General features: G+C 72.1%; 55 protein-coding genes, 2 pseudogenes and 2 riboswitches (2 of these 59 cut by a window edge). Of the genes and pseudogenes, 19 read left to right on the plus strand and 38 right to left on the minus strand.

All coding sequences use genetic code 11. The features are described 5' to 3' along the window. Positions 1–212: the 3' end of an ATP-binding cassette domain-containing protein gene (locus AB0G79_RS01895; RefSeq protein WP_360798550.1), read on the plus strand. The gene continues 757 nt to the left of window position 1, outside the view; the window shows 212 of its 969 coding nt (coding positions 758–969); its start codon lies beyond the left edge, outside the window; its stop codon occupies positions 210–212. After that, positions 209–1,078, plus strand: a complete 870-nt coding sequence (locus AB0G79_RS01900) for an ABC transporter permease (RefSeq protein WP_360798553.1) — start codon at positions 209–211, stop codon at positions 1,076–1,078. The genes AB0G79_RS01895 and AB0G79_RS01900 overlap by 4 nt, the downstream gene beginning before the upstream one ends. 103 nt (positions 1,079–1,181) lie before the next feature. Here AB0G79_RS01900 and AB0G79_RS01905 read toward each other — a convergent pair whose 3' ends face one another. The 3 genes from AB0G79_RS01905 to AB0G79_RS01915 all read right to left on the minus strand — a co-directional run bounded on the left by AB0G79_RS01905 (position 1,182) and on the right by AB0G79_RS01915 (position 3,398). Further along, a complete protein-coding gene (locus AB0G79_RS01905; protein WP_360798556.1) occupies positions 1,182–1,619 on the minus strand; it encodes a universal stress protein in 438 nt (145 codons plus the stop codon). A gap of 66 nt (positions 1,620–1,685) precedes the next feature. Then, positions 1,686–2,309, minus strand: coding sequence for an FMN reductase (locus AB0G79_RS01910; RefSeq protein WP_360798559.1), 624 nt, complete (start codon positions 2,307–2,309; stop codon positions 1,686–1,688). A 6-nt stretch (positions 2,310–2,315) separates the two neighbouring features. Then, positions 2,316–3,398, minus strand: coding sequence for an LLM class flavin-dependent oxidoreductase (locus AB0G79_RS01915; RefSeq protein ID WP_360798562.1), 1,083 nt, complete (start codon positions 3,396–3,398; stop codon positions 2,316–2,318). A gap of 141 nt (positions 3,399–3,539) precedes the next feature. Between AB0G79_RS01915 and AB0G79_RS01920 the strand changes: the two genes are divergently transcribed. From AB0G79_RS01920 to AB0G79_RS01935, 4 genes are all read left to right on the plus strand, one after another. Then, on the plus strand, positions 3,540–3,683 hold the full coding sequence (locus AB0G79_RS01920; protein WP_360798565.1) for a DUF6126 family protein: 144 nt from the start codon (positions 3,540–3,542) through the stop codon (positions 3,681–3,683). A 33-nt stretch (positions 3,684–3,716) separates the two neighbouring features. After that, entirely contained in the window at positions 3,717–4,949 is a 1,233-nt protein-coding gene (cbiE, locus tag AB0G79_RS01925) for a precorrin-6y C5,15-methyltransferase (decarboxylating) subunit CbiE (RefSeq protein WP_360798568.1), read from the plus strand. Positions 4,950–5,001: 52 nt separating this feature from the next. Then, positions 5,002–5,751: a precorrin-4 C(11)-methyltransferase gene (cobM, locus tag AB0G79_RS01930; protein WP_360798571.1), complete on the plus strand. Its 750-nt coding sequence runs from the start codon at positions 5,002–5,004 to the stop codon at positions 5,749–5,751. 254 nt (positions 5,752–6,005) lie between these two features. Further along, positions 6,006–6,695 (plus strand): hypothetical protein, encoded by a 690-nt coding sequence (locus AB0G79_RS01935; RefSeq protein WP_360798573.1) that lies wholly within the window; start codon positions 6,006–6,008, stop codon positions 6,693–6,695. A gap of 19 nt (positions 6,696–6,714) precedes the next feature. Here AB0G79_RS01935 and AB0G79_RS01940 read toward each other — a convergent pair whose 3' ends face one another. Together AB0G79_RS01940 and AB0G79_RS01945 are read right to left on the minus strand one after the other, a co-directional pair. Next, positions 6,715–7,266: a GNAT family protein gene (locus AB0G79_RS01940; RefSeq protein ID WP_360798576.1), complete on the minus strand. Its 552-nt coding sequence runs from the start codon at positions 7,264–7,266 to the stop codon at positions 6,715–6,717. Positions 7,267–7,307: 41 nt separating this feature from the next. Beyond that, entirely contained in the window at positions 7,308–8,483 is a 1,176-nt protein-coding gene (locus tag AB0G79_RS01945) for a cobalt-precorrin-5B (C(1))-methyltransferase (RefSeq protein ID WP_360799161.1), read from the minus strand. A 15-nt stretch (positions 8,484–8,498) separates the two neighbouring features. Between AB0G79_RS01945 and AB0G79_RS01950 the strand changes: the two genes are divergently transcribed. Continuing rightward, the gene (locus tag AB0G79_RS01950) at positions 8,499–9,257 is read left to right on the plus strand and encodes a cobalt-precorrin-6A reductase (protein ID WP_360799164.1); all 759 of its coding nucleotides are present in this window, start codon (positions 8,499–8,501) and stop codon (positions 9,255–9,257) included. Here the strand turns inward: AB0G79_RS01950 and AB0G79_RS01955 are convergent. Further along, complete coding sequence (locus AB0G79_RS01955; protein ID WP_360798579.1) at positions 9,220–9,489, minus strand: hypothetical protein; 270 nt, start codon at positions 9,487–9,489, stop codon at positions 9,220–9,222. The two genes, AB0G79_RS01950 and AB0G79_RS01955, sit on opposite strands and share 38 nt — an antisense overlap. A gap of 152 nt (positions 9,490–9,641) precedes the next feature. Here AB0G79_RS01955 and AB0G79_RS01960 point away from each other — a divergent pair, with 152 nt between their 5' ends. Further along, the gene (locus AB0G79_RS01960) at positions 9,642–11,198 is read left to right on the plus strand and encodes a serine hydrolase (RefSeq protein WP_360798581.1); all 1,557 of its coding nucleotides are present in this window, start codon (positions 9,642–9,644) and stop codon (positions 11,196–11,198) included. Between the two features lie 37 nt (positions 11,199–11,235). Here the strand turns inward: AB0G79_RS01960 and cobJ are convergent, their stop codons facing one another. From cobJ to AB0G79_RS01975, 3 genes are read right to left on the minus strand one after another with little or no spacing between them, the layout of a single operon-like run. Further along, positions 11,236–12,741 carry a precorrin-3B C(17)-methyltransferase gene (gene cobJ / locus AB0G79_RS01965; RefSeq protein ID WP_360798584.1) on the minus strand — a complete coding sequence of 502 codons (1,506 nt, stop codon included), beginning with the start codon at positions 12,739–12,741 and terminating at the stop codon, positions 11,236–11,238. Further along, complete coding sequence (locus AB0G79_RS01970) at positions 12,738–13,391, minus strand: precorrin-8X methylmutase (protein ID WP_360798586.1); 654 nt, start codon at positions 13,389–13,391, stop codon at positions 12,738–12,740. The genes cobJ and AB0G79_RS01970 overlap by 4 nt, the downstream gene beginning before the upstream one ends. Before the next feature lie 4 nt (positions 13,392–13,395). Continuing rightward, on the minus strand, positions 13,396–14,661 hold the full coding sequence (locus AB0G79_RS01975) for a cobalamin biosynthesis protein CobG (RefSeq protein WP_360799166.1): 1,266 nt from the start codon (positions 14,659–14,661) through the stop codon (positions 13,396–13,398). Positions 14,662–14,740: 79 nt separating this feature from the next. Continuing rightward, positions 14,741–14,879: riboswitch (cobalamin riboswitch) on the plus strand. 39 nt (positions 14,880–14,918) lie between these two features. Here AB0G79_RS01975 and cobN point away from each other — a divergent pair. After that, positions 14,919–18,545 (plus strand): cobaltochelatase subunit CobN, encoded by a 3,627-nt coding sequence (gene cobN, locus AB0G79_RS01980; protein WP_360799169.1) that lies wholly within the window; start codon positions 14,919–14,921, stop codon positions 18,543–18,545. On the opposite strand, the gene abc-f is transcribed toward cobN, so the two are convergent. Further along, a complete protein-coding gene (gene abc-f, locus AB0G79_RS01985) occupies positions 18,542–20,158 on the minus strand; it encodes a ribosomal protection-like ABC-F family protein (protein WP_360798589.1) in 1,617 nt (538 codons plus the stop codon). The genes cobN and abc-f overlap by 4 nt on opposite strands. Positions 20,159–20,311: 153 nt before the next feature. After that, positions 20,312–20,659, minus strand: a complete 348-nt coding sequence (locus AB0G79_RS01990) for a DoxX family protein (RefSeq protein WP_360798592.1) — start codon at positions 20,657–20,659, stop codon at positions 20,312–20,314. 92 nt (positions 20,660–20,751) lie between these two features. Here AB0G79_RS01990 and AB0G79_RS01995 point away from each other — a divergent pair, with 92 nt between their 5' ends. Beyond that, positions 20,752–21,189: a MarR family transcriptional regulator gene (locus AB0G79_RS01995; protein ID WP_360798595.1), complete on the plus strand. Its 438-nt coding sequence runs from the start codon at positions 20,752–20,754 to the stop codon at positions 21,187–21,189. 35 nt (positions 21,190–21,224) lie between these two features. Then, entirely contained in the window at positions 21,225–21,998 is a 774-nt protein-coding gene (pyrF, locus tag AB0G79_RS02000; RefSeq protein WP_360798598.1) for an orotidine-5'-phosphate decarboxylase, read from the plus strand. 47 nt (positions 21,999–22,045) lie between these two features. On the opposite strand, the gene AB0G79_RS02005 is transcribed toward pyrF, so the two are convergent. Beyond that, positions 22,046–23,017, minus strand: coding sequence for a S8 family peptidase (locus AB0G79_RS02005; RefSeq protein WP_360798601.1), 972 nt, complete (start codon positions 23,015–23,017; stop codon positions 22,046–22,048). 111 nt (positions 23,018–23,128) lie between these two features. Here AB0G79_RS02005 and AB0G79_RS02010 point away from each other — a divergent pair, with 111 nt between their 5' ends. Both AB0G79_RS02010 and AB0G79_RS02015 read left to right on the plus strand, forming a co-directional pair. Beyond that, on the plus strand, positions 23,129–24,076 hold the full coding sequence (locus AB0G79_RS02010; protein WP_360798604.1) for a DUF1648 domain-containing protein: 948 nt from the start codon (positions 23,129–23,131) through the stop codon (positions 24,074–24,076). Positions 24,077–24,078: 2 nt separating this feature from the next. Beyond that, positions 24,079–24,435 (plus strand): GntR family transcriptional regulator, encoded by a 357-nt coding sequence (locus AB0G79_RS02015; RefSeq protein ID WP_360798607.1) that lies wholly within the window; start codon positions 24,079–24,081, stop codon positions 24,433–24,435. A gap of 12 nt (positions 24,436–24,447) precedes the next feature. Here the strand turns inward: AB0G79_RS02015 and AB0G79_RS02020 are convergent, their stop codons facing one another. After that, positions 24,448–24,975, minus strand: a complete 528-nt coding sequence (locus AB0G79_RS02020) for a histidine phosphatase family protein (protein WP_360799172.1) — start codon at positions 24,973–24,975, stop codon at positions 24,448–24,450. A 197-nt stretch (positions 24,976–25,172) separates the two neighbouring features. After that, a riboswitch (cobalamin riboswitch) is annotated at positions 25,173–25,247 on the plus strand. A gap of 59 nt (positions 25,248–25,306) precedes the next feature. Here AB0G79_RS02020 and AB0G79_RS02025 point away from each other — a divergent pair. Both AB0G79_RS02025 and AB0G79_RS02030 read left to right on the plus strand, forming a co-directional pair. Next, on the plus strand, positions 25,307–25,534 hold the full coding sequence (locus tag AB0G79_RS02025; protein ID WP_150268511.1) for a CbtB-domain containing protein: 228 nt from the start codon (positions 25,307–25,309) through the stop codon (positions 25,532–25,534). Between the two features lie 20 nt (positions 25,535–25,554). Continuing rightward, positions 25,555–26,370 (plus strand): CbtA family protein, encoded by an 816-nt coding sequence (locus AB0G79_RS02030; protein ID WP_360798610.1) that lies wholly within the window; start codon positions 25,555–25,557, stop codon positions 26,368–26,370. Between the two features lie 76 nt (positions 26,371–26,446). Here AB0G79_RS02030 and AB0G79_RS02035 read toward each other — a convergent pair whose 3' ends face one another. Continuing rightward, the gene (locus AB0G79_RS02035; RefSeq protein ID WP_360798613.1) at positions 26,447–27,424 is read right to left on the minus strand and encodes a D-2-hydroxyacid dehydrogenase family protein; all 978 of its coding nucleotides are present in this window, start codon (positions 27,422–27,424) and stop codon (positions 26,447–26,449) included. Between the two features lie 122 nt (positions 27,425–27,546). On the opposite strand from AB0G79_RS02035, the gene AB0G79_RS02040 reads away from it, so the two are divergent. After that, positions 27,547–28,860, plus strand: a complete 1,314-nt coding sequence (locus AB0G79_RS02040) for a hypothetical protein (RefSeq protein WP_360798616.1) — start codon at positions 27,547–27,549, stop codon at positions 28,858–28,860. Positions 28,861–28,895: 35 nt separating this feature from the next. On the opposite strand, the gene AB0G79_RS02045 is transcribed toward AB0G79_RS02040, so the two are convergent. The 3 genes and pseudogenes from AB0G79_RS02045 to AB0G79_RS02055 form a co-directional block, all read right to left on the minus strand. Continuing rightward, complete coding sequence (locus AB0G79_RS02045) at positions 28,896–29,330, minus strand: hypothetical protein (protein ID WP_360798619.1); 435 nt, start codon at positions 29,328–29,330, stop codon at positions 28,896–28,898. Then, complete coding sequence (locus AB0G79_RS02050) at positions 29,327–30,820, minus strand: APC family permease (protein ID WP_360798622.1); 1,494 nt, start codon at positions 30,818–30,820, stop codon at positions 29,327–29,329. The genes AB0G79_RS02045 and AB0G79_RS02050 overlap by 4 nt, the downstream gene beginning before the upstream one ends. A gap of 99 nt (positions 30,821–30,919) precedes the next feature. Then, positions 30,920–31,528: pseudogene (locus AB0G79_RS02055) on the minus strand (helix-turn-helix domain-containing protein); the annotation flags it as partial. Here AB0G79_RS02055 and AB0G79_RS02060 point away from each other — a divergent pair. Further along, positions 31,526–31,780, plus strand: a pseudogene (locus tag AB0G79_RS02060) (MBL fold metallo-hydrolase); the annotation flags it as partial. The pseudogenes AB0G79_RS02055 and AB0G79_RS02060 overlap by 3 nt on opposite strands. 89 nt (positions 31,781–31,869) lie before the next feature. Here the strand turns inward: AB0G79_RS02060 and AB0G79_RS02065 are convergent. The 3 genes from AB0G79_RS02065 to AB0G79_RS02075 all read right to left on the minus strand — a co-directional run bounded on the left by AB0G79_RS02065 (position 31,870) and on the right by AB0G79_RS02075 (position 33,000). Then, on the minus strand, positions 31,870–32,073 hold the full coding sequence (locus AB0G79_RS02065; RefSeq protein ID WP_360798625.1) for an antitoxin: 204 nt from the start codon (positions 32,071–32,073) through the stop codon (positions 31,870–31,872). Between the two features lie 85 nt (positions 32,074–32,158). Next, positions 32,159–32,524 carry a PRC-barrel domain-containing protein gene (locus AB0G79_RS02070; RefSeq protein ID WP_360798628.1) on the minus strand — a complete coding sequence of 122 codons (366 nt, stop codon included), beginning with the start codon at positions 32,522–32,524 and terminating at the stop codon, positions 32,159–32,161. 113 nt (positions 32,525–32,637) lie between these two features. Further along, entirely contained in the window at positions 32,638–33,000 is a 363-nt protein-coding gene (locus AB0G79_RS02075; protein WP_360798631.1) for a DUF952 domain-containing protein, read from the minus strand. A 132-nt stretch (positions 33,001–33,132) separates the two neighbouring features. On the opposite strand from AB0G79_RS02075, the gene AB0G79_RS02080 reads away from it, so the two are divergent. Further along, on the plus strand, positions 33,133–38,427 hold the full coding sequence (locus AB0G79_RS02080; RefSeq protein WP_360798633.1) for a DUF5979 domain-containing protein: 5,295 nt from the start codon (positions 33,133–33,135) through the stop codon (positions 38,425–38,427). Between the two features lie 113 nt (positions 38,428–38,540). Here the strand turns inward: AB0G79_RS02080 and AB0G79_RS02085 are convergent, their stop codons facing one another. The 3 genes from AB0G79_RS02085 to AB0G79_RS02095 form a co-directional block, all read right to left on the minus strand. Then, on the minus strand, positions 38,541–39,374 hold the full coding sequence (locus AB0G79_RS02085) for an alpha/beta hydrolase (RefSeq protein ID WP_360798636.1): 834 nt from the start codon (positions 39,372–39,374) through the stop codon (positions 38,541–38,543). Positions 39,375–39,472: 98 nt separating this feature from the next. Continuing rightward, positions 39,473–40,048: a YdeI/OmpD-associated family protein gene (locus AB0G79_RS02090; RefSeq protein WP_360798639.1), complete on the minus strand. Its 576-nt coding sequence runs from the start codon at positions 40,046–40,048 to the stop codon at positions 39,473–39,475. Positions 40,049–40,130: 82 nt separating this feature from the next. Continuing rightward, positions 40,131–41,546 carry a helix-turn-helix transcriptional regulator gene (locus AB0G79_RS02095; RefSeq protein WP_360798641.1) on the minus strand — a complete coding sequence of 472 codons (1,416 nt, stop codon included), beginning with the start codon at positions 41,544–41,546 and terminating at the stop codon, positions 40,131–40,133. Positions 41,547–41,775: 229 nt separating this feature from the next. Here AB0G79_RS02095 and AB0G79_RS02100 point away from each other — a divergent pair, with 229 nt between their 5' ends. After that, positions 41,776–42,588 (plus strand): DUF4232 domain-containing protein, encoded by an 813-nt coding sequence (locus tag AB0G79_RS02100; RefSeq protein WP_360798644.1) that lies wholly within the window; start codon positions 41,776–41,778, stop codon positions 42,586–42,588. A gap of 291 nt (positions 42,589–42,879) precedes the next feature. Here AB0G79_RS02100 and AB0G79_RS02105 read toward each other — a convergent pair whose 3' ends face one another. The 15 genes from AB0G79_RS02105 to AB0G79_RS02175 form a co-directional block, all read right to left on the minus strand. Continuing rightward, a complete protein-coding gene (locus AB0G79_RS02105; protein WP_360798646.1) occupies positions 42,880–43,536 on the minus strand; it encodes a contact-dependent growth inhibition system immunity protein in 657 nt (218 codons plus the stop codon). Between the two features lie 13 nt (positions 43,537–43,549). Beyond that, the gene (locus AB0G79_RS02110; protein WP_360798649.1) at positions 43,550–43,849 is read right to left on the minus strand and encodes an RNase A-like domain-containing protein; all 300 of its coding nucleotides are present in this window, start codon (positions 43,847–43,849) and stop codon (positions 43,550–43,552) included. A 37-nt stretch (positions 43,850–43,886) separates the two neighbouring features. Continuing rightward, the gene (locus AB0G79_RS02115) at positions 43,887–44,447 is read right to left on the minus strand and encodes a hypothetical protein (protein WP_360798652.1); all 561 of its coding nucleotides are present in this window, start codon (positions 44,445–44,447) and stop codon (positions 43,887–43,889) included. 27 nt (positions 44,448–44,474) lie between these two features. Further along, entirely contained in the window at positions 44,475–46,244 is a 1,770-nt protein-coding gene (locus tag AB0G79_RS02120) for an RNase A-like domain-containing protein (protein ID WP_360798655.1), read from the minus strand. Beyond that, positions 46,244–46,549 (minus strand): WXG100 family type VII secretion target, encoded by a 306-nt coding sequence (locus AB0G79_RS02125; protein ID WP_360798658.1) that lies wholly within the window; start codon positions 46,547–46,549, stop codon positions 46,244–46,246. Before AB0G79_RS02125 ends, AB0G79_RS02120 begins: the two co-directional genes overlap by 1 nt. Positions 46,550–46,568: 19 nt before the next feature. Next, positions 46,569–46,970, minus strand: coding sequence for a WXG100 family type VII secretion target (locus AB0G79_RS02130; protein ID WP_360798662.1), 402 nt, complete (start codon positions 46,968–46,970; stop codon positions 46,569–46,571). Positions 46,971–47,347: 377 nt separating this feature from the next. Further along, the gene (locus tag AB0G79_RS02135; protein WP_360798665.1) at positions 47,348–47,926 is read right to left on the minus strand and encodes a hypothetical protein; all 579 of its coding nucleotides are present in this window, start codon (positions 47,924–47,926) and stop codon (positions 47,348–47,350) included. A 182-nt stretch (positions 47,927–48,108) separates the two neighbouring features. Then, positions 48,109–48,687, minus strand: a complete 579-nt coding sequence (locus AB0G79_RS02140; RefSeq protein WP_360798668.1) for a hypothetical protein — start codon at positions 48,685–48,687, stop codon at positions 48,109–48,111. 210 nt (positions 48,688–48,897) lie between these two features. Then, entirely contained in the window at positions 48,898–49,602 is a 705-nt protein-coding gene (locus AB0G79_RS02145; RefSeq protein ID WP_360798671.1) for a hypothetical protein, read from the minus strand. 174 nt (positions 49,603–49,776) lie between these two features. Then, complete coding sequence (locus AB0G79_RS02150; protein WP_360798674.1) at positions 49,777–50,193, minus strand: restriction endonuclease; 417 nt, start codon at positions 50,191–50,193, stop codon at positions 49,777–49,779. Between the two features lie 198 nt (positions 50,194–50,391). After that, complete coding sequence (locus AB0G79_RS02155; RefSeq protein WP_360798677.1) at positions 50,392–51,378, minus strand: hypothetical protein; 987 nt, start codon at positions 51,376–51,378, stop codon at positions 50,392–50,394. A 604-nt stretch (positions 51,379–51,982) separates the two neighbouring features. Further along, the gene (locus AB0G79_RS02160) at positions 51,983–52,459 is read right to left on the minus strand and encodes a hypothetical protein (protein WP_360798680.1); all 477 of its coding nucleotides are present in this window, start codon (positions 52,457–52,459) and stop codon (positions 51,983–51,985) included. Positions 52,460–52,896: 437 nt separating this feature from the next. Continuing rightward, positions 52,897–53,217, minus strand: coding sequence for a hypothetical protein (locus AB0G79_RS02165; RefSeq protein ID WP_360798683.1), 321 nt, complete (start codon positions 53,215–53,217; stop codon positions 52,897–52,899). Continuing rightward, positions 53,217–54,608 carry a hypothetical protein gene (locus tag AB0G79_RS02170; RefSeq protein WP_360798686.1) on the minus strand — a complete coding sequence of 464 codons (1,392 nt, stop codon included), beginning with the start codon at positions 54,606–54,608 and terminating at the stop codon, positions 53,217–53,219. The genes AB0G79_RS02165 and AB0G79_RS02170 overlap by 1 nt, the downstream gene beginning before the upstream one ends. After that, positions 54,605–54,834 carry the 3' portion of a hypothetical protein gene (locus AB0G79_RS02175; protein WP_360798689.1) on the minus strand. 211 nt of this gene lie beyond the right edge of the window, so only the last 230 of its 441 coding nucleotides appear in the window; its start codon lies off the right edge, out of view — the gene reads right to left on this strand; the stop codon is at positions 54,605–54,607. The genes AB0G79_RS02170 and AB0G79_RS02175 overlap by 4 nt, the downstream gene beginning before the upstream one ends.

Consider the following 54,834-nt stretch of genomic DNA (forward strand, 5'->3'; position numbering starts at 1 on the left):
TGAACGCGGCCGTCCAGCTCGATCCCGACCCCGTCGCGCTCACCGCCACCGTCAACGGCCACGGGACCGAGCTCGGCGCCGCCGAGCAGGCCGCGCGGGCACTCGCGGAGCTGGCGCGGTCCGGGATCACCGTCGACGACTTCGCGCTCGGGCAGCCCAGCCTCGACGAGGTCTTCCTCGCGCTCACCGACCGGAAGGGACCGGCGGCATGACCACCGTCACCACCGGCAAGGACGGACAGGCGGCGGCCGACGCGCTCGACTTCGTCGCCCCCGACACCGACGAACTCGCCGCCCTCTTCACCGGCCGCACCCGCCCGCCCCGGCCCGGCGCGCTCTCCGCCTCGCTGACCTTCGGCTGGCGGGCGATGCTGAAGATCAAGCACGTGCCGGAGCAGCTGTTCGACGTGACGGCGTTCCCGATCATGATGGTGCTGATGTACACGTACCTCTTCGGGGGCGCGCTGGCCGGTTCGGTCGACGAGTACATCCAGTTCCTGCTGCCCGGCATCCTGGTGATGAGCGTCGTGATGATCACGATGTACACCGGCGTCTCCGTCAACACCGACATCGAGAAGGGCGTCTTCGACCGCTTCCGCACCCTGCCGATCTGGCGGCCGGCGCCGATGGTCGGCTATCTGCTGGGCGACGTCGTCCGGTACGTGATCGCCTCCGTCGTCATGCTCACGGTCGGCGTGATCATCGGTTACCGCCCGGACGGCGGGTTCGTCGGCGTCCTGCTCGGCGTCGCGCTGCTGCTGGTCTTCTCGTTCGCGTTCTCGTGGATCTGGACGATGTTCGGCCTGCTGCTGCGCAGCGAGAAGTCCGTCATGGGCGTCTCGATGATGGTGATCTTCCCGCTCACCTTCCTCTCCAACGTCTTCGTCGACCCGAGGACGATGCCCGGCTGGCTCCAGGCCTTCGTCAACAACAACCCCGTCACCCACCTGGCGACCGCCGTCCGCGAGCTCATGGCCGGCCGCTGGCCGGGCGCGGACGTCGCCTGGACGCTGGGCTGGTCGGCCCTGTTCGTCCTCGTCTTCGGCGCGGTGACGATGAGGCTGTACAACCGGAGGTAGCCGACCCGGGCGTCGTCGGCACGGAAGCGGCCGTTGGCCTTCCCCCCGGGGGGAAGGCCGAGCACCGGGGGCACAACGTGTCGTGCGTGGTGGCGGACGTTGCCTAGGAAGCGGCGCTCTCGCCGCGGACGACCACCACCGGGCACGGGGCGTGCTGGGTGACGTTGGTCGAGACCGAGCCGAGGACGGCGGCCTTGAAGCCGCTGTAGCCGCGGTCGCCGACGACGAGGAGGGTCGCGCCCTTCGCCGTGTCGACGAGGGCCTGGGCCGGGTTGCCGCCGACCACCGTGCGCCGGGCCGCGGCGGCGGTCGCCGGGTCCAGGGCCTTCTCCAGGGAGGCGTTCAGGATCTCCTTGGCGAGCTGCTCGGGGTCGAACTCCGTCGGGACACCGGGCATCATCGTCGACCACGAGGCCGGGTACTCCCAGCTGGTCACGACCTCCAGGGAGTCCCCGGTCAGGGCGGCCTGCGCGGCCGCCCACTTCAGCGCCTTGAGGGCGGGCTCCGAGCCGTCCACGCCCACCACGATCCTGCCCGACATCGGCTGTCCTTCCGTCAGAGGAAATCACCTCAACCAGAGGAAATCACCTCAACCGTACATAGCGGGTCAATCGAATCGCAGGTCGGCCAGCTGCTGCTCGAAGGGGACGACCTCGTCCTCCTCCGTGCTCCGGGCCGGGCGGGCCGCGACCGTGTCGGCCAGTTCCCGGCCGGCGCGGGTGATCCGGGCGGGCAGGCCGTCCGTGTAGTCGTCGCCGCCCGTCCCCCAGTCCTCCGAGGCCGCGTACACGGCGGTCGGGATCGTGAGGGCCCGCAGGTAGGCGAAGAGCGGGCGCAGCGCGTGGTCCAGGACCAGCGAGTGGCGGGCCGTGCCGCCCGTCGCGCCGATGAGGACCGGCGTACCGGCCAGGGCGGTCGGGTCGATCAAGTCGAAGAACGACTTGAACAGGCCGCTGTAGGAGGCGGTGAAGACGGGGGTGACGGCGATGACGCCGTCCGCGCCCGTCACCTTGTCGATCGCCTCCTGGAGCGCGTCGGACGGGAAGCCGGTGACGAAGTTCTTCGCGATGTCGACGGCGAGGTCGCGCAGTTCGACGACCTCGACGTCCACCGCGAACTCCTGCTCCGCGAGCCGGTACCGGGCCGCCTGGAGCAGGCGGTCGGCGAGCAGCCGGGTGGAGGACGGGGCGCTGAGTCCGGCGGAGACGGCGACCAGTTTCAGGGTCTGCACGGCGGCTTACGCCTCCTTCTTCGACGCGAGGACGGACGGGTGGAGCGGGGCGGTCTCCGGGACGCCGGCGGGCCGCAGGTTCGCGAACTCCTTGCGCAGCACCGGGACGACCTCCTCGCCGAGGATGTCGAGCTGCTCCAGGACCGTCTTGAGCGGCAGCCCGGCGTGGTCGACCAGGAACAGCTGGCGCTGGTAGTCGCCCACGTAGTCGCGGAAGGACAGGGTCCGCTCGATGACCTCCTGCGGCGAGCCGACGGTCAGCGGCGTCTGGCTGCTGAACTCCTCCAGGGAGGGGCCGTGGCCGTAGACCGGCGCGTTGTCGAAGTACGGGCGGAACTCCCGTACCGCGTCCTGCGAGTTCTTCCGCATGAAGACCTGGCCGCCGAGGCCCACGACGGCCTGCTCGGCGGTGCCGTGGCCGTAGTGCGCGTACCGCTGCCGGTAGAGGCGGACCATCTTCTCGGTGTGCTGCTTGGGCCAGAAGATGTGGTTCGCGAAGAACCCGTCGCCGTAGTACGCGGCCTGCTCGGCGATCTCGGGGGAGCGGATCGAGCCGTGCCAGACGAACGGCGGGACGCCGTCGAGCGGGCGCGGGGTGGCGGTGAAGCCCTGGAGGGCCGTGCGGAACTTGCCCTCCCAGTCGACCACGTCCTCCCTCCACAGCTTGTGGAGGAGCGCGTAGTTCTCGATGGCGAGCGGGATGCCCTGGCGGATGTCCTGGCCGAACCACGGGTAGACCGGGCCGGTGTTGCCGCGGCCCATCATCAGGTCCACGCGGCCGTCGGCGAGGTGCTGGAGCGTCGCGTAGTCCTCGGCGATCTTCACCGGGTCGTTGGTGGTGATGAGGGTCGTGGAGGTGGAGAGGATCAGGTTCTCCGTGCGGGCGGCGATGTGCCCGAGGAGGGTCGTGGGGGAGGAGGGGACGAACGGCGGGTTGTGGTGCTCGCCGGTCGCGAAGACGTCGAGCCCGACCTCCTCGGCCTTGAGCGCGATGGCGACGGTGTTCTTGATGCGCTCGTGCTCGGTGGGGGTGCGGCCGGTGGTGGGGTCGGTCGTCACGTCGCCGACGGTGAAGATCCCGAACTGCATCGTGCTCACCTCTCGCGGGGCCAGGGGTCTGGGTCTGGCTCGTCGTTCTCTTGGTGGTTGAATCTTAAACTGCCTCGTCCAACGGCGCGACCCCTCTCCCTATTCCGCCACCCGCGAGGCCGCCCCCTTACCCTGGACCCCATGGCCGAGGAGAAGACGTTCGACAACGAACGCTGGAAGGAGCGGGGCGTGATGCTCCGCGTCTTCGTGTACGTCTTTGCCACGCACGCCTTCGCCGGCTTCGTCTGGCTCCTCTTCTACGTCGGGCAGAACGCCCAGAAGTAGGCCGCCGGCACCCCTCACGTAGAGTTCGGCGGCGTGAACGGTCTGATATCGGTGGAACCGGTGGTGTCGGTCGTCGGAATCGGCGCGGACGGCTGGGACGGGCTCCCCGAGAAATCCCGCCGCGTCCTGCGCGCCGCCGAGGTCCTGGTCGGCGCGCCCCGCCAGCTCGACCTCCTCGCGCCGGCCGCGTGCCCCGGCGAGCGCGTCGCCTGGCCCTCGCCGCTGCGGCCCGCCGTCCCCGGACTCGTCGCCGCGCACCGGGGCCGTACGATCGCCGTCCTGGCCAGCGGGGACCCGTCCTTCTACGGGATCGCCCGCACCCTGAGGGAGGCCCTGGGCGGCGCCGGGACCCTGGACGTCCACCCGCACCCGTCCTCCGTCTCGTACGCCTGCGCCCGCCTCGGCTGGCCCCTGGAGGCCGTCGAGACGCTCTCCCTCGTCGCCCGCCCCCTCGCCGCGCTCGCCGCGGCCCTCCACCCGGGACGGCGCCTCCTCGTCCTCGGCGAGGGCCCGGCCACCCCCGCCGAGGTCGCCGCGCACCTGCGCGCCACCGGCTGGGGCGGCACCCGGATCCGGGTCCTGGAACAGCTCGGCGGCCCCGCCGAGCGGATCCTCGACGGGACCGCCGCCGACTGGCCGTACGAGCGGACCGACGCGCTCCACGTCCTCGCCCTCGATCCCGTACGCGACCCGGGCACGCTCCGGCTCGGCGCCGCGCCCGGCCTGCCCGACGAGGCGTACGAGCACGACGGCCAGCTCACCAAGCGGTACGTCCGCGCCGCCACGCTCGCCGCGCTCGCCCCCGCCCCCGGCGAACTGCTCTGGGACATCGGCGGAGGCTCCGGCTCCATCGGCGTCGAGTGGATGCGGACCCACCGCGACTGCCGCGCGATCGCCGTCGAGAAGTCGCCCGAGCGGGCCGCCCGCATCAGCCGCAACGCCGACGCCCTCGGCGTCCCCGCCCTCCGGGTCGTCACCGCGAAGGCGCCCGAGGGGCTCGACGGGCTGCCCGTCCCCGACGCCGTCTTCATCGGCGGCGGCCTCACCGTCCCCGGCCTCCTCGACGCCTGCTGGGACGCCCTCCCGGCCGGCGGCCGGCTCGTCGCCAACACCGTGACGCTCGAATCCGAGGCGCTGCTCGCCGACCGCTACCGCAGCCACGGCGGCGAGCTGGTCCGGCTGGCCGTGTCCGCCGCCGTCCCGGTCGGCGGCTTCACCGGCTGGCGGCAGGCGATGCCCGTCACCCAGTGGTCCGTAACGAAGTAACGAAGTAACGAAGCATCGAAGTATCGAAGTAACCGAAGGGTTCTCCACGACAATGACCGTCTACTTCATCGGCGCAGGCCCCGGCGCGGCCGACCTCATCACCGTGCGCGGCGCGCGGACCCTCGCGAAGTGCGGCGTCTGCCTCTACGCGGGCTCCCTCGTCCCCACCGAGCTGCTCGCCGAGTGCCCGCCGGACGCGAAGCTGATCGACACCGCCCAGCTCGACCTGGACCGGATCGTCGCCGAGATCGCCGCCGCGCACGAGGCCGGGCAGGACGTGGCCCGCCTCCACTCGGGCGACCCCTCGGTCTTCAGCGCGGTCGCCGAGCAGATGCGGCGGCTCGACGCGCTCGACATCCCGTACGAGGTCGTGCCGGGCGTTCCGGCGTTCGCCGCGGCCGCGGCGGCGCTCAAGCGGGAGCTGACCGTGCCGACGGTCGGCCAGACGGTCATCCTCACCCGGATCGCCCAGCAGGCCACCCCGATGCCCGAGGGCGAGGACCTCGCCACGCTCGGCCGCAGCGGCGCGCTGCTCGTGCTCCACCTGGGTGCCCGTTACGTCGACCGGATCGTCTCCGAGCTGGTCCCGCACTACGGCCCGGACTGCCCGGCGGCTGTCGTCGCGATGGCGAGCCGGCCGGACGAGCTGGTGCTGCGCGGCACGCTGGAGGACATCGCGGAGCAGGTGAAGACGGCCGGGATCACGAAGACGGCGGTCATCATCGTGGGCCGGACGCTCGCGGCCTCGGAGTTCCGGGACAGCCACCTGTACGACCCGGCGCGGGAGCGGCACGTCTGCTGAACCGCGCGGGGACACGACGAGGGCCGGACCCCCACACGGGTCCGGCCTTCGTCGTCACTGCCGCGGTCAGGCGTTGGGACGCTTGCCGTGGTTCGCCTTCTTCTTCTTGCGGGCCCGCTTCTTGTTGCCGCGCTTCGCCATGGGAACGCCTCCCTGTCGGTGGGGGTCGGTCGGGTCTCCTGCGCTGTCGAGCCTAGGTTCGGCGGCGGGGGCCCGCACGTCGGTGTGCCGGAGGCAGGGTCTTCAATGGACCCGTGACCGTCTACGACGTCGCCCGGGCGCTGCCGGGCATCGAGGAACTGCGCGACCACAGCCGAGGGCTCGCGATGCTGGAAGCCGTGCTCTGCCCGGAGTGGGAGAGCCGGTACTACTCCTTCGACGCGAGCTGGTCGGAGTACGAGCAGCTGGCGTCCATGAAGGACGGCCAGGGCGACGAGTACACGATCGTGCTGTCGCCGGCGGGCGCGTTCGTCCGCGTCTTCGCCCACGAGTCGCCGCTGAGCCCGTTCGGCGAGCTCGCGGACGGGCAGACGTGGCCGGGGGTGCTCGACGGGGTGCCGGAGGCGTTCGCCGAGTACCTGACGGAGCCCGCGTTCACGGACGAGGACGGCGTGCACGTGACCACGGCCTGCCTGTGGCGCGAGCCGGCGGACACGGAGTGGCGGACCGGCACGGTCGCCTTCCCGGACGCGGGCGACGACGCCGCGGCGGAGGACCCGGACGGCTCCGGGCGCCTCCTCCACCTCCTCGTGGACCGCTCGGCGGAGGCGTACGCGGAGTGGGCCTCGGAGTACTACGACACCGAGGTCGACGTGGAAGCCGTACGGAAGGTCCTGGCGCTCACCCCGCTGACGGAGGAGCTCGTCGCGGCCCTCAACCCCGGGGTGAAGCTCGCGGACCTGGCGGAGGACATCGCGGAGATCGGCTACCCGGTCGGCCCGTGACCGGTCGGCCCGTGACCGGTCAGCCCCTGACCGGCCACTCCGGCGCGAGCACCGACATCACCGTCGCGTCGACCCGCTCGCCCTCCCACAGGAGCGCCCCGCGCAGGACGCCCTCCGTCGTGAAGCCGGCCTTCTCGTAGGCGCGGCGGGCGCGCGGGTTGAAGGCGTAGACCTCCAGGGAGATCCGGTGGAGGCCGAGCGCCTCGAAGCCGTACCCGACGACCAGCCGGGTCGCCTCCGTGCCGAGGCCCCGGCCCGTCACCTCCGGCACGAGCATGATCCGGAACGAGCAGCTCTCGTTGTCGGCGTCCCACTCGTTGAGGACCGCCTCCCCGACGACCCGGCCCGTCGCGCGCTCGACGACGGCGAGGTCGAGCCGGTCCGCCCGGTCGTTCCGGGAGCCGTACCACTTCCGGAGCGCGGGCTCGTCGAAGGTGGCGTGCGAGCCGGTCAGCCGCCGCACCTCGGCGTCCTCGAAGAGGGGGAGGAGCGCGGGGACGTCGGCCTCGGTGAGGGGCCGGAGGACGACGAGGCCGCCGGTGAGGGTGGGCTTGTGGAGGAAGTCGGGCATCCCCGGATCCTCCCCCGCCCCCGTGCGCCCTGTCGCCCGGATTACGCCCGGGCCGCCGGCCCCTCCACGGACGGCCCCTCCACGGACGACCGCCCGACGACCGCTCCGGCCCGGTCGATGCAGACCACGTCCACCGCCACCGGCGCGCCCCGGAGCACGGCGAGGGCCTCGTCGCGGGCGCGGGCGGCGACCAGGTCGCCGAGCGGGACCCCGGCGGCCTCGCAGAGCCGGAGGGCGGCGAGACCCGTGTTCGCGGCGGCGATCTCGGCCGCCAGGGCCTCGGACGCGCCGCCCGTACGGGCCAGGTCGGCGAGGAAGCCCTTGTCGACCTGCGAACGGGCCGAGTGGAGGTCGAGGTGGCCCGCGGCCAGCTTGGACAGCTTGGCGAAGCCGCCGCAGACCGTGAGCCGGCCGACCGGGTGGCGGCGGATGTACTTGAGGACGGCTCCCGCGAAGTCGCCCATGTCGAGGAGGGCGATCTCCGGCAGGTCGTACAGCTCGCGGACCGTCCGCTCGGACGTGGAGCCCGTACACCCGGCGACGTGCGTGAGACCGCCCGCGCGGGCCACGTCGACGCCCCGGCGGATCGAGTCGATCCACGCCGAGCAGGAGTACGGGACGACGACGCCGGTCGTGCCCAGGATGGACAGGCCGCCGAGGATGCCGATGCGCGGGTTCCACGTGGAACGGGCGATCTCTGCGCCGTTGTCGACGGAGACGGTGATCTCGACGTCGCCGGGGGCGCCGTGCGCGGCGGCGACGCGGGCCACGTGCTCGCGCATGAGCTGCCGGGGGACGGGGTTGATGGCCGGCTCGCCCACGTCCAGGGGGAGGCCGGGGAGGGTGACCGTGCCGACGCCCTCGCCCGCGCGGAAGACGACACCGGAACCGGGCGGCAGGAGCCGTACGGTCGAGCGGATGACGGCGCCGTGCGTGACGTCCGGATCGTCGCCGGCGTCCTTCACGACGGCGGCCATGGCGGACCGGCCCGACAGCTCCTCGGCGGTGAGCGCGAAGGCGGGCGTCTGCCCCTTCGGGAGGGTGATCGTCACCGGGTCGGGGAAGTCGCCGGTGAGGAGCGCGGTGTACGCGGCGGTGGTCGCCGCCGTCGCACAGGCACCGGTCGTCCAGCCGGGGCGCAGACCGGTGTGCTTGAGTTGGGCCTCGCGCCCGCCGCCCGACTGCTGGTCGCCCGACTGCTGGTCGCCCGACTTCATGAAGAGGCTCCTGTGCTGCACGTACTCATTCTCGGCGGGACCGCGGAGGCCCGCGCGCTCGCCGGACTGCTCCACGGGACGCCCGGAATCCGGGTGACGAGCTCCCTCGCGGGACGGGTGGCGAGCCCCCGGCTGCCGGCCGGGGAGGTCCGGATCGGCGGCTTCGGCGGGGCGGAGGGCCTCGCGGAGTGGCTGCGGGAGCACGCGGTGGACGCGGTCATCGACGCGACCCATCCTTTCGCCGAGCGGATCAGCTTCAACGCGGCCGGGGCGGCCGCCACCGCCCATGTTCCCCTGCTGGCCCTGCGCCGCCCCGGCTGGGTCCCGGTCGAGGGGGACGACTGGCGTGACGTGGCGTCCCTGGAGGAGGCGGCGCGGGCGCTCGACGGCCTCGGCGACCGCGTCTTCCTGACGACGGGCCGCCTCGGCCTCGCGACCTTCGCGGACTGCCCGCAGTGGTTCCTGGTCCGCTCGGTCGACGCCCCGGACACCCCGATGCCGGCCCGCACGGAACTCCTCCTGGCCCGCGGCCCGTTCGACCTGCCGGCCGAACGCGACCTGATCGCCCGTCACCGGATCGACGTCCTGGTGACGAAGGACAGCGGCGGCGCCGCGACCTCCCCCAAGCTGACCGCGGCCCGCGAAGCCGGCATCCCGGTCGTCGTCGTCCGCCGCCCCCCGGTCCCGGAGGGCGTCCCCGTGGCGACGACCCCGGAGGGGGCCGCCGCCTGGGCGGCTACGGCCGCTCGACCGGGGGCGTCCCGAGTTCGGTGACCTCGACCCAGTTCACGGCCGGATCCGTGACGTCGAGCGCGTTGCGCCAGTCGTCGATGGCGACGACGCCGTAGAGCACGTGCTCGCCGTCCGCCTCGCTCTCGTAGTAGTCCGCCCGCCACAAGGGGGAGTTGCAGGTGACGGCGGCGCCGGCCGGGGTGGCGGCGAGCAGCGCGCCGGAGGCGGCGAGGGCGGCGGTCGTGGCCACCGCGCTCAGCCGGGTACGAGTCATCACAGGGAGAGGGCCCTTTCCGGACCTACGGGGGGAAGCAGACATGCAGGGGGAAGGACGGTGCGGGTGGGGCCGGTGTTCCGCCGGACGCGCACTCTACCTGCGGGTTCCCTCCGCGCGACAGGGAGTTCCGGTCGGCGTTCAATGGAGGGGTGGGTACCGTCCGGTGGCTGGCATCGGCGGGGCTCGTGGCGGCGCTCCTGGGCGCCGGGCCGAGTCCCTCGCCCTCCCCTGAACCACCTCCTCCGCAACCGTCTCCCGTCCTCGACCAGGCCGATGTCGACCGGGCCGTCGGGCGGCTCGACGGGACCGTCGCCGAGCTGATGCGGCGCACGGGCGTCCCCGGGGTCTCCGTCGCCGTCGTGTACGAGGACAAGGTCGTCCACCTCAAGGGGTACGGGGTGCGCGAGGTCGGGAAGGACGCGCGGATCGACGCCGACACCGTGTTCCAGCTCGCTTCCGTGTCCAAGCCGATCGCCTCGACCGTCGTCTCCGGCGCGGTGGGTGTGGAGGGGTGGCAGAAGCCGGTCGGGCCGCTGCTTCCGGAGTTCCGGCTGAAGGATCCCTGGGTGAGCGCGCACGTCACCGCCGCCGATCTCTTCTCGCACCGGAGCGGACTGCCGGACCACGCCGGGGACCTGCTGGAGGACCTGGGGTACGACCAGGACTACATCCTGTCCCACCTGCGGTACGAGCCCCTGACGCCGTTCCGGGCCAGTTACGCCTACACCAACTTCGGGCTCACCGCCGCCGCCGAGGCCGTCGCCGCCGAGAAGGGCGTCCCCTGGGAGAAGCTCGCCGAGGACACCCTGTACCGGCCCGCGGGGATGGACGACACCAGTTCCCGCTTCCAGGACTTCGCCGACAACCCCGACCGCGCCCTCGGGCACGTGAAGGAGCCCGACGGGACCTGGAAGGCCCGGTACGTGCGGGACCCTGACGCGCAGTCGCCCGCCGGGGGCGTGAGCTCCTCCGCGCGCGACATGGCGGTCTGGCTCCGCCTCCAGCTCGGCAACGGCGAGCTCGACGGGCGTCGGATCGTCGACGAGGACGCGCTGACCCTCACCCACCACCCCGAGGCCGTCGCCTCCCCGCCGCACGCCCCCGCCGGGCGCACCGGCTTCTACGGCCTCGGCTGGAACGTCTCGTACGACGACGCGGGCCGGCTCCGCCTCTCGCACACCGGCGCCTTCGCGCTCGGCGCGCACACCAACGTGACGATGCTGCCCGGCGAGGAGCTCGGGATCGTCGTCCTCACCAACGGCGCCCCCGCCGGTCTCGCCGACACCGTCGCCCTCGACTTCTTCGACGTCGCCGAGAAGGGCGCGCCCAGCCGGGACTGGCTGCCGCTCGTCGACGGGCTCTACCAGGCGCAGGCCGACGCCGACCGGTCCGAGACCGACTACGCGAAGCCGCCGGCCGACCCGGCGCCCGCGAAGGAGGCCGGTGCCTACGTGGGGACGTACCGCAGCGACTACTACGGGGCGGCCGTCGTCGCCGAGGGGTCGGACGGCGGGCTCGTGCTGCGGCTCGGACCCGAGCCGCAGACCTACCGCCTGTCCCACTACGACGGGAACACCTTCTCCTTCCCGACCCGCGGGGAGAACGCCGTCGGGCTGACCGGCGTCACGTTCTCGCCCGACGGGAAGACGGTCGAGGTCGAGTACCTCGACCGGGAGGGGCTCGGCACCTTCACCCGTACCGGCTAGCTCATCCCTACCGGCTAGCTCATCCCTACCGGCTGAGTCACCCGTACCGGCGAGGCGTCCAGGCGATCGTGCGGCCGTCGCCGCGCTCGACCGCCCGCGTCTGCGAGGAGCCGACGAGGAGCAGCGTCCGCATGTCGACCTCGGACGGCTCCAGGGACTTGAGGGTGACGACGCGCACCGACTGCTCGGGGCCGCCGACGTCGCGGGCGACGACCACCGGGGTCTCCGGGTCGCGGAGTTCGAGCAGGAGGTCGCGGGCGGCGGCCACCTGGTGCGTACGGGACTTGGAGCCCGGGTTGTACAGGGCGATGACGAGGTCGGCGCCGGCCGCCGCGCGCAGCCGGGCCTCGATGACGTCCCAGGGCTTGAGGCGGTCCGAGAGGGAGATCGTGGCGTAGTCGTGGCCGAGCGGGGCGCCGGCCGCCGCCGCGGCCGCGTTCGCCGCGGTCACGCCGGGGAGGACCCGTACGGGCACGTCGGCGTACTCGGGCTCGCAGGCGACCTCCAGGACGGCCGTCGCCATGGCGAAGACGCCCGGGTCGCCGCCGGAGACGACCGCGACCTTCTTCCCGCGCCGGGCGAGGTCGAGCGCGAACTCGGCCCGTTCCGACTCGACCTTGTTGTCGGAGCCGTGCCGGACCTGGCCGGGGCGCAGGACCGGGACGCGGTCGAGGTAGGTGGTGTAGCCGACGAGGACGTCGGCGTTGACGAGCGCGCCGCGCGACTCGGGGGTCAGCCAGGGCGCGCCGGCGGGGCCGGTGCCGACGACGGTGACCTCGCCCCGCTCGCGTACGGGCGCCTCCTGGTCGATGCGGGAGGGCAGCACGGCGACGGAGAAGTACGGGACCGACTCGGGGGCGATCTCGGCAAGGACGCCGGTGCGCTCGCCGGCCATGAACGCCCGCTCCACGTACCGCGCGTCGTCGAGGCGGCCCGCGCGTTCCAGGGCGCGCCGGACCGTGGGGAAGGTGCGGCCGAGCTTCATCACGACCGCCGAGTCGGTGCCCGCGAGACGGGCCGTCAGCTCGTCCTCCGGCAGGGTGCCGGGGATGATCGTGAGGACCTCCTCCGCCTCGCACAGCGGCTCGCCGAGCCGGGCGGCGGCGGCGCTCACCGAGGTCACGCCGGGGATGACGGTCGTGTCGTAGCGGTCCGCGAGCCGCTTGTGCATGTGCTGGTACGAGCCGTAGAACAGCGGGTCGCCCTCGGCGAGCACGGCGACGGTGCGGCCCGCGTCGAGGTGGGCGGCGAGCCGGGCCGCGGCCTCCTCGTAGAAGTCGTCGAGGGCGCCCCGGTAGCCGCCGGGGTGGTCCGTGGTCTCGACGGTGAGCGGGTACACGAGCCGCTCCTCGACGTGGTCCTCGCGGAGGTGCTCGGCCGCGATGGAGCGGGCGATCGAGCGGCCGTGGCGGGCCGAGTGGTAGGCGACGACGTCGGCCTCGGCGATGGCCTTCACGGCCGCCACCGTCATGAGGTTCGGGTCGCCGGGGCCGAGCCCGACCCCGTACAGCTTGCCCTGAGGGGTGCCCTTCGGGGTGCTCATGCCTGTATCTCCGCTTCGTGCGCGAGCGCGTTGAGGGCGGCGGCCGTCATGGCGCTGCCGCCGCGCCGGCCCCGTACGACGAGGTATTCGAGGCCGAGGCCGTTCTCGGCGAGGGCGTCCTTCGACTCGGCGGCGCCGATGAAGCCGACCGGGATGCCGAGGACGGCGGCGGGCCTGCCCGCGCCCTTCGCGACCATCTCCAGGAGGTGGAAGAGCGCGGTGGGCGCGTTGCCGATGGCGACGACGGAGCCTTCGAGGCGGTCGCGCCAGAGTTCGAGCGCGGCGGCCGAGCGGGTGGTGCCGAGCTCGGCGGCGAGGCCGGGGACGGCCGGGTCGGAGAGCGCGCAGAGCACCTCGTTGTCGGCGGGCAGCCGTTTGCGGGTGACGCCGCTGGCCACCATCTGGGCGTCGCAGAGGATCGGCGCGCCGGCCTGGAGGGCGGCGCGGGCGTCCGCGACGACCCGCGACGAGTAGGCGATATCGCTGACGAGGTCGGTCATGCCGCAGGCGTGGATCATCCGGACCGCCACCTGGGCGACGTCGGCGGGCAGGCCGTCGAGGTCCGCCTCGGCGCGGATCGTGGCAAAGGACCGGCGGTAGATCTCCGTCCCGTCCTTCTCGTAGTCGAACATCCTGGTGCTCTCGCTCATCTCGTCATCGGGTGGTGGCCGTGGTGGTCGTGCGGGCCGTGGTGACGGCTTCGTGCAGGGCGGTACGGGGGGTGGGGGCGCCGTTCACCAGGTACGCGCCGTCGGCGGTGGCGACGACGTCGACCCAGGTGCCGTGCGGGTGGCCGCAGCGGCGCTCGCAGCCGGAGTAGTGGACGGGCGTGCCCGCTCCGGGCAGGCCGCGCGCCGGGGCCGGGACGGCGTCGGCGCGGACGTCCGCGAGGGACTTGGCGCAGCCGGGGCGGCCGGTGCAGGCGGTCACGTTCACCCAGGGGGAGCCGGGGTCGGTGATCAGGCCGTGGGCGGCGAGCCGGTCGGTGCCGGCCGTGGTGCCCACGACCACCGCGCCGCGCCACGGCGTCAGCCGTACCTCTTCGGCGGGCAGCAGCGCCCGCAGCTGCGCGGCGGTGAGGCGGCCGAGGGGCGCGAGGACGTACAGGGCGCGGGCGCCGAGCGGCCCGGGCGCGGGCGGTCCTCCGTAGAGCAGGAGCGAGGCGGCAGGGGTGACGGGCTCCGCCGCGATCCCGGCCCGCGCGAGGGCGCCGGCCAGGTCGGGGGCGTGGCCGTCGGGGAGTTCCCCGACCCGCCAGGCGCCGGTTCCGGCCGCGCGGGCCGCGTCGAGGAAGGCCCCGGCGGCGGTGAGCGCGGCGCGGGCGGCGTCGGTCCCGGCGACGTGGTACGCCTGCCCGCCGACGTACAGCCGTGCGCGGCCCGCCTCCACTGCGACCAAGGTCACATCGCCGCCGAGCCCCGCCACGTCCCCGCGGCCGTCGTCGAGGACGAAGAGGAAACGGCCGGAAAGCGCCGCCGCCCAGGGGGCGGCGCAGAGGAGGGCGTCGAGTTCGCGGGCCCACAACTGGACCTCGGGGCCGCCGAGTCCGTCGAGTCCCGCGGCGGGGGAGACGACGATGTTGCGGACGCGTTCGTGCGTGGCGGAGGGCAGCAGGCCCGCGTCCGCGAGGAGCGCGGCGAGCTCCGTCCCGCAGCCGTCCGCCAGGCCGCGGAGCTCGGCGTTGCCCCGGGAGGTGACGCTCACCGAGCCGTCGCCCAGGGTCTCCGCCGCGTGCGCGAGGACCTCCACCTGACGTGCCGTCAAACGCCCTGCGGGAAGCCGGAGTCGAGCCAGGCCGCCGTCGTCGGCGGCGTGCAGGCGCAGCGCGCCGGGGCAGGCATCGCCACGGTCCCGGGCGGACGGTTCGTTCCGCTGGGGCTTCGGGGACGGGGGCGGGGTGGGCGGCATGGCGGCGAGCATACCCACGGGACAGGAGGCCCTCACCGGGTGTGATCCGGCCGACTCCCCGTCTCCCTTCGGCCCGTCCCCGGCACGATCTAGGATGCGGGAAGGCATGGGGTCCCAGGGCCCCGGGGAGGAAGCCCGGTGAGAATCCGGCGCGGTCCCGCCACTGTGAGCCCGTACCGGCCTGGCCGGTACGGGTGAGTCAGGAACTCCCCGCCGACACCACGACCACCCGGGGCGCGGACAACCCCGAGGAAGGGCCTGCGCCTGCCATGCTCCTGCTGCTGTCGCACTCCGACACCGACCTGCTCAGCGCCCGCGCGGCCGACGCCGCGGCGGACGGGGACGGTCCCGCGTACCGCTTCGCCAACCCCTCCCGGCTTCCCCTCGCCGACCTGCCCGGCCTCCTCGACGGCGTCGAGCTCGTCGTCGTCCGCCTCCTCGGCGGCCTGCGCTCCTGGCAGGAGGGGCTCGACGCGATCCACGCCGCCGGAAAGCCGGTCGTCGTGCTCAGCGGCGAACAGGCCCCCGACGCGCAGCTGATGGAGGCCTCGACGGTCCCCGTCGGCGTCGCGACCGAGGCGCACGCCTACCTCGCGCACGGCGGCCCCGCGAACCTGACGCAGCTGGCCCGCTTCCTCTCCGACACCGTGCTCCTCACCGGTCACGGCTTCGAGGCCCCGGCCGCCGCCCCCACCTGGGGTCCCCTGGAGCGCACCCCCCGCCGCACCGACGGCCCGACGGTCGCCGTGCTCTACTACCGCGCCCACCACATGAGCGGGAACACCGCCTTCGTCGACGCCCTCTGCGACGCCGTCGAGGACGCCGGGGCCCAGGCGCTGCCGCTGTACGTGGCCTCGCTGCGCGCCCCCGAGGAGGAGCTCGTCGAGACGCTCCGCGGCGCCGACGCGATCGTCACGACCGTCCTCGCCGCCGGCGGTACGAAGCCCGCCGAGGCGCAGGCCGGCGGCGACGAGGAGGCCTGGGACGCGGGGGCGCTCGCCGCGCTCGACGTGCCGATCCTCCAGGCGCTCTGCCTGACCGGTTCGCGGTCCGCCTGGGAGGAGAACGACGAGGGCCTCTCGCCGCTCGACGCCGCCAGCCAGGTGGCCGTGCCCGAGTTCGACGGCCGCCTCATCACCGTCCCGTTCTCCTTCAAGGAGATCGACGCCGACGGCCTGCCCGCGTACGTCGCCGACGCCGAGCGCGCGGCCCGCGTCGCCGGGATCGCCGTCCGGCACGCCCGGCTCCGCCACATCCCGAACGCCGAGAAGAAGCTCGCGCTCGTCCTCTCCGCGTACCCCACCAAGCACTCCCGCATCGGCAACGCCGTCGGTCTCGACACCCCCGCCTCCGCCGTCGCCCTGCTGCGCCGACTGATCGCCGAGGGGTACGACTTCGGGCCCGAGGCCGACCTGCCCGGCCTGGTCTCCGGCGACGGCGACGAGCTGATCTACGCCCTCATCGAGGCCGGCGGCCATGACCAGGACTGGCTGACCGAGGAGCAGCTCGCGAGGAACCCGGTCCGCATCCCGGCCGCCGACTACAAGCGCTGGTACGCGACGCTCCCGGCCGAGCTGCGCGAGCAGGTCGAGGAGCACTGGGGCCCGGCGCCGGGCGAGATGTTCCTCGACCGGTCCCGCAATCCGGAGGGCGACATCGTCCTCGCGGCGCTGCGGCGCGGGAACCTGCTGATCCTCATCCAGCCGCCGCGCGGCTTCGGCGAGAACCCGATCGCGATCTACCACGACCCCGATCTGCCGCCGTCCCACCACTACCTGGCCGCCTACCGGTGGATCGCCGCCCGCGAGGACGACGGCGGCTTCGGCGCCGACGCGATGGTCCACCTCGGCAAGCACGGCAACCTGGAGTGGCTGCCGGGCAAGAACGCCGGCCTGTCCGCCGCCTGCGGCCCGGACGCGGCGCTCGGCGACATCCCGCTGATCTACCCGTTCCTCGTCAACGACCCGGGCGAGGGCACCCAGGCCAAGCGGCGCGTGCACGCGACCCTCGTCGACCACCTGGTGCCGCCGATGGCCCGCGCCGACTCGTACGGCGACATCGCGCGCCTGGAGCAGCTGCTCGACGAGTACGCGCAGATCTCCTCCATGGACCCGTCGAAGCTGCCCGCGATCCGCGCGCAGATCTGGACGCTGATCCAGGCGGCGAAGCTCGACCACGACCTCGGCATGGAGGACCGCCCGGAGGACGACGGCTTCGACGACTTCCTCCTGCACGTCGACGGCTGGCTGTGCGAGGTCAAGGACGCGCAGATCCGCGACGGCCTGCACGTCCTCGGCGGGGCGCCGGCGGGCGAGGCCCGGGTCAACCTGGTCCTGTCGATCCTGCGCGCCCGTCAGATCTGGGGCGGCACCCAGGCGCTGCCGGGCCTGCGCGAGGCGCTCGGCCTCGACGAGTCCGCGCCGACGCGCACGGACGCGGACGCCGTGGAGGCGGAGGCCCGCGCCCTCGTCGAGGCGATGGAGGCGGCGGACTGGGCGCCGGAGGCCGTCGGGACGGTCGCCGCGGCGTACGGCTCCGAGGTCCGCGACGTCCTGGACTTCGCGGTCCGCCAGGTCGTCCCGCGCCTCGCCGCGACCACCGACGAGCTGACGCACGCGGTGCACGCCCTCAACGGCGGCTTCGTCCCGGCGGGCCCGTCGGGCTCCCCGCTCCGCGGGCTGGTCAACGTCCTGCCGACCGGCCGGAACTTCTACTCGGTCGACCCGAAGGCCGTCCCGTCCCGCCTCGCGTGGGAGACGGGCCAGGCGCTCGCCGACTCGCTCCTCACCCGCTACCGCGACGACAACGGCTCGTGGCCGACCTCCGTCGGCCTCTCCCTGTGGGGGACGAGCGCGATGCGCACGGCGGGCGACGACGTCGCCGAGGCGCTCGCGCTGCTCGGCGTCCGCCCGCTGTGGGACGACGCCTCGCGCCGCGTGAACGGCCTGGAGCCGATCCCGCTCGCCGAGCTCGGCCGCCCGCGCATCGACGTCACGCTCCGCATCTCGGGCTTCTTCCGCGACGCGTTCCCGCACGTCATCGGCCTCCTCGACGACGCCGTCCGGCTGGTCGCCGGGCTCGCGGACGAGTCCGCCGAGGACAACTACGTCCGGGCGCACGCGCAGGCCGACCTCGCGGAGCACGGCGACGAGCGCCGCGCCACGACCCGCATCTTCGGCTCGCGGCCCGGCACGTACGGCGCTGGCATCCTCCAGCTCATCGACTCCCGCGACTGGCGCACGGACGCGGACCTGGCCGAGGTGTACACGGTCTGGGGCGGGTACGCGTACGGCCGGGGTCTCGAAGGCCGCCCCGCGCGCGCCGAGATGGAGACCGCGTACAAGCGGATCGCGGTGGCCGCGAAGAACACGGACACCCGCGAGCACGACATCGCGGACTCGGACGACTACTTCCAGTACCACGGCGGCATGGTCGCGACCGTCCGCGCGCTGAAGGGCACGGCCCCCGAGGCGTACATCGGCGACTCGACCCGTCCCGAGACCGTCCGCACCCGCACCCTCGTCGAGGAGACCTCCCGGGTCTTCCGCGCCCGCGTGGTCAACCCGCGCTGGATCGAGGCGATGCGCCGCCACGGCTACAAGGGCGCGTTCGAGCTGGCGGCGACCGTCGACTACCTCTTCGGGTACGACGCCACGACGGGCGTCGTCGCCGACTGGATGTACGACAAGCTCACCCAGGAGTACGTCCTCGACGCCGAGAACCAGGCCTTCCTGAAGGAGGCCAACCCCTGGGCCCTGCACGGCATCGCGGAGCGCCTCCTCGAAGCCGAGTCCCGCGGCATGTGGGAGAAGCCGGACCCGGAGACCCTGGCCGCCCTGCGCCAGGTGTTCCTGGAGACGGAGGGCGACCTGGAGGGCCCGGAGGACGAGGACTAACTCCTCACGGGGGTCGTCGCCGGGGCCAGTTCCAGGCGCCGGCCCCGGAAACCCTCCCTCAGCCGTCGGTCGTGGCTGACCACGACCAGCGTGCCCCGGTACTCCGCGAGCGCCGCCTCGATCTCCTCCACCAGAGCCGGTGCGAGGTGGTTGGTCGGCTCGTCGAGGAGGAGCAGGTCGGCGGGTGAGGTCACGAGCAGGGCCAGTTCCAGCTTCCGGCGCTGGCCCGTGGAGAGGAGACGGACCGGAGTCGCGAGATCCCGGGCGGCGAAGAGTCCGAGGGCGAGCAGCTCGTCCTCCCGGCCTTCACCGAAAGCCTCGCTCACCGTACGGGGGTCGGTGGGCGGGGCCGTCTCCTGCCGGAGCGTCCCGACGCGGGCGGTCGCCGATCGTGTCACGGTCCGCACCGCGCCCGCGTCCGGCGCGAGCTCTCCGGCGAGCACCTTCAGGAGCGTCGTCTTCCCGGCGCCGTTCGGTCCGGTGACGAGCAGCCTTTCGCCCGGCTCCAGGTGGAGGGCGTCGAGCCGCAGCCGGCCGTCCACCCGTACGCCCGTGAGGTCGACGGCCGCGCCCTCGCCCGCGAGCTCCGCGCGGAACCGCAGCGGGTCCGGCGGGGCGGGCACGGGCCGTGCGGACAGCCGGGCGAGCTTCTCGCGGGCGGCCCTGATCCTGCTCATGGCCCCGTGCGCCCGGGACCGGGCCCGGAAGGCGCCCGCGCCGCTGAACGCGGCGGGTGCCTTGCGCGGGATCGCCGAGAACCGGTCGATGTGCGTGTCCGCGAGCGCCCGGTACCGGGCGGTCTCCTCCTTCCACTCCTCGTGCTCCCGCTGCCTGCGGGCCCGTTCGGCGGCGCGTCCGGCGAGGTAGCCGCCGTACCCGTCGCCGTACCGGCGGACGGTGTGGCGGTCCTCGTCGACCTCCAGGACGGCGGTGGTGACCCGGTCGAGGAAGACCCGGTCGTGGGAGACGGCGACGACCGTTCCCCGGTGGGCCCGGAGCCGTTCCTCCAGCCATGCCACGGCCTCGTCGTCGAGGTCGTTCGTCGGCTCGTCGAGCAGCAGCAGCTCGGGTTCGGCGGCGAGGACGGCGGCGAGCGCGAGCCGGGACCGCTGCCCGCCGGAGAGCGTTCCGAGGGGGCGGGCGCGGTCGAGCGGTCCGGGCTCCCCGAGCCGCCGGAGCGTGGCCTCGACGCGCCGGTCGGCCCCGGCGCCGCCGCGCGCCTCGTAGCGGGCGAGCAGCGCCGCGTACCCGTCGAGGTCGCCGCTGGTGGCGAGTGCCGCCTCGGCCGCCCCGATGGCCCGCTCCAGGGCCCGCACGTCGGCGAGGGCCTCGTCGACGGCGTCCCCGACGGTGGCGGTCCCGGGCAGGTCCAGGGTCTGGGCGAGGTGTCCGACGCCGCCGGGGGACTCGACGGTCACGGTGCCGTTGTCGGCGGTCTCCGCCCCGGCGAGCAGCCGCAGCAGGGTCGACTTGCCCGAGCCGTTGTCCCCGACGATCCCGAGCCGCTCGCCGGGGCGGACGGAGAAGGAGACGCGGTCGAGCACGGTGCGCGGCTCAGGGGTGAGCGGCTGGTCGAAGCGCTTGGTGACGTCGGTGAGATGGGCACGGAACAAGGGCGGTCTCCTGACCTGGGCGACAAGGGCGGCGCAGCCCGTAGGCTGCACGAGACGTCTCGTCTCGTTTCCTCGAAGGTACGCCAGATCGCGCCCGTCCGCAAGACGTTCCGTCTCGTGAGTTCGGGTGGCCCGTCGGGCCGGGGTGATCCGTCAGGCCGAGGCGACCCGCAGGGCCAGGGCGGCCACGGGGAGCAGGGTGAGGACCACGACCGGCGCCAGGTCCTTGTCCTTGGCTCTCAGGTGGGTGATCACGGCCCCGAGGAAGTAGAGCGCGACGCCCGCCGCCGCCGCGACGCCGACGAGGGGGAGCGCGAGCCCCGCGAGCAGGCCGACGGCGCCGGCGACCTTCGTCGCCGCGAGCCGGGGCAGCCACGACTCGGGCACCCCCAGCTTCGTCATGGTGGCCATGATCTGCGGATTCCGCGTGGCGGTCAGGAAGGCGGAGGCGAAGAGCGCGAGCGCCAGGAGGGCGGCCAGGACCGCGTAGCCGATGAACATGAAGGTACTCCAATGATCCGTTGCCAGGAATCGTTGAAGGGTATCAATGATTTACCGGACTCCACAATGGGGTCGCTGTTACGGTGGGTGGTATGGCAGCTCTCCCGACCGACCGCCTCGGCTTCCTCCTCTCCTTCCGTGGAGAGCTCACCGGCGCCCGCATCCGCGCCGCCCTGGGCGTCGCCGGGCTGCACCCCCGGAGCGCGATGACCCTGATGCGACTCGCCCCCGGCGCCATGAGTCAGCGCGAGCTCGCCGCCGCGATGGAGGTCGACCCGAGCCAACTGGTCGGGATCCTCAACGACTTGGAGTCGGCGGGGCTCGCGGAGCGGCGCCGTGACCCGGCCGACCGCCGGCGTCACATCGTCGAGATCACGGAGACGGGGTCCCGGACGCTCCAGCGCATCGACGAGGCCGTGAGCACGGCCGAGCGCGAACTCTTCGGCGACCTCACCGAAGCCGAACAGGTCCTGCTGCGCGGCCTGTTGGACCGCGTGGTCGTCGACCCCGCCGCCCACGAGTGCGAATGACCGCAGGTCAACCGCCCCGGGCGACAATGCCGTCCATGAACACCGCATCCCCCCACGGGGTCGTCGTCGCCCTCGACTTCGACAACCGCCGCGAGGCCGAGGAGCTCGTCGACCGCCTCGGCGACGACTGCCGCTTCTACAAGATCGGCATCGAGCTGCTCACGGCGGCCGGACCCGACCTGGTCCGGAGCCTCGTGGACCGGGGCAAGGAGGTCTTCCTCGACCTCAAGCTCTTCGAGATACCGCACTCCGTCGCCGGAGCGGTCCGCGCCGCCGGCGCCCTCGGCGTCTCCCTCGTGACGGTCCACGCCATGGGCGGCACCGGCATCCTGTCCGCCGCCGTCGAGGCGGCCCGCGACTTCCCGCGCCTGCGCGTCCTCGCGCTCACCGTCGTCACGAGCATGACGAGCTCCGACCTCGCCGACATCGGCGTGGCTCCCTCGGTCTCCACCGACGAGCAGGTCCTGCGCCTGGCCCGGCTGGCGGAGGCCGCCGGCTGCCACGGCGTGATCGCCTCGCCCCGGGAGGCCGGCCCCCTGCGGGACGCCCTGGGACCCGACGCGCTGATCGTCACCCCGGGCGTCGCCCTCCCCGGAGGCCCTGGCGAGGGCGCCGACGGACAGCCGGCCGGCGGGCACGCCAGGACCGGTACCCCCCGCGCCGCCGTCGCCGCGGGCGCGTCGCACGTCGTCGTCGGCAGGGCGGTCACCCGCGCCGCCGACCCGGCCGCCGCCCTCCGCCTGGTCCGCGACGACCTGACGGGGCAGCTCCGGCGGCGACCTGACGGGGTGGCTCCCGCGGCGACCTGACGGGGTGGCTCCTGCGGCGACCTGACGGGGTGGCTCCTGCGCGGGGCCTACTCGCCCTTCGCGGCCTTCACCGCCGCCGCCGCGTCCACGTTCCCCAGGCCCAGCTTCGGGATCTGCTGGGGGTTCTTCGCCGAGCCCTGGATCGTCTTCATGATCTCCGCCGGGTTCTGGCCCTGGTGGTGCAGGAGGGCCGCCACGGCGGAGACGTACGGCGTCGCCATCGACGTGCCGGAGAGCCTGCCGTACCCCGTCAGGTTCTTCAACGTCTCCTTCGTCGTGTACGTCGGGAGCGTGGAGAGGATGTCCACGCCCGGCGCCGCCACGGCGTTCTGCGCGCCGAAGTTGGTGAAGGAGGCCGGGAGTCCGCTCTGGTCGGCCGCGTTGACGACGAGCACCGGGGTGTCGATCTTGTACGGCTGGAGGGCCGTCGAGTCGTTGCCCGCCGCGGCCACGACCACCGCGCCCTTGCTGTTGGCGTGCGTGATCGCCTGGTTGAGGATGCCGCCCTTGAGCAGACGGGCCATCAGGCCGGACTCGCCGAGGGAGAGGTTGATGACGTCGGCGCCGTTGTCGGCCGCCCAGACGATGCCCTTGGTGATGTTCGCGTCGGTGCCGCTGCCGTCGGCGCCGAGCACGCGCACCGGCATGATCTTCGCGCCGGGGGCGCCGCCCGAGATGCCGACGCCGTTCTCCGTGTGCGCGGCGGCGATGCCGGAGACGTGGGTGCCGTGGCCGTTCATGTCCTTGGGCTTGTCGTCGTTGTCGACGAAGTCGTAGCCGTCGACGAGCCGGCCCTTGAGGTCCGGGTGGTCGGGGTCGACGCCCGTGTCGACGACGGCGATGACCGTGTCCTCCCCCTTCGACGTCGACCACGCGTCCGGCAGCTTCAGCGCGTCGATGCCCCACTGCTGCGCGCGCAGCGGGTCGGGCTCGCTGTCGTCCCCGCAGCCGGTGACCAGTCCGGCGGTGAGGGCGGCGAAGGCGGTGAAGGCGGCAAGTGTGGCGGGCCGGCGGCGCATGAAGATCTCCCCATTCGTCTGCGTTCATCCCTTTGATACCGCCGGTGATGGCGGCCCGCATCTCGGTAATAAAGCGAGTTGTTCTAGTAGAGTGCGAACAAGGAGGTCATCATGAACCGTGCCACCCCTCTTCTGCGCGCCCTCGCCGTGCTCCCCTTCGTCCTCGCCCTCGCCGCCCACCTGATCCTGTTCGCCGTCTGGCGCGACGAGCTCCCCGCCCGCCTCGCCACCCACTTCACCCTCGCCGACGGCGGCCGGCCCGACGGCTGGACGAGCCCCACCGCGTACGTCCTCATCAGTACGGCCCTGCTCCTCGCCCTCGGCGCCGGCTGGGCCGCAGCCGTCCGCCGCCCCTCCCTCTGGGGCGCCTGGGCCACCGCCGGCTTCATGGGCGGACTGTTCGTCCAGCTCCTCCGCACCAACCGCACGAGCCCGACGGCCTCCGAGCCCCTCGTCGACCTCGCCGTCGCCGCGACGGCCGCGGCCGCCGCCGGGTTCGCGGGCTGGGCGCTCACCTCCCTCGTACCGCGGGAGGAGGAGCCCGCGCACGCGCCCGGCGCGGAGGGCGAGCTCCGCCTCCCGCTCGCCGACGGTGAGGTCGCCGGCTGGTCCCGCGACGTCGCCTCCCGGACCCTGACGACCCTCTCGGTCGTCTTCCTGGCCGCGACCCCGGTCGTCCTCCTCGTCCTGCCCTGGCCCGCCGCCCTGTTCGGCCTCCTCGGCCTCCTCGTCGGAGTCCCGGGGCTCGCCCTCGCCCGCGTCCGCGTCACCGTCGACCGGCACGGCCTCACCGTCCGCTCGGCCCTCTTCCCCCGTCCACGCGCGCGCGTGGCGCTCGACGACGTCGCCTCCGCGAGCGTCCGCGACGTCGACCCCCTCGGCGAACTCGGCGGCTGGGGCTACCGCGTCCGGGCCCACAGGACGGGCGTGGTCGTGCGCTCCGGCGAAGCCCTCGTCGTACGCCGTTCGGGTGGCCGGGAGTTCCTCGTCACCGTCTCCGACGCCCGCACGGCGGCGGCCCTCCTGAACACCCTCGCCGCGCGGGACGGGAAGATCTGACCGTGCTCTTCCGTGTCGACCCGGCCTCCTCCGTCCCCCTCGGCGACCAGATCGCCGCCTGCGTGCGCGGCGCGCTCGCCGACGGCTCCGCCGAACCCGGCGAACGCCTCCCCGCCGCCCGCGAACTCGCCGACTCCCTCGGCGTCAACGTCCACACCGTCCTCCGCGGCTACCAGCGCCTGCGCGAGGAGGGCCTCATCGAACTCCGCAGGGGCCGCGGCGCCGTCATCGTCCCCGGCGCCACCGCCCCCGACCGCGCCCGCCTCGTCGCCCGCCTCCGCGAGGCAGCGGCGGACGCCCGCGAACTGGGCCTCACCGAAGCGGAGTTCGTGGAACTGGCCCGTACGAGCATGACGTAGGGCTTCCGGACGCTACGAGCCCGGCAGCCTCGAACCCATCCCCACGTTCCACCGCCCCGCCCGCCCCGTCAGCTCCACCGACGTCAACGGCCGTACGTTCACCCGCCAGAACACCGCCTCCGGTACGCCGAAGGCGTGGGCGACGGCCGCCCGGACGACCTCGGGCTCGGCGAAGGCCCACACCGTCCCGGGCGCGAGGCCCTCCATCCAGCCCCCTACCCGCCCCCAGAAGTCGCGCAGCGACTCCCCACCGTGCGGGACCGCGTCCGGGTCGCCGAGCCAGGCGGCCACCGACTCCGGTTCCTCCCCGGCGAGTTCGTCGAGCCGTCGCCCCCGCCACCGCCCCATCGCGCACCCGGCGAGCGCCGGCTCGTCGACCGCGCCCCCCTGGCCGAGTGCCTCCGCCGTCCCGCGACATCGGGCGGACGGCGAGGTCAGGACCCGTACGGACCTGCCGAGACACAGCGGGTCGGCGGTGCGTACGGGCTCCACCGGCGACGACCCGTCGTCGAACCGCGCCTCCCGCAGCGCCGCGTTCATCGCGGGCGCCACGAGAATCAGCCGAACCGTCCCCGTCCCCGCCGTGCCCGTCCCCGCCGTCCCGTCCGGCGCCGTGCCCGACTCCGCCACAGGTGATCCATCCCTCACTGCTCGACCGGACGCCCAGGCGCCCTTGGCGCCGCACGGCGTACGCGGTACGGTCACGGCGACAATTCCACAACCGACGACGGCGAGACGGAAGTCCGGTGCAATTCCGGCACGGTCGCGCCACTGTGAGCCGCCCCGGCACCCCCGGACGCGGTGAGTCAGACCCGACGACCGTCGTCGCGCACCACCGTACTGGGACGCGAGTTCCCGAGGAGGTACCGCCATGGCCGAGGCCGTCGCCCCGTCCGTCACCCCCACCACCCCCGTAGCGCTGCCGGTTTCCCTGCCGGTCCGCACCGTGCTGCCCTGGGCCCTGTTCGCCGGGCTCCTGGCGCTGGTGGCGCTCTACTTCGTCGGCGCCGAGCAGGGCGCCCTCTCCGTCTTCGCCGGCAGCGACGTGCACGAGTGGGTGCACGACGGCCGTCACCTGCTCGGCTTCCCCTGCCACTGACCACGGGGGAATCCAGCACCATGCGTCACGACGCCACGAACTCCTCCACCGTGAGGGGTCTCCTGGTCCGCGGCATGCTCGCGGGCCTGATCGCCGGACTGTTCGCCTTCGCCGTCGCGTACGTCGTCGGCGAACCGTCCGTCAACGCCTCGATCGCCGTCGAGGAGGCGGCGGCCCCGGCGGAACACGCCGGCCATCACGCGGGCGAGGAGGCCCACGCGGACGAGCACGAGGAGGAACTCGTCAGCAGGGGACTCCAGTCCACCGCGGGCCTCGCCACCGGCGTCCTCGTCTACGGGGTCGCGCTCGGCGGCATCGCCTCCCTCGCGTTCGCCTTCGTCCTGGGGCGCGTGGGCCGCTTCACGCCGAGGGCGACGGCCGCGCTCGTCTCGGCAGCCGCCTTCACCACCGTCTACCTGGTGCCGTTCCTGAAGTACCCGGCGACCCCGCCGGCCGTCGGCAACCCGGACACCATCGGGAAGCGCACCACGCTCTTCTTCCTGATGATCCTGCTGAGCGTGCTGCTCGGCGTCGCCGCCGTCATCGCGGGCCGCCGCCTCGCCCCGCGCCTCGGCAACGGGAACGCGACCGTCGTCGCGGGCGCGGGCTTCGTCGCCGCGGTCGCGGTCGCGTGCGCGTTCCTGCCGGGCAACGAGGACGCGGTGGCGGCCGGCTTCCCGGCCGCCGTCCTCTGGGAGTTCCGCCTCGCCACCCTCGGGATCCAGGCGGTCCTGTGGGCGGTCTTCGCCCTCGCCTTCGGGTACGCGGCCGAGCGCCTGCTCGCCCCGCGGCCGGCGGAGCCCGCCACCGGAGCGAAGCCGGTCGCGGCGGCCTGACGCCGGAGACGGTCCCGCGGGTGCTCTCGTAGAGCCCGACGAGCGCCCTACGAGAGCACCCGCACCGGAGGGCGCCCTACGAGAGCACCCGCACCGGCGCCCCCGCCAGGAACGCCTCGATGTCCTCCACCGCCTCCCCGAAGTACCGCCCGTAGTTCCCCTCCGTGACGTATCCGAGGTGGGGGAGGGCGAGCACGTTCGGCAGGCTCCGCAGCGGGTCGTCCGCCAGCAGCGGCTCCGTCGCGAAGACGTCGAGCCCGGCCCCCGCGATCCACCCCTCCCGGAGCGCCGTGAGCAGCGCGTCCCCGTCGACGAGCCCGGCCCGCGAGGTGTTCACGAGGTACGCGGACGGGCGCATCGCGCGCAGCTCCTCCGCCCCGATCAGGCCCCGCGAGCGCTCCGACAGCACCATGTGCAGCGAGACGAAGTCGCTCTCCGCGAGCAGCTCCCGCTTGCCCTTCGCGAGCCGTACGCCGTGCTCGGCGGCCCGCTCCTCCGTGAGGTTCGGGCTCCAGGCGACCACGTCCATGCCGAAGGCGAGCCCGACCTTGGCCACCCGGCCGCCGATTTTGCCGAGGCCGACGAGCCCGAGGGTCCGGCCGCCCAGGTCGGCGCCGACCGTCGACTGCCACGGGCCGCCCTCGCGCAGCGCCCGCGCCTCGGTCGTGACGTGCCGGGCGAGGCCGAGCAGCAGGGCCCAGGTGAGTTCGGTGGGCGGCTGCGGGCTGCTCGCCGTGCCGCAGACGACGATCCCGCGCGCGTGGGCGGCGGCGACGTCGACGGAGGCGTTGCGCATGCCGGAGGTGACGACCAGGCGGAGGCGGGGGAGCCGGTCGAGGAGGGCCGCGTCCACGGGGGTCCGTTCCCGCATGACGACGAGGATCTCGCAGTCCTCGACGGCGGCCACGAGCGCGTCCCCGCTGCCTCCCGCGGCCCGGTCGTCGAGGTGCTCGCGCAGGACGCGCACGTCCACGCGGTCGGCGAGCGGGCCCCAGTCGGCGGAGGAGAGGGCGACGCCCTGGTAGTCGTCGAGTACGGCGCAGTGCAGCTTCATGCCCGCATGATCACCCGGAAGGGTGCCGGAATCTCTTCCTCCGCGCGACAAAGTGGGCCACCCCTCGGAGAATTGCCCTGATTTGTCTCATCTCGTCAGGACTAGCGAAGGAGTGGGTGCCGATGGACGCCAAGGACGTGAGTCCCGGCGGCGACGACGAACTGACCGTTCTACGGGCCCGGGTCGCGGCCCTCGAAGCGAGTGCCGCCACCGCCGGGCCGCCCCGCCACCGCGTTCGTTCCTTCTTCGCCGCCCTGCTCATCGTCGTCGGCTGCGTCCTGACCCCGCTCGGCATCGTCGCCGCCTGGTCGTCGGACATCGTCGGCGACACGGACCGGTACGTGCAGACGGTCACCCCGCTGGCCTCCGACCCCGACATCCAGGCGGCCGTCGCGACCCGCGTGACCAACGCGGTCATGGAGCACATCGACCTGAACTCCCTCCTGGAGGGCGTCGCCCCCGACCAGCGGCCCCTGGCGAGCAAGGCCCTCGGCAAGCTCGGGGACTCGCTGGAGAGCGCGGTCGGCAGCTTCGTCCACGAGCGGGCGCAGGACGTCGTCGCCTCCCCGGCCTTCGAGACCATCTGGGCCGACGCCAACCGGGCGATCCACACCTCCCTCGACCGCGCCCTGACCGGCAGCGACGACGGAGCCGTACAGATCAACCAGGACACCGTCACCATCGACCTCGCCCCGGTCGTCGACCGCGTGAAGGAGCGGCTCGTCGACTCCGGCCTGAGCGTCGCCGGGAAGATCCCCGAGATCCACACCGACTTCACCGTCGTGCAGTCCGAGGACATCGGCAAGGTCAAGACCGGCTTCGCGCTGCTCCAGGGCCTCGGCACCTGGCTGCCGGTGATCTCGGTGCTCCTCGTGGCCGGCGGCGTCCTGCTCGCCGCGCACCGGCGCCGCAGCCTCATCGCCGGCACCCTCGGCATCGCCGTCGCCGCGCTCGTCCTCGGCGTGGCGCTCACCGTCTTCCGCACGGTCTACCTCAACGCCCTCCCGACCGGCGTCTCCCCGGCCGCCGCGGGGGCCGTCTACGACACCCTGATCCGCTACCTCCGCACCTCGGTCCGGGTCTTCGTGACGCTCGGCGTCCTCATCGCCCTCGCCGCCTGGCTCTCCGGCCCGAGCCGACCGGCGACCCTCGTCCGCGGCCTCTGGGACGCGGGCATCACCGCGACCCGCGGCGCCGCCGACCACGCGGGCCTGCGCACCGGCCCGGTGGGCCCCTTCGTCCGCCGCTACCGCACCTGGATCACCTGGATCCTCGTCGCGGGCGCCGCGGCGGCCGTCGTCTTCTGGCCGCACCCGACCGGCTGGGTCGTGTTCGGGATCGCGCTCCTCCTGCTCTTCCTGCTCGCGGTGACCGCGTTCCTCGCGGAGGAGACGAAAACGAAGCAGGGGCCTCCGGCGGAGACCCCTGCTCTGTAGCGACGGAAGACCGGTCCGACACCGTACGGCGGGCGTCACCGCCGTACGGTGTCGTCCGTCTTCAGCTCGTTCAGCGCCTCGTCGAACTCCTCCAGCTCGTCCGGGCAGTAGACCTGGAGGACGATCCGCTCGGCCTCGACGGCCTTCTCGTCGGAGATCACGGGCCGCTGGCCGGGGCCGGTGGCGCCGTTGGACTGCTGGATCTTCCAGAGCGCCGTCTTGAGCGCGTTGCCGGGCTCCTCGCAGACCTGGCCGCCGTCCGTGCCGAGCAGCCGCTCGATCGTGTCGGTGTCCGGGGACGGGTAGCCGGCCTTCACCAGCTCCTCCTGGAGCTCGTTGGCCTTCGCCTGCGTCTTGCTGGTCTCCCGGTAGCTGGAGTACCGGATGAGACCGGTGACGACGAGGCCGAGGAGGAGCACGATCGCGCCCCAGTAGATCCATCTGTGCTGCATCGCGAAACGGGTGCTCATCGCTGCTCTCCTTCGCTCTGCGCGGCCTCGCCGGCGTCACCGGCCGTGCCGTCACCGGCCGCCGCCGTGGTCCAGCCGGGCTTGCGGAACTTCAGGAAGGCCCACGGGATGAGCAGGCCGAGGATCGCCAGGCCGCCGCCGACGATGACGAGGTACTGCCAGACGCTGCTGCCGCCGAACTGCGACGGCGGGACGAAGCCGATGGCCATGGCCGCGAGGGAGGCGAGCAGGCCGACCGTGCAGAGCAGGCCGAGGGCGGGCGCCCGGTAGCCGCGCGGATGGTCGGGCCGGGTCTTCCGCAGGCGCATCGCGGCGGCGAACATCAGCAGGTAGACGATCAGGTACACCTGCGTGGTGATGGTCGAGAAGATCCAGTAGACGCTGGACACGTCCGGGATCAGCGCGTACATCAGGGCGATGACCGAGGTCACGACGCCCTGGGTGACCAGGATGTTCTGCTGGATGCCGAACTTGTTGAGCTTCTGCAGGAACGGCGGCAGGTAGCCCTCGTGGCGGGAGATCTCCAGGAGGCCCTTCGAGGGTCCGGCGAGCCAGGTCAGCATGCCGCCGAGGGAGGCGGAGACCAGCATGACGGCCGCGATCGGGGTCATCCAGCCGACGTCGAAGTACGAGAAGAAGGCGTCGAAGGCCTGCATGACGCCGGCGGTCAGGCTGAGCTGGTCGGCGGGGACGACCCAGCTGATCGCGAGGGCGGGGAGGATGAAGATGAGCAGGACGAGGCCGACCGCCAGGAACATCGACTTCGGGTACTCCTTCGCCGGGTCCTTCAGCGAGGAGACGTGGACCGCGTTCATCTCCATGCCGGAGTACGACAGGAAGTTGTTGACGATCAGGACGAGGCTCGCGAGGCCCGTCCACTGCGGCAGCAGGTGGCTGCTGTCCATCGGCGCGGCCGAGGGGTTGCCCTGGCCGAGGAAGACCATGCCGAGGACGACGAGGATCGTGCCGGGCACGAGCGTGCCGATGATGAGGCCCCAGCTCGACAGCCCGGCGAGGGCCTTGGTGCCGCGGGAGGAGATCCAGACACCGGTCCAGTACAGGACCATGATGACGATCGCCGTGTAGACGCCGTTCGAGGCGAGGGAGGGGTCGATGACGTACGCGATCGTCGACGCCACGAAGGCCAGCAGGCTCGGGTAGTAGAAGATCGTCATCGCGAACTGGCACCAGACCGCGAGGAATCCGAGCGGCTTGGAGAGGCCCTCGGCGACCCAGCGGTAGACGCCGCCGCTCCACCCGGAGGCGAGCTCGGCGGAGACCAGGGCGGTCGGCAGCAGGAAGACGATCGCGGGGATCAGGTAGAGGAAGACACAGGCCAGGCCGTAGATGGCCATGGTCGGAGCGGCCCGCAGACTCGCCACCGACGCGGTCGTCATCAGGGCGAGTGTCACCCAGGACATGGTGGTGGGCGCGGGCCGGGCCACCGCTCTGGGCTTGGGGACGTCCGCGGGGGTGTCGATGCTGCTCATGAGTCCTCCCATTGGTCGCATCGCACGAATGCACCTCAGGCTCGAACGCCCCCCGGGGCGCAGCAACCGGTGTAGGCCGGACGGGTGATGCGTCCGCTGTCAGGCAACCCGCGAGCGGCTGAAGGCGCGTCGGTACGTGCGCGGCGGCACGCCCCGGCGGCGGACGAACCGGGCGCGCAGCACGGCGGCGCTGCCGAAGCCCACCGCGCGGGCGACCTCCTCGACGGGCAGGTCCGTGGTCTCCAGGAGCTCCTCGGCCCGGCTGAGGCGCAGCCCGAGCAGCCAGGCGTGCGGGGTGGTGCCGGTGGAGGCGGCGAAGCGCCGGGCGAAGGACCGGCGGCTCATCAGCGCCCTGCGGGCCAGCTCCGCGACGGGCAGCGGCCGGTCCAGGTGCTCCCTGGCCCAGGCCAGGACGTCGGCGAGCCGCTCGTCCTGGCTGTCCGCGGGGGCGGGCGTGGCGAGGTACTGGGCCTGGCCGCCGTCCCGGTGGGAGGGGAGGACGAGGTCGCGGGCGACGGCGTTGGCCGTGGCGGCGCCGTGCTCGCGGCGCAGGAGGTGCAGGCACAGGCCGAAGCCGGCGGCGGCGCCCGCGCCGGTGACGACCGGTCCCTCGTCCACGTACAGCGCGTCGGGGTCGACGGTGACGGCCGGGTGGCGCTCGGCGAGGAGGCCGGCGAACCGCCAGTGGGTGGTGGCGCGGCGGCCGTCACCCCGTCGCTCCGCCTGATCCGTACCCCCGGACACAGCCGTGAGGACATCACCCTGCTCGCCGATACGGCCGGCGGCGTCGTCGCGTTCGTCGGCGACCTGTGGTGGCGGCCGAACGGCCCCGTCGAGGACCCGGTCGCCCCCGACCACGCGGTCCTGCGGGCCTCCCGTCTCCGGGTGCTCGGTGCGGCCGACGTGATCGTCCCGGGCCACGGCCCGGCGTTCCCGGCGGACGCGACCGCGCCGCACTGACGCCGCCGCACCGGCGGGCCGGGCGGCGCGCATGCCGAAGGCCCCGGGGACAGGACCCGGGGCCTTCGGCGGTCGTGCGCCGGAGAGGGCTACTCCTTGGCCGGTGGCTGCTGCTGCGAGCCCGGCTGCTGCGTACCCAACTGCTCGTGGAGCTTCTCCTGGGCCTGGTCGACCTGGCTCTGGTACTTGTTCCCGGTCTTGGCGTCGATGGCGTCTCCCGCCTTCTCGACGCCCTGGCCGACGGTGTCCTCGTGGCCCTTGATCATGCCCTTGAGCTTGTCGAGCATGGACATAGCAGTCCTCCTCACGAAATGCCGACGCTCCCAGCATCACGGGGATGCGGGGTTCCCGCATCCGGAGGCGCCCGTTGTCGTCTTCCTACATGTGCGGGACGCCGTAGTACTTCGCGAACTGCTCCAGGTAGGTCGGGTCGCGCGGCTCCCGCTCCCGCTCGAACTGGGGCGCGTCCTTGATCTGCGCCTTCGTGCGGTCGACGTGGACGGTCCCGTCCTCGCGGTCGACGCTCCGGATGGTGCTCGCGGGCAGCAGGACGTGTTTGCCGAAGATCCACGGGCCGGTGTCGACGACGAGGTAACCGGCCCCGGCCTCGTCGGTGTGCTCGTCGACCTTCCCGATGTCGCCGTCGGTCGCCGCGACGGTGAACCCGACGAGGTCGGTGCCGGTCTCGTAGCCGGAGTCGGTGCGGTAGCCCCAGATCTCGCGGTGTGTGTCGTGGTGCGTCATGGCAGCTCACCTCCACCCTCTGACGGGCGGCTGCCCGCCGCGGGTGCGGGCAAACGCGGTGTTCCGGCGAACGCGGTGATCAGGAGAGCGGGGTGATCAGGCGAACGCGGTGATCAGGAGAGCGCGGTGAACCCCACGGCCCGCCCCTCCCCGTCCCACACGACCTCCGTCACCCGCGCGACGGCGTCCCGGTCGACCGGTCCGAAGAGGTGCGGGAAGAGGACGTCGTCCGCGACCCCCGGCGGCGGGGTCGGCGCGGCCGCCTCGAACTCCAGGCGGGCGGTGAGCCGCTCCTCGTCGAGGACGAGCGCGAGCAGGGGCCGTTCCGCCTTCCGGTAGAAGGCGTTGACGACGGCGAGGGTCGTGGCCTCGTCGGGGGAGCAGTGGACGAAGCCCTCCTCGGCGAGGGAGGCGGGGGCGTAGGGCCGGTCGGGGTGGGCGTTCCACTCGGCCGCGGTCACGACGTGAAGAATCATGGCCCTGTATTTACCAAATCAACCATCTGTTCGGTGTGGCACGGCCGGGAAGATCCCTTTCGACCCTAATGTCCAAGAGCTCACTGTCGAGATCCTCCGATCTCGGCCGAACTCTCCGGACGGGACGGTTCCATGCCCCCACGTCGGACAGCACGAGGCCGTGCCCGACTGACCCTAGGAATAGCCACCGCGCTGAGCCTGCTCTGCGCCGCCCCGGCCCCGGCCGTGGTGGCGGCGGCGGGCGCGGCGTCCGACGACCCCAGGAGCGTGGTCGGTCTCAAGAAGACCAACGACACCGGGGGCGAACCGCTGGAACCCGGCGACGAGTTCGTCTACACGCTCCAAGCCCAGTGCTCGGGCCTGACGGTGGACTGCGTGGGCTTCACCGTCACCGACACCCTCCCCGAGGGGCTCGACGTGACGAGCCTTCCCAAGTCCACCACCACCCGCCAGGTCTCGTACGACGAGACCACCCGCAAGCTGGTGATCGTCTACACCCAGCCGCTCGACAACCCGCCGGGCACGACCGGCCTGGAGGCCGGCCAGGCCGGCACGGTCGAGATCGGGATGCGCCTCCCGGTGAACACGGGACACGAGGACGGCGCCACGATCACCAACACCGCCCAGGCGACCGCCGACAACGCCGACCCGAAGAGCGCGTCCAGCGACGTCACCGTCTCCGTCCCGCTCGTCGTCGACCCGGTCACCACCAAGACCTGGGAGGACGGCTCGGCCGTCGCGGGGACGAACGAGGAGTCGACGGTCACCCTCGGCGTACGCAACAACTCCTCGTCATCGGCGCGGGTCACCGAGCTTTCGGTCAAGGACGACAGCGCGGACGCCTTCGAGTACTTCGACCTCGTCTCCGCGACCGTGACCCGCTTCCCCGCCGGCGCCGACCGGGCGCACCTGGTGGTCACCACGGCGGACGGCGCCACCCGCACCGGCCGCACGGTCTCCACGACCGGGGCGCTGCCGCTGCCCGCCGGGGTGGACCCCGAGGACGTCACCGGCGTCGAGGTGGTCTTCACCGACAGCTCCGGTGACCCTCTGCCGTACGACGCGGACGGCGGGACCGTCGAGCTGAAGCTCGAACTGCGCGACACCAAGCGGTCGGACGACTCGCCGCTGCGGCCCGCCGACAAGCTCGTCGTCGAGAACTGCGCCGTTTCCTCGGCCGAGGAGGCGACGAAGGGCACGGTCGCCGGGAAGCCGGCCTGCGACACGTACGACGTCCTGCCGGACATCCTCGTCCTCACCGGTACCAAGAAGTACTTCCCCGACACCGACGGCGACTTCACGCAGGAGACCGGCGAACACGCCGTGCTCGGCGAGAACTCACCGGTCAGCACCACGGTCGACGTCACGAACGGCTCGCCGTTCCCGGTGCGGACGATCACGGTCACGGAGCCGGACTCCAGCGGAAGCGTGACGAGCGAGTTCGCCAAGCTGGACGTCGAGTCGGTACGGATCCGCCTCCCGGAGGGCGCGACGAAGGCCGTCCTGACGGTCACGTACGCCGACGGGACCTCGACCTCTGCCCCGTACACCGAGAACACCACGGTCCACGTGGCCGAGGACGGCACCGCCGTCACCAGGGCCGAGGTCGTCTACACGGGTGTGGACGGCGACGGGAACCCGACCATCGCGCCGGGCGCCACCGCCGGCCTCGACCTGCACGGCACCCTCACCGGCGACGTCACCGCCGAGGACCTGCCCACCGGCTCCAGCCCCGGCGTCTCCAACTGCGCCGGCTTCGCGGGCGACGCGGGCCGCACGGACGGCAGCGGCACGGCCACGGGCACCGCCTGCGAGACGCTGCCCGTCGAGTCCCCGAACACCGCGGGCGCGGGCGAGAAGACCGTCGACCAGACGGACGTGCCGCCGGGGCAGCCCGTCGGCATGCACCTGAGGTTCACCAACAACGGCAACAAGCCGCTGGTGAACCCGGTCCTCACCGACCCCTCGGCGGACGCCGACGGCAAGCCGGCCGGCGAGAGCCCCTTCGACGTGCTGCGGATCGACTCCGCGAGCGTCCGCCCGTCCTCCGCGCCCGTCGGCCTCGGCCTGTGGGACCCGCGGGCAGGGGGCGGCGCGGGCGCCTGGGTGCCGTACAACACCGCCGACATCGAGGTCCGGCACCGCGCCACGGGCATCCGGGCCGTGTACGACGGCAACATGCCCCCGCAGTCCACCTTCACCGTCGACCTCGTCACCGAGCGGCGCGAAGGAGTGGAGAACGGCGTCCAGTTCAGCAACTGCTACTCGATCACGGCGGGGGGCGACTACGTCCCCGGCGGCAACGTCTGCTCCCCGCAGCTGACCACGGGCCCGGCCTCCGACTCGGCCTCGCTCAACAAGTCGATCAACCCGGGCGAGCTCCCCGAGCACGTCCCCGGCCTGCCCCGTCAGACCGCCAGCACCACGCTCACCATCCGCAACACCGGCAACATGAGCGCGCAGTTCCTCGAAGTCACCGACCTCGACGAGGACTTCTTCGACGCGGTCGACCTCACCGGCATCACCTCGAACCAGATGCCCGAGGGCGCCGACCGCGTGAAACTCGACGCGTACGTGAACGGGGCCTGGGCCGAGGGCACGCCCGCGACCTCCGCGGCCCTCCCGTCCGGCGTCGACCCCGCCACCGTCACCGGCCTGCGCGTCACCTACACCTCCACGAGCACCGCCAACGACGGCTACACGATCACCCCGTGCGCCAGGGCGAGCTGCGACGGCGTCCTCGTCTTCACCGTCAGCCCCCGCCCCGCCCTGCGGAGCAACGGACAGCCCGTCCCCTCCCACCTGGAGGACACGGCGAGCGGACGCTTCCTCACCAAGGTCGAGGACCCCTCGACGCCCAAGGAGATCGCGCCGGTCGACGCGACCCTCGACCTCGTCGAGGGCGATCCGGTCCTCACGGTCGGCAAGTCCCCGGACTCGGCCATCGCACCCGGCGAGGACGCGCCCTTCTACCTGAAGGTCACCAACACCGGTACGGCCGACGTCCCGGGCCTGCTCGTCAAGGACGTCATGCCGCGCGGCATCGCCTTCCTCGACTCCTTCCAGGGCGACGGCGGCCAGCCCTTCGAGGTCATCGACACCCAGGTCCCGGCGGGCACCCCGCCCGTCCCCTCCCCGGTCTTCACCGCCGCCCACGACGACGGCCGCATATCCGGCCTGAGCTGGGACTTCTCCAAGGACGCCGACGGGAAGCCCTGGGTGCTCGCGCCCGGCGCGACCCTCACCATCGAGATCCACGTGACCCTGGAGGCCGGCATCAACGCCGGTGACGTCGTCACCAACACCATGGGCGCGACCTCCTCCGACCCCGACACGGCCTGTGAAGGCCCCTCCGCCGAGGACGACACCTTCGGCGACGGCCTGTACTGCGTGGCCTCGGCGAAGCTGACCGCCAAGGCCGGCGCCGCGTTCGCCGCCCGCAAGTGGGTCGCCGGCAACGACGACCTGGGCTGGTACGACCAGCGCAGAGGCCGGGTCGTCCCGGTCGGCGACGCGTCCTGCGCCACGGTCCGGGACGCGGCCGGTCGCTCGTACACCACCGCCCCGTGCGTCGCCCTCGTGAACCCGGGCGACCGCTACCACTACCTGCTCCGCATCCAGAACTCCGGCACCGAGAACGGGACGGCCATGCGGATCGTCGACCGCTTCCCCGTCCGGGGCGACAAGGGCGTCATCATCGACACCGACCGGGGCACCGCCTGGGACAAGCGCCCCACGCTCGCCTCGCGCCCGGAGCTGACCGGCCCCGGCACGCTGACCGCCGCGTACGAGAACGACGAACCCCTCTGCACCGACGACCTCGCCATGGGCGGCGCGGGATCGAGCGCCCCGCGGTGCGCCTCCGGCACCTGGGACGACCCCTTCGGCCCGCAGGCCGCCGGCACGCGCCTCGACCTCGCGTTCCCGACCGCGCTGCCCCCGGGCGGCACCGTCGACATCACGTACGCGATGGACACCCCGCTCGACGTCGCCCGCGACGGCGACCCGACGATCGCCTGGAACTCGTACGCCCACAACGAGACGACGGACCGGTCCGGCACGCCCCGCGTGCTCCAGCCCAACGAACCGATCCAGGTCGGCGTGGCCCTGGCCTACGGCGGCCTGAAGCTGACGAAGGCACTCGGCGCGCACCCGGAGGCCCTGACCCAGGAACTCTCCGAAGCCGCCTTCCCCTTCCACGTCACCTGCGTCGTGAAGCCGCAGGACCGGCCGGAGCGCACGGTCCTCGACGAGGACCACGACGTCTCCGTCGAGAAGCCGGTGACGATCACCGCTCTGCCGGCCGGCGCGGAGTGCGAGGTCTGGGAGAAGAACGCGCGGGGCGGCAGCTCGAACCACCCCGAGAGCGACCCGCTCGCGATCACGATCAAGCCGGGCGTGGGGAGGCCCTCCCTCCAGACCGCCGAGATCACCAACACGTACCTCTTCGGAGAGCTGAAGCTGGTCAAGGCGCTCGACGGCGACGCCGCCGAGTACGCCGAGGACCGCGTCTTCACGGTCGACGTCTCCTGCGCGCTGCCGACGGCGGCGGGCGGGCCGGGCGACGAGATCCTCCGCGAGACGTACGAGCTGACCGCCGGCACCCCGGTGACGATCAAGTCCCTTCCGGTCAACACCCGGTGCTGGGCCGAGGAGATCGACACGGGCGGTGCGGCGGAGGCGGTCGTCGACCACGGCACGGCCGACAACCCGGTCGTGATCACCGCCGACGGTTCCGGTGACACGGCGACCATCACGGTCACGAACACCTTCCCGGCCGCGCTCGTCCAGGTCACCAAGCACGTCGTGAACGGCGGCGCGGGCCCGTACGCCTTCGCCCTCGCCTGCACGACCGACCAGGGCGACGTCCCGCTCGCGGCGGAGGACGGCTCCTTCGCGCTCTCCGACGGCGAGACCCGCGAGATCACCGTCCCGGACGGCGCTACGTGCACGGTGACGGAGACGGACGTCCCCGACGGCGACACGGTCACCTACGCGGCCTCCGACGGGGGCACGGACGGCGAGGTCACGGTGGACGGGAAGGCGACGGTCGACGTGACCAACACCTTCGCCGCCCCGCCGACGCCGACCCCGACACCGACCCCCACGCCCACCCCGACGGACCCGACGCCGACGGCACCGGTGACCCCGACCCCGACCCCGACCCCGACCCCGACGGACCCGGCCCCGACCCACTCCCCGACGCCGACCCCGACTCCGTCGGGGAGCACGGCGCCGACCCCGGCCCCCGGGCCGAAGCAGGGCGGCGGCGGTGAGGGCGGAGGCGGTGGAGACCACTCCACCGACGGAGGCAGGCTCTCCGACACGGGCGCGGGTCCGTGGTCCCTCCTCGCGGCCCTGGGAGCGGCCCTGGCCCTGATCGCGGGCCTGACCCTGTTCCGCCTCACGCGCCGCCGCGGCGACTGACGGAACGAACCAACCTCGATCGAGGGAACGAAGGCCCAGGTCGTCACCGACCTGGGCCTTCGGGCTTCAGCCCGTCAGACACCCCTGTCTGACGGCGCCGTCAGACGACTCCGTCAGACGACCCCGTCGAGGAACGACCCGATCAGCCGCCCCACGGCCTCCGGCCGCTCCAGGTGGACGTCGTGCCCGGCGCCGGGGAAGCTCGCGGCCTCGGTGCCGGGCCGGCGGCGGAGCATCTCGTCGATCTCCGCGGACGGCACGAAGCCGGACTGCCCGAGGAGCGCGAGGGTCGGGCAGGTGATCCGCGACCACTCCTCCCAGAAGGAGCGACGGGCGTTCTCCGCCAGCGAGTCGACCATCACGTCACGGTCGAAGCGCGGCCACCAGCCGCCGTCGCGCTCCTCCAGACCGGCCGCCCAGCCCTCGCCGACGGTGCCGCCGCCGAGGAACGCGACGGCGGCCTCGCGGGACGGGAACGGCACGGGCCAGGAGTCGAGCCACCCGCCGATCTCCTCCTGGACACCGAGGTTCGGTCCGCCGGGCCCGGCCTCGACGAGGACGAGCGCACGGAAGAGAGCGGGGTGCGCGGCGGCGGCGAGCAGCGCGGTGTGACCGCCGAGCGACTGACCCACCAGGACGGGATCCCGCAGCCCGAGCCGCTCGCACACGGCGACGACGTCCGCGACGTACGCGGCGCGCGAGACGTCGGCCGGCCGCCGCTCGCTCGCCCCGTGCCCACGCTGGTCGACGGCGACGACCCGGTGCCGGGAGCTCAACCGGGAGGCGACGGCGTCCCATTCGCCGGCGTGCCCGGCGAGCCCGTGCAACAACACGACCTCCGCACCGCCGCCGGCCGGCCCGCCGCCGGTCGTCGCGTCCGGCGCTCCCCAGTCCCGGCAGACGAGCCGGACCCCGTCCCGGACGACGGTCCGTTCCGACCAGCTCATGCGTGCTCCTCCGGGGTGGATGTCATGATCGTCGGATCATAGGAGAGGGAGGACGGGGTCATGGCGCCCGCCGGTCCCGCGCTCCCGTCCCTCATCCCTCACGGGTGGGGCCTCTCGCCCTTCGCCAGCATCGACACGAACTGCTCGATGCGGCGGGCGCGGGTCTCGGGCCTCTTGGCGTCCTGGACGCGGTACAGGATCGCGTACCGGTTCGGACCGTCGAGGGTCTCGAAGAAGGCGGCCGCGGCGGGGACGCCGGACAGGGCGGCGGCGAGGTCGTCCGGCACGGTGGCGGTCCGCGGGCTGTCGTAGGCGGCTTCCCAGCGGCCGTCCGCCTTGGCGCGGTCGACCTCGGCCTGGCCGGACGGACGCATCCGGCCCTGGGCGGTCAGGGCCTCCGCCTTGCCCCGGTTGATCTTCGACCACCGGCTGCGGGGCCTGCGCGGAGTGAATCGCTGGAGCCACCACTCGTCGTCGAACTTCGCCTTCTGCCCGTCGATCCAGCCGTGGCAGAGCGCCACGTCGAGGGCCTGCGCGTAGTCGAGCGCGACGATCCCGGGCCCCTTCTTCCGCAGCTTGAGCCAGATCCCCGTCGACGTGGCGTGGTGGTCCCGGAGCCACGCCTCGAACTCCTCGGCGGATGCGAACGCGACGATCTCCCGGTCCTGGTCCATGCCGCCAGCGAACCACAGACGAAGGCGGCGCATCACCCTCTGGACCGGGTTCGCCTGGTCGACCCCTCATCCACGGGTGGGTTTACTGGGGGTCCGGAAGCCAGGCGTTGTTGCCTTCGTCGTACCAGTAGCCGCGGTCGGCGTTCAGGGCGACCGTGCGGAACGGACGGCCGTGGTCGTCGATGCGGGTGGTGCCCTTGCGATCGCCACTGCTCCAGGCCAGCTCCAGGTACCAGCTGACGTCCTGGCCGAGGGTGGAGGCGTCGATGTTCAGCACCTGGGGGTCGGTGGCGGAGACCTTGTACGGGAAGTCGGTCGAGGACGTCGGACGCTCGCCCTCCTTGCCGGGTACGGGCCTGGCCCTCGGAGAGGGGTCGTCCAGGTCCACGGCGAAGGACGCCGGCACCAGGGCGCCGCCGCAACCGGCGCCCATGGTGTACGCGTTCCAGGCGGGAGCCTTGCGGCCGCTCAGGACATGGACGTACAGCGCGTGCAGGACCGCGGCCTTGCTCTCGGTGCCCTGGACGGTCAGCTGCATGCGCAGGTGACCCGCCGGGACGGCGTTGAGGGCCCGGGCCCACCCCTCGGTCGCCTGCCCGGCGGGGGGCGGGGGGACCGTGCCGGGAGCCTTGTCCAGGGCGAACCACTGGTCGCAGGGGGTGTCCCAGTTGTCGGGCAGGACGTTGACCGTGAACGGGGCGGCGGGGGAGGCCCCCGCCCTGGCGGCGGACCGCGAGGCGGACGCGGTCGCCCCCGAGGCGGACGCGGACGCCCCCGAGGGGGACGACGGTCCGGAGGCGGACGGCTGAACGGCTTCGTGACGCGTGGCCCCGCGACCGGTGTCCCCCATGGAGGAGACGGCGGCGGCGGTCCCGGCCACCACGGCGGTGGCCACGGTGGCCGCGACGGCGAGCAGCAGCCGAGGACGCCGGGGCCCCGACACGGAGGCCCGGACGTCGCTCGGCCGGACAAGGACGGCGGGGGACTGCGCGAGCACCGCCGGGCCCACCGCCGGTGCCGCCGCCGGCATCGGGGCGGGTGCGGGTGCGGGTGCGGGTGCGGGTGGCGGTGCGGGTGCGAGTGGCGGTGCCGGTCGGAGGCCGGGGTCGGTCTCCGACTGCGGCCGGGTTTCGGGAGTCTCCCCAGCCACTCCCGCCGATGCGGGCGCCATCCCCGCCGAGGCGTCGCCGCCCCCAGGCGCCGTGGCGCCTGCCGACCCCGACGCCGGGGCGGGCGCCTCCGCCGCCCCCTGCCGCCGCTCCACCAGTGCCAGCAGCCACTGCTGATGCAGCGCGAGCAGCTCGTCGGCCGAGGCACCGCAGACCCGCGCGAACCGCTCCACCGGGGCGTAGTCCGTGGGCACCGCCGCGCCGCTGCAGTAGCGGTGCAGCGTCGAGTTGCTGGAGTGCAGACGCTTCGCGAGCGTGCCGTAGCTGCGCCCCGAGCGCTCCTTGAATCCGCGCATCAGCTCCGCGAACCGTTCCGTCTCCGTGGCCATTCCACCCTCCCCCTCGTTCCGGAAGCACGTTCCAGGGTCGCCCGATCTCCCTGGTGAGAGGGGTCGGGAGCGTTCCAGGGTTCCAACTATCCCGGTCGGGACGCCACTGGGACGAAACCGGCCCCACAGTTGCGTCATCAGCCGACCGGAACGGCGGCTCCACCCCACGTCTCGTCAGGCGGCAAGCGAGTCCCCCGTCCGACGACCGCACCGATACGGAGAGTCCCTCATGCGCAGCTACCGAGTCCGCACCACCGCCCTGGCCGCCGTCACCGCCGGTCTCGCTCTGGCCCTGACCGCCTGCGGCGGGTCGGACAGCGCCGGCGGGCCGACCGCGAATCCCGCCGCGGCCAAGGGCGCGGACCAGCAGGCCTCGACCGCGACCGAGAACCCGCCCGCGGAGGACGCCTCCGCGGTCCCCGCCGCCGCCCCGTCCGCGGAGTCCAGCACGGCCACCGCGTCGGGCACGACCTCCGCGTCGGGCAAGGCCACCGCGTCGGGCACGACCTCCGCGTCGGCCACGACCGCCGCGTCGGGCAGCAAGGCCGCCGCCACCCCGGCGAAGGCCCGGTCCGGCGCCCAGAGCAAGGGGGACACGACCGGCGACTCCTACGCCTACACCCACCCCTGCTCGGCACGGAACCTGACCGTCAGGGTCGGTTCCTCGACGGGCGCACCGGCCACCGTCCGCGTCATCGCCGTGACCAACAACGGTTCCACCTCCTGCGGTCTGGACTACTTCCCCACCGTCGGTTTCAGCGCCAAGGACAGCGCGCTCGGCCTCCAGGCCACGCCCCCCGGCGGACTCGGCGGCGCCCCGGCGTACCCGGTGCGCCCCGGCGCCACCGCCTACGCGGCCGTGAACCTCAACCCGTCCGGCGGCAAGGGCCCCGTGGCCGACGAGATCAACGTCCTCGCCGACGGGCAGCACATGCCGAACGCGGACGGCGTCAGCCTCCGGCTGGCCAAGCCGGGCAGCGTCGCCAACCCGAAGGTCGGCCTCTACCGCACCAGCACCCGCGCCGCGCTGACCGCCTTCTGAGCACACTCCGAGCGGACTCCGAGCGGACCTCCGGAAGGAGGTCCGGCCAACGCGAAAGCCCCAGGTCTCTGACCTGGGGCTGGAAGAGCGGAAGACGGGAATCGAACCCGCGCCATAAGCTGGGGAATCACCCGGTACTTGACCTCATGTACAACATCTGACCTGCGCAAACGTTCGGTGAGGGCTTGGCCCCGGCGGCTTCCTCTAGGCCCTTGGTGACCGCTGTTCACCGTCCCTACTGGCACGTTGTGGCACGGCCCCCGTACCTCACCATCGGTCACCAGTACCGGATCAGTCGGCGGAAAGCGTCGTCGCCACCGACTGGAACCAGGCCCCGTGGGAGAACGGCTCGGGTGGTCCGACCTCCATGCCGAGTTCGGCGGCGGCGAGGGCGTAGTCGCTCTCGTCCAGGGGGAGGGCGAGCAGTTCGTGGAGTTCGCCCACGAGGCGGGCGATCAGTTGCGGGTGGGTGGTGGCGGCGTAGTCGGCGAGGGCGGCTTCGTGGTCGGGGAACTCGTCGACGATGTCCTGCGAGAACCATCCGCCGAGCAGTTGCCCGGTCTCGGGGAAGCGCGCGTGCCACTCCCAATGCGTCTGCGGGGACGCCGGCTCGGGGACGTCGCCGTCCTCGACGCTCTTCTTCAGGTGGTCGGCCAGCACCATCAGCCAGTCGCCGATCTCCGACTGGGGCATCCCGGTGTCGGGGATCGCGTAGAACTCGCCCAGCTCGCGGCGAATGCGCCCCGGAGGGTTGCGGCTGTACTCGCGCAGCTGGCGCTCCGCCTCCGCGATGGCCGAGGGGCGGGTGTGCCAGGTGTGCCGGAGGTACGCCTCCAGCGCGCGGCTGCGCCGCTCCGGGGTGTCGTCGGCCGGCTGACCCAGGTACGCGCGCACCACCTGGTCGAGCTCGCCGTACCGGCGGTCGTGTTCGAGGGGCTTCATGGACATGTGCGTGCGGCCCCTACAGGTAGAACGGGACGGTCGTGTGGACGACGAAGCCGTACGGGCTCGACGGGTCGCGGCGCAGGACGACGCGCGCCGCGCGGACGTCGACGGGGCCGCGTCCGGCCAGCAGGTCGCCCTCCAACTGGACCCGGCCCACGGGTTCCTCTCGGGAGGGCCAGGCGGCCTCGATGGCGAGACGGGCCCGGGTGCCCTGGGCGAGCCAGCGGTGGATGGCCTGCTCGTTGGCGGTCACCACCTGCTGGGTGGCCCAGTGGGTGGTCTCCCGGTCGGAATACGTCGCAGCTCGCGTCAGCACCAGGGCATCCTTTCAAATCGCCTGCCCAGCAGCTGGTTCAGTAGTCGGAGAAGTTCCAGAAGATGGCGACCTCGGTGTCCGATACGACGATCAGACCGCAATCCTCGGAGTAGACGCTGAGCGGGCTGTATCCCCAGTTCGGTGTCGTGAAGTCGAGCGTCCCCGGTAGCCGGCCGGGCCGGTTGACGTTCGTGTGAAAGGTGGCCTGCTCCCCGTATCGAGCGAGGACCGTCCGCGCCATGGCCCGCAACTCCTCCTCGGTCTCTGTGAAGCGCTTCAGGTTGGACAGCGTGCAGCAGTCGTCGGTGAGCGCCAGAAGAAGGTTCTCGGCACTGTCCCGGTCGATCTCCCGCAGGCGCACCCGGATGTAGTCCGGTGAGTGGGCGACGAACGGGTACGTGGGGGAGGCCTCGCGCTCCGGGTCCTGTGCCGCGTCATCGAGACCGGCCCAGCCCCGTGGGTCCGGGACTCGTGCCATGAGGGCGAGGACATCGAGGACCCAATCCTCGTGACGACGTGGGCCAGTGGCGTCGTACGGGTACGCATCCTCGTACAAGTGGCGTACAGCGCTTTCCCAGACGGCTTGGTCGACGGACATGTGGTGCCGGCCTTTCTTGGCGGGACGCTAGGACTTGGAGGGCATCGAGGTCATGACGGTGAACGGCGGAGTACGGCTGCTGTCGTACCGAATTCGCGTGTCGATGCCCGTGACGTCGTATGCCTTGGCATTGATGCCGCCCTGCTTGTACCCGGACAGCGGGTCGTTCGGGTCCACCGGCTGCTTGCTCACGCTGCGGCCGCTGGTCTCGCCGTTGGGCGCAGTCGAGTAGAACGACTTGACTGCGCCGTCGGTCGCCGGCGGCGGCCCTTTGATCCACGCCTCGATGTTCGCCTTGTTCTTGTTGAGGTTGTACTCGGTCAGGTCCTCCGCCCGCCGGTAGTTCGGGAAAGCCGAAGAACCGCTGGGCATCGGCTTGCCATGGGGCCATGCCTGCGTCGGACCGCCCGACTGCTGGTCACGCAGGCGCTGCGCCAGCTGCTCGTCCGTCTTGCCGACGTGCTTGTCCAGCGTATGGCCGTCCGCCATGTATTCGTTGGCGGCCAGGTTCAGGTCGTAGTTCCCGTGGGAGTCGACCTTCAGCCAGAGCTGTGAACCCTTGAACTCTTCCAGGGTCCGTGTACCGAAACCGTGGGCCCGGGCCACACCCGCTTCGAACTTGGGGGCGCTTAGGTACGCCTCGTCCAGAGGGCCCTTCAGCGCTTGCATGCGCGTGGTCAGCCCGTCCAGGATGCCGGTGTACCTGTTGACGAAACTGTTCAGCTTGGCCGTGTTGATGTTCAGTACGGATTTGATGTCGAACGAGAGAATCAGGCCCACGCCCTTGCCGAGCACGGTGGTGACGGAGCCGAGGAGGCTCTTGGGGTCCTTGGGTCTGGCGAGGTCTTCTATGGCCTCCTTGGCGGCCTGCACCATGGCGCGGTGGACTTCGTCCTCGACATCGCGGTTCAGGTCGACGGCGGCTTCCGCGTACTCACGCAGGATCGTGGCGATGTCGTCCGCCGCGTCCTTCAGTACGGCCAGGACAGGCTGGCTACCGGTGGGAAGACGGGGCGTACCCGGCCCGGAGTTGGCGGTCTGTGCCCATTGATAGCCGTGCCGCTGCTGACCCCACGCCGTTCCTCCCCACAGGGCGCTGCAGAAGGTCCGCATGGCGGCTTCCCAGTCGGCCTGCTGGTGGTTGGTGATGGCGCCGACGGCCTGGGTGAGCTGGTCCGCCCCCAGTGACGCGCAGATGGAGACGTTCATCCAGCTGTGGCACAGGGAGTTGAGGTAGTGCTGCTGCGGGTAGGGGAAGACGTCCGCCACCCTCCCCATCCGGAGCACGTTCCTGCACAGCGGCTGGAGGACGTCCCGGACGATCTCGGGGATACCTTCCATCACACGGCGCTCGAAGTCGTCGGCGCCGTCGGCGTCGCCCCACTTGATGTCCGGCACCCCTCCGAATGCCGGGTCCTTGTCGATGACCGCGGGGCGTGGGCGCTGCTCGGCCGCCGTCCCCGACTTGGGGTGGGCCGCCGCGTCCGCCCGCGTGTAGGCGTTGGCCGTCTCGGTGAACCCGACGGCTACGCCGCCGACACCGACCACGGACCGGCCCCAGACCTCCAACCAGCGGTCGCCGATTCTCTTGTACGCCTGAGCGAACCTCTGCGCCTCGGCACCCGCGCCGCCGGCATCCGGGTACGCGCGCAGTTCCTCCAGGAGTCTGTTTGCACCGCGCAGCAGGAAGTCCTGCTGCGCGGCGACCCGGCCGGAGACCGACCAGAGGTCGCCCGGCTTGACGTCGATGCCGCCGCTTCCGCCCGGTGACACGGCGGGAGTGGAGGGTCCGGCCATCAGGCTCCGCCTCCCCAGCCTTCGAGTACTGCCCTGTTGGCCGCGGCGTAGTTGAGGTGCCCCTTGGTCACGACCTCGTGGAGCCAGGCCTGAGCCGCCTTGAGGTCGTCCGCGGACCGGCTCCACTTGTCCAGCTCGTCGATGAACGCCTCGCGGGCCTCGCCGTCCCAGCTCAGGACGACCTTGGCGGCCCGCCCGTACAGGGTGTCCAGCTTCTCGTTGAGGGTGCGCAGGATGTCTTCCAGGTCCCCCGAAAGGCGTTGCAGGGTGGCGAAGTCGACGGTGATCCGGTCTTCGTCCGTCATGGTGCTGATCCCCTGTGGTTCAGACGTTCAGAATGCGGCTCTGCGGGCCGCCGGATTCTGTCCCGGATGCCGGATCGGGCACGGCGAGGTCGCGGGCGGCGGCGGACACGTCCTCGCCCTCCTGCATCTTCCGGATCCGGGCCAGGGCGTCGAGCTCCTGCTCGGTGAAGCCGTCGCGCGAGGCACGCATGGCGGCTTCGAGGAGAACCATCACCTGGCGGATGCGTACGGCGTCCTCGGCGACACCACGATGCAGCGACCGGTACGCGGTGGCAGTCGGCCCCTGCCAGCCCGCGGCGACCCGGTCGACGACTTCGTCCATACGACGGGTCTGCTGTTCCAGATGGCGCTGCATCTCGTCGAGGTCGTTCGCCAGCCTGGTGAGGCCGTCCTCTGAGACATCCAGATCGGCGTTCCGCACCCCGAGCCTCCGCTCGTACCCATGTTCCGCGACAGGTGTTCACCCTAGTAAGACGGCTCTTGTCGAGAGGAGGCAGGGGCCGTGAATTGGCCTGAACACGACGAAGCCCCAGGTCTCTGACCTGGGGCTTCGTGGAAGAGCGGATGACGGGAATCGAACCCGCGCCATAAGCTTGGGAATCACCCGGCACTTGACCATAGAAATGGCCGTTGACCTGCGGAAATCCTGGTCTGGGATCTTGTCTGCGTGCCTCGGGATGCTCTCCTGCTGACCGCTGTTACCCGCCCCTACTGGCACGTTGTGGCACGCCTCCACCATCGGCGGCCTGTGGTGGCGATCTGGCAGCGTGACATCCCGCTCGCTTCGCAGAAGACGTCTCAAGGAGGGGTGAGGGGGAGTCGCACCCGGGTCTGTTCGTTCCGTGTCGGGTCGTCGAGGATGACGACGAGGGCGGTCGGGGCGCTCGCAGTGGTGTGGGTCATGGCCGTGTAGGCGTCGAATGCCGGTACGGAGTCGGTCCGTCCCGACTCTTCGTGGGGCGGTGACTCGTCCCGGTACATGAAGACGGTCCGTACGGGCTGCGCCGGCCAGGGGTCGGTGAAGGCGGGCGCCCCCGGACGGCGGGCCGCGGTGGCGACGACGTGGGAGCCTTGAGGGGACGCGATGACCCCGCTGTGCCATACGACCCACTCCGCGTCCTCGTGCACGACGGCGGGCGGCAGCAACAGAGTGAGGTCACCCACCGCGTTCTCGAGGTCCTCGAGATCCGTCCGGTACTCACCTTCCTTGTCCGGCAGGACGACCTGGATGTCCCAAGGGCCGCCCGATTCGTGTCCGACATCGGGCGGGAGGATGACGTACGACAGTCGCGGAGCCTTGGACGTGGAGCCTAGGGCCGGATGTCCGGTCAACTCATCGGCGGTGACGCGGTACTCGCGGTCTCCGTGATCGGCCACGACCAGGATCGGTTCCGGTGCTGCGTCCTCATCCACCGGCATCGCCGACCCGACGAGCATCTCGACCCCGACGGGCGTCCGCGCGACAGACACCCAGACGGATCGGGATGAGGACCTGGAGTCGGCGTGGGTCGGGTCCTCGGATGTCGGGGTCCATCCGAACCCGAGGTGTGAGACCGCTGTCAGTTCGAGCATGCGAGCCGTACCGCCTCCGACTTGCCCCCCGTTTGGTAGGCGCCGTTCTGCGCGTACGCACGGGCCTCGGTGACGTACCAACGACCTGGTGACTGCTTGGCGCAGGACTTCACGGCCGTCGCCCTGGAAACCCGTGTGTTGTTCTCCCGGGCGGGGCTACGCACCCATCCGGTGACGGCTCGATCCGAGAACGTCGAACAGCTTCGGCTCAGCAGCCGGACCTCCAGCCACTCGGGTGCCCAGTCCGGGCGGGACTCACAGGTGTGGTCGGCATAGGCGTTGATCCGGTTCTCCGCGTCCAGTCGCGGCGGGTACGCGTGGACCAGGCAGACGAACCTGGTGGTTGGCTGGGTCAGTGTCGCCGGCGGTGGCTCGCTCTCCGCGAGCGCTCGCACGGCACGGTACTCGGTCGCGAGGTCCCTATCGGGCACCGATGCGGTGGTGACCAGCCCATTCACGCGGTCAGTGGAAAGCTCTTGAGTAGCCTGGGCACCGGATCCAGATCCGAGCGCAAAGATCATCGCGGCCGCCGGGGCCACGACCAGGGCGAGACTCTTCGGACGCACAGGCAGCTCCTTCCGGAGCGTATGTCGGGCGCATCAGGGCCGGGGGAGGCATCCCATAAGGGGTTGTCAGACCGATGCCCATTCCGAGGGCCACCGCCACCAAAGTCACTCTGACGGCGGGCCGCTTTCAGAGCCGTCCGTTTCCTCCGCAGGTCGGCTACGGAACCAGCAGGCAGAACCCTGCGTCGGCGTACTTGCCGTTGGCTCGGGTCAGCTTTCGTCGAAAGCGGCGGCCAGCGGGCGGGCCAGGCGGATCCGTCGTCTTATGTCGTCGGCCTCGGCATGGAGGCGACGGAAGAAGGAGGCGACGTGCTCGCGGCCGCTGGTTCCGGTTCGCCCTTCCCTGAGTCGGGTGAGGGACGCGTCGGTCTCCCTGAGCATGCGCTCCAGCGGCCGACTCGTGACCCCGTCCGCGGCGAGCGCGGCCAGTTCCTCGCGGGCTGACTCCAGGGTGTCGACCGCTGTTCGCATCAGTGGGGCACACATGGAGTGAAAGATGGCGATGTTCTCGAAGAGGAAGTCGATGTCCGCCTTGTTCACTCGCTGGAGGACGAGGATCTCCTCGAACTGCTTCACTCGGCCGACGAGGGCCAGCGCAGCCCGGTCGAGATCCTCTGCGGTCTCGTGCCGTTCGAGCGGCGTATGAGCGTCGAGGTCTTCGAAGTAGCCGGCGAAGAGCGCGTTGAGGCTGGCGGCGGTCCCGGTCACGCCTCTGAGGAATGCTTCGACGGATTCCCTGCGGGCGCCGATGCCCTCGTCTGCCAAGCGCCGGATCTCGCCGGCGGCGAACTCCACACGGCGAAGATCCAGTTCGACCTCATAGAAGGCGGCCGACGCCTCTCGCAACGCCGCCTCGGCCCTCACGAGCGCCTCGTCCCGTTCTCTCTTCTTCCGCCCCCACGGCCACATCTGCACACCCCTTTCCGATGTGCGCGGATCATGGCACGGCGGGTGAGGTGCGAGGCCCGGTGGGGTCGGGGGCGGCCGCCGAGGCGTCGACTGCCCTCGAAACCCGACGGGTCGGTCGAAGGTCGGTCGAAGGGGCGGTGCTGCATGAACGCACCTCCCCTTCGACTCGTTCGAGACGTTTCAGCGGGCAGCGGGTCTCCTGGATGGTGGTACCGCTTGCAGCAGGTCCCACGGCGGGTCGGAGCCGACAGCCCATCGTGCGAGGAGGTGCCGGTCAACCAGGTGCAGGCGCTGTGACTCGGCGAAGTCGGGGGCCTTCTTGGAGAAGCGACCGTTGGTGAGCATCACGATGACATCGCCGTCGTGTACCTGGCGGCCGGTGCCCTTCACGTCGGCTCCGTTGTCGCCGCTTCCGCCGACTTGCCGGGCATCCTGAAAGCCGTAGCGTCGCATCAAGTCGCGGATGGCGTATTCGAACTGGGTGTAGCCCAGGCCATCCAGATGCTCAACCAGGTAGCGAAGACCCTGCAGGCGGACCTGCTCCCGGCGATTCGTCTCCCGCCGCACGAGGACAAGGGCGACACCTGCCCCGGCCATGAGGGGGACCGGAAGGGCGAGAACCCAGGGGTGGTCGGCCAGCCAGGACGACCTGCGAGAACATGCTCAGAGGTAGTGGTTCCCCGGCGCCTCGTGACACCCGTGTTGACCGCTGTTCGCTGTCCTGAAGGGCACGGATGGGGCACGGGGATGGGGCACGCCTTCGGGCGTCGCTCACGCCCGAACCGCCGTTGCCTCTCACGCGCGGTGGTGGGTCCGGACGTCGCAGCGGAAGAGGGTGCGGGAGGAGGCGTCGGCGGTTCGGGCGTGCAGCAGGATGCCGGTGGTGGGGTCGATCGTGAACTCGCAGGTGAGGTCTTCCTCCGGGGCCCAGGCACTGAGGGGGAAGGCCCGCAGGGGTCGGACCGTGGCGCGGAGGGAGTCTGGACCGGAGGGGTCGGCATGGGCGAGATGGGACACGATGCGGGCTGGGGTGAGGAGTTCGGCGAGCCTGGCGGCGGCGGGGGCGGTCTGGTCACTGCGGTAGTCGCCGCTGACGTCCGTGGTCAGGGTGGCGCCTGGGCTCAGGACGGTGACGGTCCACCAGCGTCGGGAAGGCAGTGAGGCCGGTGTCAGAGGCTCGCCGATGTCGGGTGTGGCGTCGACCTCGGCGCGAAGCCGCACCGGGTCGAGCCGGCTGGTTGCCATCCGCGCGAGCACGGCCCGCGCTCCCCCTTCGTACGGAACGGGAGCCGGGCACGTGTCGATGGAGGTACGAGTGAGCCGGAGTTCGCCACTGCGGAAGCAGCCGTGTGCGTCGAAGGCGTGGGCGCGCAGCAGCATGCCCGTACGGACATCGACGGTGACGGCCAGGCGGGCCGCGCCCGGGGGGAGCCACGGGTCGTCGGGGGCCGCCGATTCCGGGTCGGGGGTGAGGACGACGTCGATGGCGGGCCGTTCGCCGTGCCAGGTGAGTCGTCCACCCGTAATGCCGGCCACCGCGCTGACGAGCCGGGCCGGATCCGTGAGCGCGAGACACGGATCCACACCGATGGAGACATCCCGGCGCAGTTCCGCGGTCGAAGCGTCTTCGAGTGACTCCCGGGCGGGCGGTTCCGGCTCCCTGCCGGCGAAGCGGACGGCGCTGTGTGCCCCGTACCGCCCGGCGACATCCTGCGCCACTCGGTGTTGGGCCGACTCGGCCACGGCGTCGAACCGGACGTTCTCGGCGGCGGCGGCGGCCATCCTGGCAAGGGCCCACCTGGCTGCCCGGTCCGCATCCGACGCGATTCCGCTCAGGGGGTGGGAAGCTGCCACGACGCCCATTTCTCCGTCTGCCCAGGCCCGCCGGAGGGCCACTGGACGTACAGAACGCGATACGGGTAACCGGCAGGCGCAGGATCCACAGTCTCGACCCGCCACCGGTCAGGGGCGATCCGAGTGATCCGACAACCGGGGTCGCTGATGCCGTCACCGCATGCCAGGACCGTTTGGTTCGCCGAGTCCTCCCTGGGGACGCCCCTCTCGTCCAGGGCTTTGTGGACCATGAAGGAGGCGTACCAGGGCTGCGCCGGTCCCGTGACCTCGACACTCAGTCGATCGCGGCCCGCACGGCGATCACGCTGCCACGTGAGCCGGCTCGGGGGAGTCTGCGAGTCCCCGTCTTCCCACTGGCGGGCCATCAAAGGGAGGGGCGTGGCCAGGTGGGTGTCCCGTGCGGTGGGCATCAGGAGCGAGGCAGGTGACTGCGGGACGGTGCGAGGCGGGACGTCTCGCTCACCGCTGTCGCACGCACCGAGCATCGGCAGCGCACATAGACCGACGACGAATGCCACGACACGGCTCGGTCTCAGTGCTCTGTGCACGTGATCTCGCTGTCGTTCTGGTTGTAGACGTGTGCTTCGGCCTTGCCCTGAGGGCCGGAGACATAGAACCGGGCTTGGCCCTTGTATCGGTACTTCGTCCCGGCCTTGCAGCTCTTGGGGGCCACCACACGCAGGGACCGGGTGTTCGCCTTGCTGCCCTTGGCCGTCTTCAGCTGCTCCCAGCCGTACCAGCGCGAGCGCGAAAGGCTTCCTTCGGTCGAGACGTTCGGAGCGGTCATCCTGCACTTGGTGTCGAAGTGCACGTTGATGGTGTACTCCGTCGTGTGGGAAGGGTGGGGGTAGTCGACCTCCCCCTCGCAGAGGTACGGCAGCTTCGGTGCCTTGGTGTGGGTGCCGGCTGTCTCCGCGAGGCCAGCGGTGTATCTCACGGCGTCTCCCGTCTCTACGGCAGGGCCGTCCGCGATGGCGCTGCCCGTCGCCCAAAACAGCTGGATCGCCATGACGGCCGAGACTGTGCCAAGAAACCTGCGCGGAGTTGTCATGACGCTCCGATTCCATCTGACGGCCGTGCGGCCGAAGCTGGCGTTCTTTCTTGTATAGCTCCTTCAGCGTGACCACTGCTCCGCACACTCTTCCCGATGCCCCGAAAGCAGTAGCCAGCAGTCGCGTAGGGCCACCCGACCCGCGGAGCGGCGAACGGGGAGGCAACGACGAAGCCCCAGGTCTCTGACCTGGGGCTTCGTAGAAGAGCGGATGACGGGAATCGAACCCGCGCTATAGGCTTGGGAATCACCGTCGCCCAGCTCGATCATTCCGCCTCTGACCTGCGGGAACATGCTCTGGTGGCACTCATCCCACAAGCTCTTGGACACCCGTGTCGACCGCTGGTGTCCGTCCTGAAGGGCACGGTTGGGGCACGAGATGCGGACGCCCGTCCTCACACCCCGACTGCCCACCGGGCGGCTGCGACCGCGCCCAGGAGGAGCGGTGGGGCGAGCCACCAGGGGCCCATGGCGCGACGGATCGACGGAAGCAGAGTGATCAGCAGGGCGAGTCCGCTCGCGACGATGGCGAGGACGCAGGACAGCTCGATCCCGGCCTGCGCTTCGTCGTCCCAGCTGCCTGCGGGCCGGATCGTGAGGGCCGTGTACACGAACCATGCGGCGATCGCGTGGAGGAGCACCAGCGGGACCGCCATGACCCACCGCAGACAGCCGTCGTCACCGGCCGTCCCGGCGACGTCGGGCCGATCGGACATCACTGGAGAGCTCCCTTGGCTTCGTCGAGGTTCTTGGTGAAGGCCCGTCCGTAGGCTTGGGCGTCATCGCCCTGCCAGTACGGTCCACCGTTGTACCGTGCCGCCAGTTCCTGGCGCTGCTCGGGCGTCATCTGCTCGGGGGGAACGTCGGCGAACTCGCTCTCGGCCTTGAGCTGGGCCAGGTACTCCGCGGCGATGAAGATGTTCTGCCCCGGGTCCTGGAGGGACTCCTCCACGATGGCTCGCTGCTGTTCGGTCATGCTCTGGGGGTCGTAGCCGAGCACTTCGGCTCCGCGGCGCACCTGGATGGCGATGGGGCCGAAGGACGTCTCGTCCGGGGTTCCGCCGAGGCGCCAGGGGAGGTTCTCCGGGGAGACCGGGCTCAGTCCCCAGGGTGCGTCGGCCTGCTCGCGGATCGTGTCCGTGAGGTCGTCGAGGATGCCGGGCTGTCCACCGATCTCCTGCCAGGCGATCCCGGCAACCACGTCCGCCGGCAATCCAGAGTTCTTCGCCGCGGCTTGAATGATCTCCTTGTTCGCATTGATCCAGTCCTTCCGGTCCTGGCCCGACGCCGGCGGACTCCAGTAGCTGTCCTCCGCACCCGGCAGTGCGGACAACCGCGTCCGGATGTCCTGGAGTGTCGGCGAGACCGGGTTGGTGCCGACTCCTCCGGCGTAGTCCTGCTTGGGTGGGCTACCGGGAAGGTGGGTGAGAGGGTTGCTGCCGGCCTCCTTGGCCTCGCTCCTCATGGAGGCGATGGCCGACACGATGTCCACTCTTTGGATGGAGCCCAGGCGGAATTCGGGCAGTAGCTCGTACGCCTGGTTCAGCCCGTGCAGGCACAGGTCACGGGCTTCCTTCTCGGTCGTCCTGGCGAGGTGGAACGCACCTCCCGCCGCATCGTGGAGCCTGTTCGCCTCTTCCCGGATGTCGTCGACATCCATGGTGAGTTCGGCGAGGAAGTCGAGGACACCCGTGGTGGCTCGCATGTCCTCCCACTGACGCATGGGTTCGGCGTCCTGTGCCTCACGGGTGATCGCGGTGCCCTTGGTGCCGATGAGGGCGGCCAGGCTGCGCTCGTTGGCCTTGCCGTTCGAGTAGTGACTCTTCGCAGTCTCCAGCGCCCACGCATAGTTCCGCAGGGCGCTGGCAGCATGCCCGTAGCCCTCGGCGATGTGTTGCATGAGCTTGCGCCCCTCGGCGAGCCGAGACACGTAGTGCCGGCTTCCTTCGCTGTGCCAGTGGGTCTGCTTCTCCGCGCGCTCGGCCGGGGCGTCGACCTCGACCAGCATGTCGTGGAGGCGCTTGAACTCGTCGGCGTTCCGCTCGACGAGGGCAGGGTTGCAGCCTTCGAGGAACTCGACGTCCTTGCGGTAGCTCAGGCCGGTCACTTCGCCTCCGGTGCCACGTACTGGCCATCGCTCAGGACGTTGTCGAGGAAGCGGCGGGTGTTGGCGTCGTCCACGGCGACGAAGTCGGTCCCCGTGGTCTTGAGACGGGTGGCGAGCGCCGCGAGGAGCGCGACCGTGTCCAGGAACTGATCGTTGGCGAACCGTCCGAAACGCTCGACCTGGGCGGCGACTTCGGCGTGGGATCTCGGCGCGCGCGCCATGGTTC

Source organism: Streptomyces sp. NPDC020807 (assembly GCF_040641575.1).
Classification (GTDB): Bacteria; Actinomycetota; Actinomycetes; order Streptomycetales; family Streptomycetaceae; genus Streptomyces.

What these genes read in the sequence shown, in the direction of transcription:
- AB0G79_RS01900 (WP_360798553.1), top strand. Translation starts at nt 209, where the DNA reads ATGACCACCGTCACCACCGGCAAGGACGGACAGGCGGCGGCCGACGCG.
- AB0G79_RS01905 (WP_360798556.1), bottom strand. Translation starts at nt 1,619, where the DNA reads ATGTCGGGCAGGATCGTGGTGGGCGTGGACGGCTCGGAGCCCGCCCTC.
- AB0G79_RS01915 (WP_360798562.1), bottom strand. Translation starts at nt 3,398, where the DNA reads ATGCAGTTCGGGATCTTCACCGTCGGCGACGTGACGACCGACCCCACC.
- AB0G79_RS01920 (WP_360798565.1), top strand. Translation starts at nt 3,540, where the DNA reads ATGGCCGAGGAGAAGACGTTCGACAACGAACGCTGGAAGGAGCGGGGC.
- cobM (WP_360798571.1), top strand. Translation starts at nt 5,002, where the DNA reads ATGACCGTCTACTTCATCGGCGCAGGCCCCGGCGCGGCCGACCTCATC.
- AB0G79_RS01940 (WP_360798576.1), bottom strand. Translation starts at nt 7,266, where the DNA reads ATGCCCGACTTCCTCCACAAGCCCACCCTCACCGGCGGCCTCGTCGTC.
- AB0G79_RS01945 (WP_360799161.1), bottom strand. Translation starts at nt 8,483, where the DNA reads ATGAAGTCGGGCGACCAGCAGTCGGGCGACCAGCAGTCGGGCGGCGGG.
- AB0G79_RS01955 (WP_360798579.1), bottom strand. Translation starts at nt 9,489, where the DNA reads ATGACTCGTACCCGGCTGAGCGCGGTGGCCACGACCGCCGCCCTCGCC.
- cobJ (WP_360798584.1), bottom strand. Translation starts at nt 12,741, where the DNA reads ATGAGCACCCCGAAGGGCACCCCTCAGGGCAAGCTGTACGGGGTCGGG.
- AB0G79_RS01970 (WP_360798586.1), bottom strand. Translation starts at nt 13,391, where the DNA reads ATGAGCGAGAGCACCAGGATGTTCGACTACGAGAAGGACGGGACGGAG.
- AB0G79_RS01975 (WP_360799166.1), bottom strand. Translation starts at nt 14,661, where the DNA reads ATGCTCGCCGCCATGCCGCCCACCCCGCCCCCGTCCCCGAAGCCCCAG.
- cobN (WP_360799169.1), top strand. Translation starts at nt 14,919, where the DNA reads ATGCTCCTGCTGCTGTCGCACTCCGACACCGACCTGCTCAGCGCCCGC.
- AB0G79_RS01990 (WP_360798592.1), bottom strand. Translation starts at nt 20,659, where the DNA reads ATGTTCATCGGCTACGCGGTCCTGGCCGCCCTCCTGGCGCTCGCGCTC.
- AB0G79_RS01995 (WP_360798595.1), top strand. Translation starts at nt 20,752, where the DNA reads ATGGCAGCTCTCCCGACCGACCGCCTCGGCTTCCTCCTCTCCTTCCGT.
- pyrF (WP_360798598.1), top strand. Translation starts at nt 21,225, where the DNA reads ATGAACACCGCATCCCCCCACGGGGTCGTCGTCGCCCTCGACTTCGAC.
- AB0G79_RS02005 (WP_360798601.1), bottom strand. Translation starts at nt 23,017, where the DNA reads ATGCGCCGCCGGCCCGCCACACTTGCCGCCTTCACCGCCTTCGCCGCC.
- AB0G79_RS02010 (WP_360798604.1), top strand. Translation starts at nt 23,129, where the DNA reads ATGAACCGTGCCACCCCTCTTCTGCGCGCCCTCGCCGTGCTCCCCTTC.
- AB0G79_RS02020 (WP_360799172.1), bottom strand. Translation starts at nt 24,975, where the DNA reads ATGAACGCGGCGCTGCGGGAGGCGCGGTTCGACGACGGGTCGTCGCCG.
- AB0G79_RS02025 (WP_150268511.1), top strand. Translation starts at nt 25,307, where the DNA reads ATGGCCGAGGCCGTCGCCCCGTCCGTCACCCCCACCACCCCCGTAGCG.
- AB0G79_RS02030 (WP_360798610.1), top strand. Translation starts at nt 25,555, where the DNA reads ATGCGTCACGACGCCACGAACTCCTCCACCGTGAGGGGTCTCCTGGTC.
- AB0G79_RS02035 (WP_360798613.1), bottom strand. Translation starts at nt 27,424, where the DNA reads ATGAAGCTGCACTGCGCCGTACTCGACGACTACCAGGGCGTCGCCCTC.
- AB0G79_RS02040 (WP_360798616.1), top strand. Translation starts at nt 27,547, where the DNA reads ATGGACGCCAAGGACGTGAGTCCCGGCGGCGACGACGAACTGACCGTT.
- AB0G79_RS02045 (WP_360798619.1), bottom strand. Translation starts at nt 29,330, where the DNA reads ATGAGCACCCGTTTCGCGATGCAGCACAGATGGATCTACTGGGGCGCG.
- AB0G79_RS02050 (WP_360798622.1), bottom strand. Translation starts at nt 30,820, where the DNA reads ATGAGCAGCATCGACACCCCCGCGGACGTCCCCAAGCCCAGAGCGGTG.
- AB0G79_RS02065 (WP_360798625.1), bottom strand. Translation starts at nt 32,073, where the DNA reads ATGTCCATGCTCGACAAGCTCAAGGGCATGATCAAGGGCCACGAGGAC.
- AB0G79_RS02070 (WP_360798628.1), bottom strand. Translation starts at nt 32,524, where the DNA reads ATGACGCACCACGACACACACCGCGAGATCTGGGGCTACCGCACCGAC.
- AB0G79_RS02075 (WP_360798631.1), bottom strand. Translation starts at nt 33,000, where the DNA reads ATGATTCTTCACGTCGTGACCGCGGCCGAGTGGAACGCCCACCCCGAC.
- AB0G79_RS02080 (WP_360798633.1), top strand. Translation starts at nt 33,133, where the DNA reads ATGCCCCCACGTCGGACAGCACGAGGCCGTGCCCGACTGACCCTAGGA.
- AB0G79_RS02085 (WP_360798636.1), bottom strand. Translation starts at nt 39,374, where the DNA reads ATGAGCTGGTCGGAACGGACCGTCGTCCGGGACGGGGTCCGGCTCGTC.
- AB0G79_RS02090 (WP_360798639.1), bottom strand. Translation starts at nt 40,048, where the DNA reads ATGGACCAGGACCGGGAGATCGTCGCGTTCGCATCCGCCGAGGAGTTC.
- AB0G79_RS02095 (WP_360798641.1), bottom strand. Translation starts at nt 41,546, where the DNA reads ATGGCCACGGAGACGGAACGGTTCGCGGAGCTGATGCGCGGATTCAAG.
- AB0G79_RS02100 (WP_360798644.1), top strand. Translation starts at nt 41,776, where the DNA reads ATGCGCAGCTACCGAGTCCGCACCACCGCCCTGGCCGCCGTCACCGCC.
- AB0G79_RS02105 (WP_360798646.1), bottom strand. Translation starts at nt 43,536, where the DNA reads ATGTCCATGAAGCCCCTCGAACACGACCGCCGGTACGGCGAGCTCGAC.
- AB0G79_RS02115 (WP_360798652.1), bottom strand. Translation starts at nt 44,447, where the DNA reads ATGTCCGTCGACCAAGCCGTCTGGGAAAGCGCTGTACGCCACTTGTAC.
- AB0G79_RS02120 (WP_360798655.1), bottom strand. Translation starts at nt 46,244, where the DNA reads ATGGCCGGACCCTCCACTCCCGCCGTGTCACCGGGCGGAAGCGGCGGC.
- AB0G79_RS02125 (WP_360798658.1), bottom strand. Translation starts at nt 46,549, where the DNA reads ATGACGGACGAAGACCGGATCACCGTCGACTTCGCCACCCTGCAACGC.
- AB0G79_RS02150 (WP_360798674.1), bottom strand. Translation starts at nt 50,193, where the DNA reads ATGGCCGGGGCAGGTGTCGCCCTTGTCCTCGTGCGGCGGGAGACGAAT.
- AB0G79_RS02155 (WP_360798677.1), bottom strand. Translation starts at nt 51,378, where the DNA reads ATGGCCGCCGCCGCCGCCGAGAACGTCCGGTTCGACGCCGTGGCCGAG.
- AB0G79_RS02160 (WP_360798680.1), bottom strand. Translation starts at nt 52,459, where the DNA reads ATGGCGATCCAGCTGTTTTGGGCGACGGGCAGCGCCATCGCGGACGGC.
- AB0G79_RS02165 (WP_360798683.1), bottom strand. Translation starts at nt 53,217, where the DNA reads ATGTCCGATCGGCCCGACGTCGCCGGGACGGCCGGTGACGACGGCTGT.